The sequence below is a fragment of the Pseudomonas sp. SDT291_1_S447 genome (genome assembly GCF_054070155.1).
Genome location: NZ_JBSVXS010000003.1, coordinates 57,672 through 113,891, shown reverse-complemented (window position 1 = coordinate 113,891; position 56,220 = coordinate 57,672). Strand labels below are relative to the sequence as shown.

At 59.5% G+C, this 56,220-nt stretch carries 53 protein-coding genes (2 of these 53 running past the window's edge); 26 read left to right on the top strand and 27 right to left on the bottom strand.

The features are described 5' to 3' along the window. From ACW9IR_RS02340 to ACW9IR_RS02320, 5 genes are all read left to right on the top strand, one after another. On the top strand, positions 1–546 hold the 3' portion of the coding sequence (locus tag ACW9IR_RS02340) for a thiol:disulfide interchange protein DsbA/DsbL (RefSeq protein ID WP_016986442.1). It extends 96 nt beyond the left edge of the window; 546 of the gene's 642 nt are visible here — the last part of the coding sequence; its start codon lies off the left edge, out of view; it ends in the stop codon at positions 544–546. Positions 547–560: 14 nt separating this feature from the next. Further along, entirely contained in the window at positions 561–1,439 is an 879-nt protein-coding gene (locus ACW9IR_RS02335) for an endonuclease/exonuclease/phosphatase family protein (protein ID WP_150708333.1), read from the top strand. Next, entirely contained in the window at positions 1,436–3,502 is a 2,067-nt protein-coding gene (locus tag ACW9IR_RS02330; RefSeq protein ID WP_457461466.1) for a diguanylate cyclase, read from the top strand. The genes ACW9IR_RS02335 and ACW9IR_RS02330 overlap by 4 nt, the downstream gene beginning before the upstream one ends. Positions 3,503–3,603: 101 nt before the next feature. After that, entirely contained in the window at positions 3,604–4,386 is a 783-nt protein-coding gene (locus ACW9IR_RS02325; RefSeq protein WP_457461464.1) for an N-acetylmuramoyl-L-alanine amidase, read from the top strand. Between the two features lie 76 nt (positions 4,387–4,462). After that, positions 4,463–6,076 carry an EAL domain-containing protein gene (locus tag ACW9IR_RS02320; RefSeq protein ID WP_150708330.1) on the top strand — a complete coding sequence of 538 codons (1,614 nt, stop codon included), beginning with the start codon at positions 4,463–4,465 and terminating at the stop codon, positions 6,074–6,076. Here ACW9IR_RS02320 and ACW9IR_RS02315 read toward each other — a convergent pair. Both ACW9IR_RS02315 and algB read right to left on the bottom strand, forming a co-directional pair. Beyond that, on the bottom strand, positions 6,073–7,863 hold the full coding sequence (locus ACW9IR_RS02315) for an ATP-binding protein (protein WP_457461462.1): 1,791 nt from the start codon (positions 7,861–7,863) through the stop codon (positions 6,073–6,075). The genes ACW9IR_RS02320 and ACW9IR_RS02315 overlap by 4 nt on opposite strands. A gap of 10 nt (positions 7,864–7,873) precedes the next feature. After that, positions 7,874–9,220 (bottom strand): sigma-54-dependent response regulator transcription factor AlgB, encoded by a 1,347-nt coding sequence (gene algB, locus ACW9IR_RS02310; protein WP_025112294.1) that lies wholly within the window; start codon positions 9,218–9,220, stop codon positions 7,874–7,876. Between the two features lie 428 nt (positions 9,221–9,648). Here algB and ACW9IR_RS02305 point away from each other — a divergent pair, with 428 nt between their 5' ends. The 5 genes from ACW9IR_RS02305 to ACW9IR_RS02285 all read left to right on the top strand — a co-directional run bounded on the left by ACW9IR_RS02305 (position 9,649) and on the right by ACW9IR_RS02285 (position 14,104). Further along, entirely contained in the window at positions 9,649–9,933 is a 285-nt protein-coding gene (locus tag ACW9IR_RS02305) for a hypothetical protein (protein WP_102902559.1), read from the top strand. A gap of 73 nt (positions 9,934–10,006) precedes the next feature. Then, a complete protein-coding gene (locus ACW9IR_RS02300; protein ID WP_003177151.1) occupies positions 10,007–10,171 on the top strand; it encodes a DUF1328 domain-containing protein in 165 nt (54 codons plus the stop codon). A 2-nt stretch (positions 10,172–10,173) separates the two neighbouring features. Then, positions 10,174–10,638, top strand: coding sequence for an inhibitor of vertebrate lysozyme family protein (locus ACW9IR_RS02295; protein ID WP_016986435.1), 465 nt, complete (start codon positions 10,174–10,176; stop codon positions 10,636–10,638). 702 nt (positions 10,639–11,340) lie between these two features. Beyond that, positions 11,341–12,672 (top strand): glutamate/aspartate:proton symporter GltP, encoded by a 1,332-nt coding sequence (gene gltP / locus ACW9IR_RS02290; protein ID WP_016986434.1) that lies wholly within the window; start codon positions 11,341–11,343, stop codon positions 12,670–12,672. 202 nt (positions 12,673–12,874) lie between these two features. Then, on the top strand, positions 12,875–14,104 hold the full coding sequence (locus tag ACW9IR_RS02285; protein WP_457461459.1) for a nucleoside recognition domain-containing protein: 1,230 nt from the start codon (positions 12,875–12,877) through the stop codon (positions 14,102–14,104). A gap of 120 nt (positions 14,105–14,224) precedes the next feature. On the opposite strand, the gene ACW9IR_RS02280 is transcribed toward ACW9IR_RS02285, so the two are convergent. The 9 genes from ACW9IR_RS02280 to ACW9IR_RS02240 form a co-directional block, all read right to left on the bottom strand. Beyond that, positions 14,225–14,851, bottom strand: a complete 627-nt coding sequence (locus ACW9IR_RS02280; protein WP_102902556.1) for an ABC-type transport auxiliary lipoprotein family protein — start codon at positions 14,849–14,851, stop codon at positions 14,225–14,227. Continuing rightward, positions 14,848–15,786 carry an MlaD family protein gene (locus ACW9IR_RS02275; protein WP_016986431.1) on the bottom strand — a complete coding sequence of 313 codons (939 nt, stop codon included), beginning with the start codon at positions 15,784–15,786 and terminating at the stop codon, positions 14,848–14,850. The genes ACW9IR_RS02280 and ACW9IR_RS02275 overlap by 4 nt, the downstream gene beginning before the upstream one ends. A gap of 1 nt (position 15,787) precedes the next feature. Further along, positions 15,788–16,591, bottom strand: a complete 804-nt coding sequence (locus ACW9IR_RS02270) for an ABC transporter ATP-binding protein (RefSeq protein WP_102902555.1) — start codon at positions 16,589–16,591, stop codon at positions 15,788–15,790. Then, positions 16,588–17,736, bottom strand: a complete 1,149-nt coding sequence (locus ACW9IR_RS02265) for an ABC transporter permease (RefSeq protein WP_102902554.1) — start codon at positions 17,734–17,736, stop codon at positions 16,588–16,590. The genes ACW9IR_RS02270 and ACW9IR_RS02265 overlap by 4 nt, the downstream gene beginning before the upstream one ends. 54 nt (positions 17,737–17,790) lie before the next feature. After that, positions 17,791–18,819: a DUF5924 family protein gene (locus tag ACW9IR_RS02260; RefSeq protein ID WP_102902553.1), complete on the bottom strand. Its 1,029-nt coding sequence runs from the start codon at positions 18,817–18,819 to the stop codon at positions 17,791–17,793. A 191-nt stretch (positions 18,820–19,010) separates the two neighbouring features. Then, complete coding sequence (locus ACW9IR_RS02255; protein WP_457461456.1) at positions 19,011–20,402, bottom strand: M16 family metallopeptidase; 1,392 nt, start codon at positions 20,400–20,402, stop codon at positions 19,011–19,013. Positions 20,403–20,571: 169 nt separating this feature from the next. Continuing rightward, positions 20,572–22,230 carry a Na/Pi cotransporter family protein gene (locus tag ACW9IR_RS02250; protein WP_457461454.1) on the bottom strand — a complete coding sequence of 553 codons (1,659 nt, stop codon included), beginning with the start codon at positions 22,228–22,230 and terminating at the stop codon, positions 20,572–20,574. A 305-nt stretch (positions 22,231–22,535) separates the two neighbouring features. Further along, a complete protein-coding gene (locus ACW9IR_RS02245) occupies positions 22,536–23,303 on the bottom strand; it encodes a TerC family protein (protein ID WP_007911817.1) in 768 nt (255 codons plus the stop codon). Between the two features lie 85 nt (positions 23,304–23,388). Further along, a complete protein-coding gene (locus ACW9IR_RS02240) occupies positions 23,389–24,696 on the bottom strand; it encodes a CitMHS family transporter (protein ID WP_095049556.1) in 1,308 nt (435 codons plus the stop codon). 321 nt (positions 24,697–25,017) lie between these two features. On the opposite strand from ACW9IR_RS02240, the gene ACW9IR_RS02235 reads away from it, so the two are divergent. After that, positions 25,018–25,419, top strand: a complete 402-nt coding sequence (locus tag ACW9IR_RS02235; protein ID WP_102902550.1) for a GFA family protein — start codon at positions 25,018–25,020, stop codon at positions 25,417–25,419. On the opposite strand, the gene ACW9IR_RS02230 is transcribed toward ACW9IR_RS02235, so the two are convergent. After that, complete coding sequence (locus tag ACW9IR_RS02230) at positions 25,420–25,746, bottom strand: DOPA 4,5-dioxygenase family protein (protein ID WP_110718228.1); 327 nt, start codon at positions 25,744–25,746, stop codon at positions 25,420–25,422. Positions 25,747–25,828: 82 nt separating this feature from the next. Between ACW9IR_RS02230 and ACW9IR_RS02225 the strand changes: the two genes are divergently transcribed. After that, a complete protein-coding gene (locus ACW9IR_RS02225; RefSeq protein ID WP_457461451.1) occupies positions 25,829–26,494 on the top strand; it encodes an NAD(P)-dependent oxidoreductase in 666 nt (221 codons plus the stop codon). 72 nt (positions 26,495–26,566) lie between these two features. On the opposite strand, the gene ACW9IR_RS02220 is transcribed toward ACW9IR_RS02225, so the two are convergent. Then, a complete protein-coding gene (locus tag ACW9IR_RS02220; RefSeq protein WP_457461449.1) occupies positions 26,567–27,517 on the bottom strand; it encodes a choline sulfate utilization transcriptional regulator in 951 nt (316 codons plus the stop codon). 114 nt (positions 27,518–27,631) lie between these two features. Here ACW9IR_RS02220 and betC point away from each other — a divergent pair, with 114 nt between their 5' ends. The 3 genes from betC to ACW9IR_RS02205 all read left to right on the top strand — a co-directional run bounded on the left by betC (position 27,632) and on the right by ACW9IR_RS02205 (position 31,909). Next, positions 27,632–29,146 carry a choline-sulfatase gene (gene betC, locus ACW9IR_RS02215; RefSeq protein ID WP_457461447.1) on the top strand — a complete coding sequence of 505 codons (1,515 nt, stop codon included), beginning with the start codon at positions 27,632–27,634 and terminating at the stop codon, positions 29,144–29,146. A gap of 16 nt (positions 29,147–29,162) precedes the next feature. After that, on the top strand, positions 29,163–30,083 hold the full coding sequence (gene choX, locus ACW9IR_RS02210) for a choline ABC transporter substrate-binding protein (RefSeq protein WP_110718225.1): 921 nt from the start codon (positions 29,163–29,165) through the stop codon (positions 30,081–30,083). Positions 30,084–30,340: 257 nt separating this feature from the next. After that, positions 30,341–31,909, top strand: coding sequence for a SulP family inorganic anion transporter (locus ACW9IR_RS02205; protein WP_095119671.1), 1,569 nt, complete (start codon positions 30,341–30,343; stop codon positions 31,907–31,909). A gap of 90 nt (positions 31,910–31,999) precedes the next feature. On the opposite strand, the gene aroE is transcribed toward ACW9IR_RS02205, so the two are convergent. Beyond that, positions 32,000–32,821, bottom strand: coding sequence for a shikimate dehydrogenase (gene aroE / locus ACW9IR_RS02200; RefSeq protein WP_102902544.1), 822 nt, complete (start codon positions 32,819–32,821; stop codon positions 32,000–32,002). A 9-nt stretch (positions 32,822–32,830) separates the two neighbouring features. Further along, complete coding sequence (hemF, locus tag ACW9IR_RS02195; protein ID WP_102902543.1) at positions 32,831–33,745, bottom strand: oxygen-dependent coproporphyrinogen oxidase; 915 nt, start codon at positions 33,743–33,745, stop codon at positions 32,831–32,833. Between the two features lie 150 nt (positions 33,746–33,895). On the opposite strand from hemF, the gene ACW9IR_RS02190 reads away from it, so the two are divergent. Next, positions 33,896–34,873 (top strand): NADPH:quinone reductase, encoded by a 978-nt coding sequence (locus ACW9IR_RS02190; protein ID WP_102902542.1) that lies wholly within the window; start codon positions 33,896–33,898, stop codon positions 34,871–34,873. Positions 34,874–34,907: 34 nt separating this feature from the next. On the opposite strand, the gene ACW9IR_RS02185 is transcribed toward ACW9IR_RS02190, so the two are convergent. The 8 genes from ACW9IR_RS02185 to ACW9IR_RS02150 all read right to left on the bottom strand — a co-directional run bounded on the left by ACW9IR_RS02185 (position 34,908) and on the right by ACW9IR_RS02150 (position 43,094). Beyond that, positions 34,908–36,212: an AMP-binding protein gene (locus tag ACW9IR_RS02185; protein ID WP_258380072.1), complete on the bottom strand. Its 1,305-nt coding sequence runs from the start codon at positions 36,210–36,212 to the stop codon at positions 34,908–34,910. A 7-nt stretch (positions 36,213–36,219) separates the two neighbouring features. After that, on the bottom strand, positions 36,220–37,488 hold the full coding sequence (locus ACW9IR_RS02180) for an aminotransferase class I/II-fold pyridoxal phosphate-dependent enzyme (RefSeq protein WP_457461443.1): 1,269 nt from the start codon (positions 37,486–37,488) through the stop codon (positions 36,220–36,222). Further along, positions 37,485–38,579 carry a DUF3419 family protein gene (locus ACW9IR_RS02175; protein WP_258014279.1) on the bottom strand — a complete coding sequence of 365 codons (1,095 nt, stop codon included), beginning with the start codon at positions 38,577–38,579 and terminating at the stop codon, positions 37,485–37,487. The genes ACW9IR_RS02180 and ACW9IR_RS02175 overlap by 4 nt, the downstream gene beginning before the upstream one ends. Before the next feature lie 42 nt (positions 38,580–38,621). Further along, positions 38,622–39,356, bottom strand: a complete 735-nt coding sequence (locus ACW9IR_RS02170) for an iron-containing redox enzyme family protein (protein ID WP_102902539.1) — start codon at positions 39,354–39,356, stop codon at positions 38,622–38,624. After that, the gene (locus tag ACW9IR_RS02165; RefSeq protein ID WP_095119678.1) at positions 39,334–40,002 is read right to left on the bottom strand and encodes a GNAT family N-acetyltransferase; all 669 of its coding nucleotides are present in this window, start codon (positions 40,000–40,002) and stop codon (positions 39,334–39,336) included. The genes ACW9IR_RS02170 and ACW9IR_RS02165 overlap by 23 nt, the downstream gene beginning before the upstream one ends. A 272-nt stretch (positions 40,003–40,274) precedes the next feature. After that, a complete protein-coding gene (locus ACW9IR_RS02160) occupies positions 40,275–40,832 on the bottom strand; it encodes an L-threonylcarbamoyladenylate synthase (protein ID WP_095119679.1) in 558 nt (185 codons plus the stop codon). Positions 40,833–40,887: 55 nt separating this feature from the next. Beyond that, positions 40,888–41,988: a DNA-processing protein DprA gene (dprA, locus tag ACW9IR_RS02155; RefSeq protein WP_457461485.1), complete on the bottom strand. Its 1,101-nt coding sequence runs from the start codon at positions 41,986–41,988 to the stop codon at positions 40,888–40,890. 80 nt (positions 41,989–42,068) lie between these two features. Continuing rightward, positions 42,069–43,094, bottom strand: a complete 1,026-nt coding sequence (locus tag ACW9IR_RS02150; protein WP_457461440.1) for a LysM peptidoglycan-binding domain-containing protein — start codon at positions 43,092–43,094, stop codon at positions 42,069–42,071. Positions 43,095–43,254: 160 nt separating this feature from the next. Between ACW9IR_RS02150 and def the strand changes: the two genes are divergently transcribed. The 5 genes from def to ACW9IR_RS02125 all read left to right on the top strand — a co-directional run bounded on the left by def (position 43,255) and on the right by ACW9IR_RS02125 (position 47,950). Then, the gene (gene def / locus ACW9IR_RS02145; RefSeq protein ID WP_038359594.1) at positions 43,255–43,761 is read left to right on the top strand and encodes a peptide deformylase; all 507 of its coding nucleotides are present in this window, start codon (positions 43,255–43,257) and stop codon (positions 43,759–43,761) included. Positions 43,762–43,819: 58 nt separating this feature from the next. After that, positions 43,820–44,779: a methionyl-tRNA formyltransferase gene (gene fmt, locus ACW9IR_RS02140; RefSeq protein ID WP_457461438.1), complete on the top strand. Its 960-nt coding sequence runs from the start codon at positions 43,820–43,822 to the stop codon at positions 44,777–44,779. Then, entirely contained in the window at positions 44,776–46,086 is a 1,311-nt protein-coding gene (rsmB, locus tag ACW9IR_RS02135) for a 16S rRNA (cytosine(967)-C(5))-methyltransferase RsmB (protein WP_122604690.1), read from the top strand. Before fmt ends, rsmB begins: the two co-directional genes overlap by 4 nt. A 22-nt stretch (positions 46,087–46,108) precedes the next feature. Further along, positions 46,109–47,485: a Trk system potassium transporter TrkA gene (gene trkA / locus ACW9IR_RS02130; protein WP_077575169.1), complete on the top strand. Its 1,377-nt coding sequence runs from the start codon at positions 46,109–46,111 to the stop codon at positions 47,483–47,485. Between the two features lie 150 nt (positions 47,486–47,635). After that, positions 47,636–47,950, top strand: coding sequence for a tetratricopeptide repeat protein (locus ACW9IR_RS02125; protein ID WP_102902533.1), 315 nt, complete (start codon positions 47,636–47,638; stop codon positions 47,948–47,950). 1 nt (position 47,951) lies between these two features. On the opposite strand, the gene ACW9IR_RS02120 is transcribed toward ACW9IR_RS02125, so the two are convergent. The 3 genes from ACW9IR_RS02120 to ACW9IR_RS02110 all read right to left on the bottom strand — a co-directional run bounded on the left by ACW9IR_RS02120 (position 47,952) and on the right by ACW9IR_RS02110 (position 49,750). Further along, positions 47,952–48,191 carry a PilZ domain-containing protein gene (locus ACW9IR_RS02120; RefSeq protein WP_007911864.1) on the bottom strand — a complete coding sequence of 80 codons (240 nt, stop codon included), beginning with the start codon at positions 48,189–48,191 and terminating at the stop codon, positions 47,952–47,954. A 73-nt stretch (positions 48,192–48,264) separates the two neighbouring features. Beyond that, complete coding sequence (locus ACW9IR_RS02115) at positions 48,265–49,152, bottom strand: lysophospholipid acyltransferase (protein WP_008084359.1); 888 nt, start codon at positions 49,150–49,152, stop codon at positions 48,265–48,267. A 40-nt stretch (positions 49,153–49,192) separates the two neighbouring features. Further along, positions 49,193–49,750, bottom strand: coding sequence for a DNA-3-methyladenine glycosylase I (locus ACW9IR_RS02110; RefSeq protein WP_102902532.1), 558 nt, complete (start codon positions 49,748–49,750; stop codon positions 49,193–49,195). Positions 49,751–49,831: 81 nt separating this feature from the next. Between ACW9IR_RS02110 and glyQ the strand changes: the two genes are divergently transcribed. From glyQ to ACW9IR_RS02090, 4 genes are all read left to right on the top strand, one after another. Continuing rightward, on the top strand, positions 49,832–50,785 hold the full coding sequence (glyQ, locus tag ACW9IR_RS02105; protein ID WP_025112261.1) for a glycine--tRNA ligase subunit alpha: 954 nt from the start codon (positions 49,832–49,834) through the stop codon (positions 50,783–50,785). Continuing rightward, the gene (gene glyS / locus ACW9IR_RS02100; protein ID WP_457461434.1) at positions 50,782–52,836 is read left to right on the top strand and encodes a glycine--tRNA ligase subunit beta; all 2,055 of its coding nucleotides are present in this window, start codon (positions 50,782–50,784) and stop codon (positions 52,834–52,836) included. Before glyQ ends, glyS begins: the two co-directional genes overlap by 4 nt. 4 nt (positions 52,837–52,840) lie before the next feature. Continuing rightward, positions 52,841–53,380 carry a D-glycero-beta-D-manno-heptose 1,7-bisphosphate 7-phosphatase gene (gmhB, locus tag ACW9IR_RS02095; RefSeq protein ID WP_457461433.1) on the top strand — a complete coding sequence of 180 codons (540 nt, stop codon included), beginning with the start codon at positions 52,841–52,843 and terminating at the stop codon, positions 53,378–53,380. An 83-nt stretch (positions 53,381–53,463) separates the two neighbouring features. Further along, positions 53,464–54,243 (top strand): lysophospholipid acyltransferase family protein, encoded by a 780-nt coding sequence (locus ACW9IR_RS02090; protein ID WP_095119689.1) that lies wholly within the window; start codon positions 53,464–53,466, stop codon positions 54,241–54,243. A gap of 168 nt (positions 54,244–54,411) precedes the next feature. Here the strand turns inward: ACW9IR_RS02090 and ACW9IR_RS02085 are convergent, their stop codons facing one another. Next, complete coding sequence (locus ACW9IR_RS02085) at positions 54,412–55,944, bottom strand: ATP-binding protein (protein ID WP_457461430.1); 1,533 nt, start codon at positions 55,942–55,944, stop codon at positions 54,412–54,414. Positions 55,945–56,114: 170 nt separating this feature from the next. On the opposite strand from ACW9IR_RS02085, the gene ACW9IR_RS02080 reads away from it, so the two are divergent. Then, positions 56,115–56,220 carry the 5' portion of a response regulator transcription factor gene (locus ACW9IR_RS02080; RefSeq protein ID WP_102902528.1) on the top strand. The gene runs 614 nt beyond the window's last position, so the window shows 106 of its 720 coding nt (coding positions 1–106); its start codon is at positions 56,115–56,117; its stop codon lies off the right edge, out of view.

Genomic DNA, 56,220 nt, shown 5'->3' with positions numbered 1-56,220 from the left:
CTGGCCAACCCGGTGCCGGTTGCAGAGCCTGGCAAGATCGAAGTGGTCGAGCTGTTCTGGTATGGCTGCCCGCATTGCTACGCGTTTGAGCCGGTGATCAACCCATGGGTTGAAAAACTGCCCAAAGACGTCAACTTCGTGCGTATCCCGGCCATGTTCGGCGGCCCGTGGGACGCTCACGGTCAAATGTTCCTGACCCTGGAAGCGATGGGTGTCGAGCACAAGGTTCACAACGCCGTGTTCAACGCAATCCAGAAAGAACACAAGAAGCTGACCGACAAGAACGACATGGCTGACTTCCTCGCCACCCAAGGCGTGGACAAGGACAAGTTCCTCGCCACCTTCGATTCGTTCGCCATCAAAGGCCAGATCGTCAAGGCCCGTGAACTGGCCAAGAAGTATGAAATCACTGGCGTGCCAACCATGATCGTCAACGGCAAATACCGCTTCGACATCGGCTCTGCCGGTGGTGCCGAGCAAGCGCTGCAACTGGCTGACCAACTGGTCGCCAAAGAGCGAGCGGCAACCAAGGCTGCTGCCAACTAAGCGCGGCAACTGCCATGCGCCGCTGGAAGTCGGAGCGCATCGTTGGCCTGCATGATCCACAGGTCAACGAGCACCACCTGGCATCGACAGGCTTGCCAGCAGACCATCGTCTGCGCTTGCTTAGCTTCAATATCCAGGTCGGCATCAGCACCGAGCGTTATCGACATTACCTGACCCGCAGCTGGCAGCATCTGCTGCCGCACACCGGGCGCTCAGGCAATCTGCAAAAGATCGGCGACTTGCTCGGCGACTTCGATCTGGTCGCTCTGCAGGAAGCCGATGGCGGCAGCCTGCGTTCAGGCTACGTCAATCAGGTTGAACACCTGGCCCATCTCGGCGCCTTCCCCTACTGGTACCAACAACTCAATCGCAACCTCGGTCGGCTGGCCCAGCACAGCAATGGCGTGCTCAGTCGCCTGAAACCGTCGGCGATTGAAGATCACCCGCTGCCCGGCCCGAAAGGTCGCGGCGCGATCCTGCTGCGTTTCGGCGAAGGCCCGGAAGCGCTGGTGGTGGTAATGATGCACCTGGCTCTTGGCGCGCGAACCCGCAGCCTGCAGCTGGCCTATATTCGTGAGCTGATCGGTGGCTATAAACACCAAGTGTTGATGGGTGACATGAACACCCACGCCAGCGATCTGCTACAACATTCTCCGTTACGCGATCTCGGCCTGCTGGCCCCGCAGGTGGAAGCGACATTCCCCAGCTGGCGTCCTCAGCGTTGCCTTGATCATATTTTGCTCAGCCCGACCCTGACCCTGGAAAAGGTCGAAGTGCTGGCCCAACCGATTTCCGATCACCTGCCGGTCGCGGTAGAGATTCGTCTGCCGGGTTCGCTCACGGCCGATGCATTGCCCGCGTTGAGTCCTGCCCCTCGCGGAACCCCTGAATGAGCGACGACGCCCAGCGCTGGAAAGAGAAGTACCTCAAAAGCATCGAACAGCAGGACAAACTCGAACGCCGCTGGGCCGCCAGGCTCGATTTGCTGCGTCGCGGTCTGGTGCGCAGCACACTGGCGGCTGAAGGCACCGATAAAGTCGTTGATCAGTGCATGAAGGAGATGCGCGACGTAGTGCGCACCGACGACATGGACGCTGGCCTGGCCGCCCTGCTGCCGCGCCTGGAAAAAGCCGTGCTCGATTCCGAGCAGCGCCGCGAAACCCGTATCGATCAGGTCAGTAGCGCACTGACGTCGCTGGTCACCCAGTTGCAGGCGTTGCCACTGCCGCGTGAAGTCGCCCAGCCCTTGAAGAAGTTCGCCAAACAACTGGATGGCCGCGTCGGCTCTGCGCGAGAAATGCCATTGCTGCTGAGTGAACTCAGCGGCTTGCAGGGCAAGGCTTTGAGTCAGCTGGAAACGCCAGCCGAACCGGGACGCCCAGGATTGTTGCAGCGTTTGTTTGGCAGCCGTGACAGCGAAGAAGCGCCAGCCCCGAGCGCAGAAGCACCCGCGCCAACTCCGGCACCACGTGATGCGCAAGCGCCTGTCGCATCAGAAGCCGAGCCAGAACCAGCGCCCTTGCAGACTGCCGCTGTTGCAGGGCCGGTCATCACCGCCGCCGTGATCAAACAACTCGAGCCCGCGACTGAGATACCCTCACCGCTCTCGGAACCTCAGCCGGAACCTGACGTGGTTGCGTTTCAACCCCCCCTCGCCAGCGAAACAGCGCCCGTTGCCGCTGAAGCAGCGCAGGCCGAACCTGAAGTTGCCATGGCGCCGAGTGTCACGCCGACACCAGTCACGGTCTCCGGCTTCAACCCCGACGAATTGATCCACCCCGGCGACCCGACACCGCTGATCCTCGACAGCCTGCCCCTGCCCGAACCGATTGCTCAGGCACTGGCGGCCATCGACCCGGAGCAACCCGAGCACGACATCCTGTTCGCCCTGCCGGACACTCCAGAGCCGTCCTACAGCTCCGTGGCCAAGCACATCGAAGACACCCTGATCGGGCTGCTCGACGACCTGACCCTGCCCGAACGTCACCGTCCTCAAGCCGAAGCGATGCGTGAACGGCTCAAGCACGGCTTGAACTGGTACGAACTGATCCCGATCCTCGACGATCTCGCCACGTTGATGCTGGCGATCACTGACAGCGGTCAGCATGAATTCGAAGCCTATCTGCAACAGCTCAACGAACGCCTCGAAGCGTTCCAGAGCAACCTGCAAGCGGCCAGTGAAGGTCACGCCGATAACAGCTCGGCAGCGCGAGCGATGGACACGCAAATCCGTGAGCAGGTCGACGGCTTGCAGACCAGCATGCAGGAAGCTGCGGATCTGGATGACCTCAAGCAAGTGCTGGAGAACCATCTCGAAGGCCTGCTCGGCACTATGGACCAGCACCAGAAGCAGCGTGACGCTCGTGAACAGGAAGTCGCCACAAGGCTCAAAAGCCTGTCCGAGCGCGTGGCGCACATGGAGCAGGAAGCCCAGGGTTTCCGCGAACATCTTGAAGTACAACGCCAAAAAGCCCTGATCGACCCGCTCACCGGCCTGCCTAACCGCGCCGCGTGGAGCGAACGCCTCGAGCATGAGATCAAGCAGTGGCAGCAGCACGGCAACACCCTGAGCCTGGCGATGCTCGACCTTGATCACTTCAAACGCATCAATGACAACTACGGCCATCTGGCCGGCGACAAAGTGCTGAAAATCATCGCCACCGTGCTGCGCAAACGCCTGCGCGGCTCCGACTTCATTGCCCGTTTCGGCGGGGAAGAGTTCGTTCTGTTGATGCCGGCAACGCCGCCAGCCGTCGGCGCCAAACTGCTGGAAACCCTGCGCGCAGCGATCGAAGCCTGCCCGTTCCACTTCAAGGGCGAGCGGGTGACCATCACCATTTCCATGGGGCTGGCGACATTCCGTGCTGGAGAACACAGCGACCTTGTGTTGAAAAGAGCCGATCAGGCGCTATACCGGGCGAAAAACGCGGGACGCAATCGGGTCGAGCTGGGCTGAGCAAATTGTTCCATTTTGTTTAAATCCGCCCGCTGACCGTCGAGACGCAAGGCAGTACGTTACACTGTTGCATTACTGTCTTGCGTGTACTGCCCTCTGCCATGAAATTCTTTGCCCTCCTCGCTTCGCTGCTTGTTCTGGCCGGTTGTGCCAGCGCCCCGCGCTATGACACCAGCCATCCTTCGGCCAATTACGACAGCCGTATCCAGTTCGTGGTCGTCCACTACACCTCGACATCGCTGGAGCGCTCGCTGCAATTGCTGACCCATGGCGAAGTCAGCAGCCATTACCTGATCGGCGACGACAAGAGCGGCACCATTTACAAACTGATGGATGAAAACCAGCGCGCCTGGCACGCCGGCGAAAGCCAATGGCAGGGCCGCACCTGGCTCAACTCCAGTTCGATCGGCATCGAAATCGTCAATCCGGGGTTCAAGGACACGCCGACCGGACGGCTGTGGTATCCGTATAGCGAAGCGCAGATTCAATCGCTGATCGTACTGCTCAAGGACATCAGCAAACGCAACGGCATCAGCCCGCAGCACATCATCGGCCATAGCGACATCGCGCCGCTGCGCAAGCTTGATCCAGGGCCGTTGTTCCCGTGGAAACGCCTCGCCGCCGAAGGTTTGGGCCTGTGGCCAAATGAACAAGCCGTGGCGCGCCAGCAAGCGCTGTTCAACAGCAGCGAACTGCCGAGCATCAGCTGGTTCCAGGCACAACTGGCGCACTTGGGTTATGACACGCCGCAAACCGGCGAACTGGACGTTGCGACGCGCCACGTCCTCGCTGCGTTCCAGATGCACTTCCGGCCTTCGCGCTTCGATGGCACGCCGGATGCGCAAACGGCAGCGTTGTTGCTGGTGCTCAATCAGACAAAATAATGACGCCCGCCCGACGGTCAGGGCGAAATCGCAATCAGCAGCTATAACTCATTGGTAATTCTTCGGATATTCCATGATGGTTGCTACCCGAGAGACGCTGCGTAGCTGGTTTTATCGCCCCTGGTTTTTGGCGATGATCGCGGCTGTCCTCAGTGCCAGCCTGCTGATCGCCGGCGGTATGTTCGTGGCAATGCGTCAGGTCGAGCAAAGCGAAAGTCAGGAAATGAACGCGCAAGGCGAACGTTTCCTCGCCCGCCTCGAACAATTGTTCGGCCAGTTGCGTGAAAGTCTCGACGATCTCGAAGCACAGCCGTTGCGCAGTTGTGACGATGAAATGATCGCCACCCTGCAGCAGGTCACCTTCAACTATCGCTTCGTCTATGAAGCAGCCTATATGGACGCCTCACGGATCTGCTCCAACCGTCCGCGTCAGGAAGGCGTGTCGGTAGTGCGGGCGCCGGATATCAAAGGGCCGACTTACAGCTATTGGCTGAACACCACCACCGAACCCGATGAAAACCGCGCGGCGCTGATGCTGGGGCGCGGCAATTTCCGCGTAGCCACTTCGCGCGGGCACCTGACCGACATGGTCGATCTGTCGCCCGGCAGCAGCCTTTTGGTAGTACTCGATCACGGCACCCGGGCCATTCCGGTACTCGGCCTGGCGCAAGCCTGGCCACCCACGGAACAATGGCCACCGAAAAGCCGCGATGCCTTGCAAGTCACACAAACCCGGCTGATCTATCGCATGCCCACCGACAACCCGGAATATCAGCTGGTGCTGATCACACCCAGAACCGGTATGCATATTCCTGCCATCTGGTGGTGGATGGTCCCGGCTTGTGTGCTGCTTGGCGCATTTTCGGGATTCTTCGTTTTCCTGCTGGTGCGCCAGCGTCAGTCGATGGACGCCGAGCTTCACGGCGCGATTCGTCGCGGTGAGTTACAGGTGCTCTATCAGCCGATCTTCGATCTCGACAGCCGCAACTGCGTGGGCGCCGAAGCCCTGCTGCGCTGGCGCCGCCCTGACGGCACACTGACCAGCCCTGACCTGTTTATCCCCATGGCGGAAAACACCGGGCAGATCCGCCAGATGACCGATTTCGTCCTGCAGCGTCTGCTGGAGCAATTGGGCCAATTGCTGCGCGCCAACCCGCAGCTGTATATCTCGGTCAACCTCGCAGCCTGCGACGTGATGGTGCCGCGCATCGGTCTGGTCATGGCGCGCTTGCTCACATTGCATCGAGTCGCCGCGCGGCAGATTGCCTTCGAGGTCACCGAACGCGGGTTGATTGATGTGGTGGTGGCGCGGGAAAACCTGCAAGCCTTGCGCGATGTCGGCCATCAAGTGCTGATTGATGACTTCGGCACCGGCTATTGCAGCCTCGCCTACCTGCAGACCTTGCCGGTCGATTGCCTGAAAATCGACAAGGCGTTCATTGATGCACTGGGCCATGACGCGGCGAGCAGCGGCGTCGCCCCGCACATCATTCACATGGCCCAGGCGCTGGATCTGAAAGTGATTGCCGAAGGCATCGAGCTGGAATCACAGGCGCAATTGCTCAGCAGCGAAGGAGTGAAGTTCGGTCAGGGCTGGTTGTTCGCCCATGCGCTGAGCGCGGTGCAATTCATTGAATTGATCACCCGTGGCCGACGCCTCGCGGGAAGGCGCATGGACGACGAAGCCTAAACGGCGAGCGCCATATAGAACTGCGTGCCCTGCCCCGGCCGCGAATAAACCCCCATACGTCCGCCATGCAGCTGGACGATTTCCTTGCACAGCGCCAGACCAAGCCCGGCACCGCCCTTTTTGCGGCCGACCTGCACGAACGGTTCGAAGATTCGGCCTTGCTGGCCGTAGGCAATGCCTTCGCCGTTGTCCTCGACGCTGATGATCACCCGCTCGCCATGTCGACGCGCCTGTAAACGGATCTGACCGTCGCGGGCGGTATGACGCAGCGCGTTATCGATCAGGTTGTCGAGCACGCGATCGAGTTGCGCCTGATCGGCCTGCAAACGTGGCAGCGGCCCCTGCACTTCGACATTCAGGGCGATGCCCTTGGCCGCCGCCGAATCGGCAAAGCGCAATTGCGCCTGCTCGAGCAAATCTTCGATGGAGCACGGCGCCAGCGTGAGTTTCTGCAGGCCGTTCTGATAACGCGAGAAGTTGAGCAGGTCATTGATCAACTGCATCAGGCGCTGCATTTCCTCGTTCACGGTGTCGAGCAGATCAGCCTCGCGCGACTCCGCAGGAAACTTCGCCCGTTCGCGGAACAAACCGAACGCCATGTGCATGCCAGTGACCGGCGTGCGCAGTTCATGGGAGGCGCGCAAGACGAATTCACTGCGTACCCGTTCGAAGGCGCGCTGCTCGGTGACGTCGTGCAACACCATCACCGCGCCGAGGATATGACCTTGGGTGTGACTGACCGGGGTCAGGCTGTAGGTCAGCAAGCGTGATTCGCCGTCGACCTCGATACTCAAATCTTCCGGCGCCCGCTCCAGCGTGCCGCCACGCAGCACCAGTTGCAGCTGCGCATCCAGCTCTGGGCGTTCCAGCGCCGAGCCCAGACCCTGACCGAGGCGATCATCTTCCCAGCCCAATTGCCGCTGGGCGACCGGATTGAGGTGCTCCAGATGCCCTTGTCGGTCGATCATCAGCAAACCGTCATCGATACTGTCGAGCACCGCCTGCAAGCGTTGCTGACCGGCGAGCAATTCGTCGACATTGGTCGCCTGATGCTCGCGCAGTGCCTCGGCCATCAGGCCGAAGCGTTTGGTCAGCAGATTCATCTCCATCGCCGAAGAAATCGGCAGGGTTACTTCAAAATTGCCTTGGCCGATATTGTCCGCCGCTTTCGCCAGAGCCTCGATCGGCGCGCCAAAACGCCGGGCAATGCCGTGGGCCGTGATGAAACCGATGATCAGCACCGCCAATCCGACAAATCCCAGCAGACCCGCAATCAACAAGGCTCGGTCACGCGCCTCACTCTGTACCGCGTTGATGTTGTCCAGTGCATGCTTGTGCTCGGTGATCAGTCCGTTGCGCAGCGTGTTGAAGCGCTCCCTGAAGTCAGCGCTGCTGCTTATGGAGCCGGCCGGGTCACGCGACAAATCGAATGCTTCCAGAAAGCTCAGATAATCCGCTTTTGCCCGACTGAAGCCATATAGCCGGCCATCGCCCTCTTGCTCTTGGGTGATGCCTTGGTCCAGCAACTCGAAGTAATGCTGCTTCGACGCTTCGAACGCCACGGGATCAGGCTTTTCCGCGAGCATGATGATCAGTTGATCACCCAGCGTCTGCCGCAACTTGAGCCCCAGATCCAAAGTGACGAAGTTGCTGCGCACCAAAGCTTCTTGCGTTCCGGCCATCTGCATCACGCTGACCAGCCCAAGCAACAGCCCGAGCAAGGCCACGGTGATCAGTGCGGAGATACTCAGAAACAACCGGGTCCGCAACTTCATCGCCAGTTTCATCGCCCGGCACTCACAGGTTGTACTGCTTGCGCTTGCGATACAGGGTCGAGGCGTCAATGCCCAGGGTTTTGGCTGCTTGGTCCAAGGTGCCGGCGGTGGCCAGAACTGCACCGATGTGAGCTTTCTCCAGCTCATCCAGACTCAACGCCGCGCCCACTCGTGGCGCGTTGTTGGCCGGTTGCTCGGCCATGCCGAGATGGCTGATTTCCACGCGTTCCTGCGGGCAGATGATGCTGGCCCGCTCGACCACGTTACGCAGTTCACGAATATTGCCCGGCCAGCGGTAACCGAGCAGCGCTTCACGGGCCTCGTCGCTGAAGCCGCGCGCCGGACGTGCATATTCCTTGACGAAGCGCGCGAGGAAACGGTCGGCCAGGGTGAGAATGTCCTCGGCACGTTCGCGCAGTGGCGGCAAGTGCAGGGTGATGACGTTCAGTCGATAGAGCAGGTCTTCACGGAAGCGGCCGTCACGGACCATGTCCTCCAGATTGAGGTTGGTCGCCGCCAAAATGCGTACGTCGGCGCGACGGGTGACGGGATCCCCTACCCGTTCGTATTCCTTGTCCTGAATAAAACGCAGCAACTTCGGTTGCAAGGTCAGGGGAAAATCGCCGATCTCGTCGAGAAACAGTGTGCCGCCGTCGGCCTGATTGACTCGACCCAAGGTGCTTTCGCTGGCACCGGTAAACGCACCACGACTGTGGCCGAACAACTCGCTTTCCATCAATTCTGCGGTCAACGACGGGCAGTTGATGGTCACGCAGGATTTCTTCTCGCGTTTGCTCCAGCCATGAATCGCTCGGGCCAGCTCACCTTTACCAGTGCCGGACTCGCCGAGAATAAGAATGTTGGCGTCAGTGCTGGCAACCTGGCGAGCCGTTTCCAGTACGACCTTCATCGCCGGGCTGTGGGAATCGAGACCGTCCTTCGGTTTGCGTATCTCGCCTTCAAGCGCTTCAAGACGCGCCGACAATTGGCGAACTTCCAGTTGCTTGGCGGTGGCCAGACGCAGTTGATCCGGGCTGCATGGCTTGACCAGATAATCGGCAGCGCCTGCCTGGATCGCATCGACGGCGGTATCGACAGCCGAATGCGCGGTGACAATCACCACGCGCATCCACGGCGCCTGAATGCGCATCTGCGCCAACACGTCGAGCCCATTGTCTTCGCCCAGGCGTAAGTCAAGGAAGCACAGGTCGAAGACCTGGCGTTGCAACAAGGCGTCGGCCTGAGCGGCGCTGTTGGCTGTGGCAACCGTATAGCCTTCATCTTCGAGGCAATAACGGAAGGTACGCAGGATGGCGGACTCGTCGTCCACCAGCAGAATGCGGCCTTGATGCTCAGTGGCAGATTCCATTTTTCCTACGCTCCATAGTGATTGGTCTTATGTTAGTCCCGGAGAAATCGGGCAAGTTGCATGGTTGATTCTGAACGATGCCAGCCATAGGAGGGTAGCTCTCTCCTGCCTTTACAGCCAAGTTATTGGTTTTGTTGATTTTTTAAACAATCACCGATTTGCAGGGCATTCCCTGCGTACTTTTCTGACATCTGCGCCCTGCTCTCAATTCCATAAGAATGAAATCTCCTACGAAAAAATCGTGCATTGCGCACGATCTCAGATGACCCATCGTGCAGGATGCGTCGCCAACGTTTTATATCACCCTTATAACCTATTGATTTTATTGAATATTTTTCAATGAAAAAACTGGCACGCAGGCTGCAATAACTCACTCAGCCCCGGGCAGAAATGAACTGCCCCAACCGAATAAGAGTGAGGAACCCAGGATGACTCGCCAACGTGCCGCCCAAGTGCGTATCTCGCCACTGCATATCCAGCAAGGCCTGTTCGGCGTACTTGCGCTGTTGATCACCCTGATTGCCTGCCAGCAGTACCTGAGCTGGGAAAACAGCCAGCGCCCAGAGCCGTTGATCTCGGTGCAGCATGCGACACAAGTGCACTTCAGCGCCGTCAGCAGCAGCCATACCGAAAGCACCTCGATGCGCATGATGGACGTCGATCAAGTGCAACCACAGGATCAGATGCCACGTGAAGAGCGCTGGGTTTTCTAATTGATTGAACAGATTCAGACGCAACGCGTCGGAACACGTAACACCCCCAAATAGAGAAGTAAGGAGAATCACCATGTTGAGCTGGGCAATTACATTCTTGATCATTGCCATCATCGCTGCAGTACTGGGCTTCGGTGGTATCGCGGGCACCGCCACGGGTATCGCCAAGATTCTCTTTGTCGTGTTCCTGGTGATGTTCATCGCTTCCTTCTTCTTTGGCCGTCGCGGCCGAGGTTAACGATGAGTGCGTTAAAGACACTGGCAGCCGCCCTGCTTCTGGGCGGTAGTGCCATGGCGATGGCGGCCAATGACGGCCAGACGCGGGTCAACGAACTCCTGAGTTCCGACCCGCAATACCGCGAAACCTGGGAAGGCGTGGTGAAGAAGGAAGAACGCCTGCCGGAATGGGTGATGAACCTGTCCGGCACGCCTGACCAACAGATGAATGCCGTGACTGAAGATGGCGATCAATATCTGGTTGGACCGCTCTGCGAATCTGCGGACAAATGCCTCAACCACCGCTTGATCGTCGCCTTCAGTTTCGACAAGAAAGATGCTTACGCCATGCTCGTCGATGTGCCCGAAGGATTGCCGGCCGACAAGTCGCCAACGCGACATGCCACCTACCGCTTCCTCGGCAAACCCGACCAGGGCATGCAGGATCTTTTGATGGAAACCCTGAAGAAAGATCCGAAGTGGTACTGATTTGAACATGAAGGCAGCAGCCCTGCTGCCTTCCATTGCGCCCACCTGAGGAAGGCAGGCGCATGACCAGGGGGCCGGGACGTTCTGACTGTTACAGGGTCGGAGTGACCTACGGGTACAGGGAGTGCCTGCGCAAGGGCCGGGTCAGGGTAAAAGCTGCGCCGCAGGTTCGCCGACCCACAGTGGTTCGACGGACTTGCGCTGAGCTTTCAATCAGATAAAACCTTGATCCAGAGCGTCCAGCTCGTTCCTTTTATCGCTGACACTGCGCGCGAAAACATTACGCGGTGTTTCCTGGCGACCGTATATCGACAAAAAAACCGTTTAAACAGTAGGACTTCTAGTCTTCCAACGTAGGCTTTTTCCTAAGTTTTTAGTCGATTTTTCTTGTTCAAAAAACAACCAACCTTCGCTGTGATGACCGGTTCACGGCACTTATGCCGGCCGAAATGTCACAATCGAACCGGTTGGGACGCCAGTTTCATTAAAAAAAGCTCATGCCGATTCGGCATAGGGTAGGCGTTTACGGCATTAGACGGCGCAACCTTGCATCGGAATAGTTGCGCCTTTTTTCGCCTGCCGAAGAGCTGTAAATACGCGCTTCGGGGCACCTTATACGGAGGCAGATGCACAGACTTTTCCGCTAAAGAGCGTTCCAGTTCCTGCATGTGCCTGAGTCAAACGCAAGTAAGGGTAAAGATAATGAAGAAGGCAAAAATTAGCCTCGCCTGGCAGATCCTCATCGGTCTGGTTTTGGGTATTGCAATTGGTGCGTTGCTCAACCACTTCAGTGCCGAAAAGGCCTGGTGGATCAGCAACGTCCTGCAACCGGCAGGCGATATCTTTATCCGTCTGATCAAGATGATCGTGATTCCGATCGTCATCTCTTCCCTGATCGTCGGCATCGCCGGCGTGGGCGACGCCAAAAAGCTCGGGCGTATCGGCCTGAAGACGATCATCTATTTCGAAATCGTCACCACCATCGCCATCGTCGTCGGTCTGGTATTGGCCAACCTGTTCCATCCAGGTACCGGCATCGACATGAGCACCTTGGGTACGGTGGACATTTCCAAGTACCAGGCGACTGCCGCCGAAGTACAACATGAACACGCGTTCATCGAGACCATCCTCAACCTGATCCCGTCGAACATCTTCGCGGCCATGGCCCGCGGCGAAATGCTGCCGATCATCTTCTTCTCCGTGCTGTTCGGTCTCGGCCTGTCGAGCCTGCAGTCGGACCTGCGCGAGCCGCTGGTGAAGATGTTCCAGGGCGTCTCGGAAAGCATGTTCAAAGTCACCCACATGATCATGAACTACGCGCCGATCGGCGTATTCGCGCTGATCGCGGTGACCGTCGCCAACTTCGGCTTCGCCTCGCTGCTGCCGCTGGCGAAACTGGTGATCCTGGTTTACGTCGCCATCGCCTTCTTCGCCTTCGTGGTGCTGGGCCTGATCGCCAAGCTGTTCGGCTTCTCGGTGATCAAGCTGATGCGCATCTTCAAGGATGAGCTGGTGCTGGCCTACTCCACCGCGTCTTCGGAAACCGTGCTGCCGCGCGTGATCGAGAAGATGGAAGCCTACGGCGCACCGAAAGCCATCTGCAGCTTCGTGGTCCCAACCGGTTACTCGTTCAACCTCGACGGTTCGACCCTGTACCAGTCGATCGCCGCGATCTTCATTGCTCAGCTGTACGGCATCGATCTGTCGATCAGCCAACAACTGCTGCTGGTGCTGACCCTGATGGTCACCTCCAAAGGTATCGCCGGTGTACCGGGTGTGTCCTTCGTGGTGCTGCTGGCGACTCTGGGCAGCGTGGGTATTCCGCTGGAAGGTCTGGCGTTCATCGCCGGTGTCGACCGCATCATGGACATGGCGCGTACCGCTCTGAACGTGATTGGTAATGCTTTGGCGGTACTGGTTATCGCGCGTTGGGAAGGCATGTACGACGACGCCAAGGGCCAGCGCTACTGGAACTCCCTGCCGCACTGGCGCAGCAAGGAAAAACTGCCAGCAGGCGAAATCTCGAAGCCGTAATGCAAAACCCTGTGGGAGCGAGCTTGCTCGCGAAGAGGCCGGCACATTCAACAATTATGTTGATTGACACACCGCCTTCGCGAGCAAGCTCGCTCCCACAGTGATTGATGCAAGGCTTACCAACAAACCCCGGAGAAATCCGGGGTTTGTCGTTTCTGGCGACCCCGTTATCATTCGCCGCATTCTTCGGGGGATTTGACTGATGCTTAATGGCCTGTGGCTTGGCTTCTTCATCGTGGCAGCCGTATCGGCGCTGGCGCAGTGGCTGATCGGCGGCAACGCCGGGATCTTTGCGGCGATGGTGGAAAGCATTTTCGCCATGGCCAAGCTCTCGGTCGAGGTCATGGTGCTGCTGTTCGGCACCCTCACCCTGTGGCTGGGCTTTCTGCGCATTGCCGAGAAGGCCGGGATCGTCGAATGGCTGGCCAAGGTGCTCGGCCCGCTGTTCCTGCGGCTGATGCCGGAAGTCCCACCCGGCCACCCCGCCCTTGGCCTGATCACTTTGAACTTCGCCGCCAACGGCCTCGGTCTGGACAACGCCGCCACGCCGATCGGCCTGAAAGCCATGAAGGCGCTGCAAGAGCTCAATCCCAGTGCCACCATCGCCAGTAACGCGCAAATCCTCTTCCTGGTGCTCAACGCCTCCTCCCTGACCCTGCTGCCGGTGACAATCTTCATGTACCGCGCCCAGCAAGGCGCGCCGGATCCGACGCTGGTGTTCCTGCCGATCCTGCTGGCGACCAGTTGCTCGACGATCGTCGGCTTCCTCTCGGTGGCGTTCATACAGCGGCTGCGCATCTGGGATCCGGTGGTGTTGGCTTATCTGATTCCCGGCGCGCTGATTCTCGGTGGCTTTATGGCGCTGCTCGGCACGCTTTCGGCGACGGCTTTGGCGGGATTGTCGTCGATCCTCGGCAATCTCACGCTGTTTGGGTTGATCATGCTGTTTTTGCTGATCGGCGCTTTGAAGAAGGTGAAGGTTTACGAGGCGTTTGTCGAAGGCGCCAAAGAAGGCTTCGACGTGGCGAAGAATCTGCTGCCGTATTTGGTGGCGATGCTTTGTGCGGTCGGCGTACTGCGTGCCTCCGGGGCGCTGGACTTTGGTCTGGACGGTATTCGTCATCTGATCGAGTGGGCCGGTTGGGACACGCGGTTTGTCGATGCGTTGCCGACGGCGATGGTCAAACCGTTCTCCGGCAGTGCGGCGCGGGCGATGTTGATCGAGACGATGAAGACCTCGGGCGTCGACAGCTTCCCGGCGCTGGTCGCGGCGACGATTCAGGGCAGTACCGAGACCACGTTCTATGTGTTGGCCGTGTACTTCGGCGCGGTGGGGATTCAGCGGGCGCGGCATGCGGTGGGGTGTGCGTTGCTGGCGGAGTTTGCCGGTGTCGTGGGTGCGATCTTCGTCTGCTACTGGTTCTTCGGCTAACCACAAATCCAAACTGTAGGAGTGAGCCTGCTCGCGATAGCGGTTTATCAGTCGCCATCATCGGTGACTGTCAGTCCGCTATCGCGAGCAGGCTCACTCCTACAGGGGATTTGTGGTGAGTCAGGGGGTCGGGGGGGCTAGTTTCTGACCCTGGTCGACGGCCCAGGCAACAACTTTCGCGGTCAGTCGATCACTGGCCTGACCAAACCCGGCGACCACCGCTGGCACCTGCACATCGTTCAGAGGCTGACGCTCCTCAAACCGGCGGCTGGCCAGAATCCGCTGGTCATAACCGCGCACCAGCAACGCATCGACCCGCACCACGACGCTGGCCTGCGTGCCCTGATACTCGGTCTGAAACGCCTGCAAATTCCCGCCCAATTCCAGATCCGCGGCAAAGTTGCTGTCATCGGTACTGAGCAACGTCACCCGGCCATCGCGCTGAAAGCCGTCGAGCAAACGATTACGCACCAGCACCGGCGCCGGATCGCTCCAGCGCGAGCCCTTGTAGCTGCTGATCACGTCGCCCTGCGGAATCACCGCAATCGTCGGCCGGTTCAACGCCTCACTGGCCTGCAGCTTGTTCAGCCGCAACGACCAGGACTGAGTCGCCGGTGAAATGGTCGAGGCGGGCGCCTGGGCAGTCGGCAGGCGATAGACATCCGACGGCTCGGACTCGGGCAGAATCGAGCAGGCGCTGATCAAGGAAAAACCGGCAGCGAAGAGGGCAAGTCGAGTCAGCTTCATGGCGTGAATTCCTTGTTCTTGTCACGGCCCAGCAAGTAGCCGCTGGGATTGGCCTCAAGGCGTTGCGAGATGGCGCGCAACGAAGTCAGCGTCTCGCGCAGTTCGCGGATCGCCGGGGCCAGGCCATTCAGGCCCTGCATGCCATTGTCGAGGGAGTTTTCGTTTTTGCTGAGCAAGGTGCTGATGGTGGTCGTGCTTTGTTCCAGCGACTTCATCGCTTGCTCGGCGCTGCCCAGTGCCTGTTTGCCCTGGTCGTTGATCAAACCGTTGGCGTTACGCATCAGCAGCGACGTCTGTTCGAGCATGCTGCCGGCCTGTTTACCGACGGTCGCCAGTTGCTGCATGGCTTGCTTGATGTCACCGCGCTGATCGTTGATCGTCCCGGTGGTTTGCTCCAGATGGGCGAGGGTTTTGCTCACGCGCTCGACGTTCTCGGCAGAGAACATCTGATTGGCATTCTGCAGCAGCGCAGTGATGCCGGTCATCAAATCGTTGGAGTCATTGAGCAAGCGCGAAATAGGCGAGGGCGAGGCGACGATGGTCGGCAGATTACCGTCATGCCCACGCAGTTTCGGGCTCTCGGGCGTGCCGCCGCTGAGCTGGATGATCGAAGTGCCGGTGATCCCGGCCAGCGCCAGTTTGGCCTGGGTGTCTTCCTTGACCGGCGTATCACCGGCCAGACGAATCCGCGCCAGCACCCGCCGCGGATCCTTTGGATCAAGGCGCAGATTGATCACATCGCCGACCTTGATCCCGCTGTACTGCACCGGGCTGCCCTTGGACAGGCCGCTGACCGCCTCGCTGAAGACAATCTCGTAATCCTTGAACTCGGTGTCGACGCTGGACTTGGCCAAGAACAGACCGAAGAGCAGGGCGCCTGCCACCACGATCACGGTGAACAGGCCGATCAACACATGATGCGCTCGGGTTTCCATGTCAGACCTCGTTAAGCAATTTGGCGGCGTCCAGCGCCGAGCGGCCGCGCGGGCCGTGGAAGTATTCGTGAATCCACGCGTCGTCGGTTTCCGAGACGACGTCGATAGGCCCTGCCACCAGCACTTTTTTCTGCGCCAGCACCGCCACACGGTCGGTAATGGTGTAGAGCGTGTCGAGGTCGTGGGTCACCAGAAACACGCTGAGGCCGAGCGCATCGCGCAAGGTCAGGATCAATTGATCGAATTGCGCCGCGCCAATCGGATCGAGGCCAGCAGTGGGCTCATCGAGAAACAGGATGTCCGGATCCAGCGCCAGGGCCCGGGCCAGCGCGGCGCGCTTGATCATGCCGCCGGACAGCGAGGCCGGGTATTTGTCCGCCGCCGACAGTGGTAATCCAGCCAGCGCCAGCTTCACCGCCGCCAAGTGCTCGGCGTCGTTGCGGCTCAGGCCGGCGTGTTCGATAAGAGGCAGGGCGACGTTCTCGGTGACCGTCAGCGACGAGAACAACGCGCCTTTCTGAAACAGCACGCCAAAACGCCGCTCGACCAGCGAACGCTCATGCTCGGACAGGCTCGGCAGGTTCTTGCCAAACACTTTGACCATGCCTTCGCTGGGCCGGCGCAAACCGACGATGCTGCGCAGCAACACCGATTTGCCGCTGCCGGAGCCGCCGACCACGGCGAGGATTTCGCCTTTGTACAAATCCAGATCGAGGTTCTCGTGCACGCTCTGGCTGCCGAAGCGATTGCACAGGCCATGGACTTCGATCACCGCCTCCGAGGGCGCGCGGGGTAGACGACTCACCAGCCCATCTCCATGAAGAACAGTGCGGCCACCGCGTCGAGCACGATCACCACGAAAATCGATTGGACCACGGCGGACGTGGTGTGGGCACCGACCGACTCGGCACTGCCGCTGACCTTGAAGCCTTCCAGGCAACCAATCGCGGCAATGATGAAGGCGAAGATCGGCGCCTTCACCAAGCCTACGAGAAAGTGCTGAACGCCGATGTCCGACTGCAACAACGTCAGGAACATCGCCGGCGAGATATCCAGCGATACCGCGCAGACCACGCCGCCGCCGATAATCCCGCAGAGCATCGCCAGGAAGGTCAGCATCGGCAACGCCACCAGCATCGCCAGCACGCGCGGCACCACCAGCAGCTCCATCGGATCGAGGCCGAGGGTGCGGATCGCGTCGATTTCTTCGTTGGCTTTCATCGAGCCAATCTGTGCGGTGAAGGCACTGGCGGTGCGCCCGGCCATCAGGATCGCCGTGAGCAGCACGCCGAATTCGCGCAGAAACGAGAACCCCACCAGGTCCACGGTAAAAATCGTCGCGCCGAAACTGGCCAGCACCGTGGCGCCGAGAAACGCCACCACCGCGCCGACCAGAAAGGTCAGCAAGGCCACGATCGGCGCGGCATCGAGGCCGGTCTGTTCGATGTGCGCAATCATTGGGGTGATGCGCCAGCGCTTGGGCCGAAACAGGCTGCGCGCGATGGTTTCCATGATCAGGCCGACAAAACCGAGCAGTTGCAGGGTGTCTTGCCAAACGGTGTCGACGGCGCGACCAATGCGCGTCAGCAGTTGCACGCTGACGCTGATCTCCGGTTCCTTGATCGGCACACAGAAGTCGCTCATCGAGCAGTACACGGTTTGCAGCAGCGCGCGGTCGGCGGAGGTCAGGGTGCAATCGGGGTGTTCGGCGGATTTGCCCAGGCGTTCGGAACCGAGCAGTTCGACCAGCAACGAAGCGCCAGCGGTGTCGAGGGCGCCGAGGCTGTTGAGGTCGATCGGGGTGTTGGCGTCGTACTGGCCGTGGAGCTTTTCGCTAAGCGTCTTGAGCTCGGCGTAATGGGCAAGCGTCCAGTCCCCGGTGACCCGCAAGCGGGCAGGGCTGATCGACGTGTCCAGTTGGGCATTACCGCTGATCGAGCTGCTGGTCATAAGCTCCGTGCTTGTTCGGCCTTTATGCGAACTAACGTAATAGCACGAACCGGATTACTTTTCTTTGATCGCTGTGCTGTCTGTGATTTCGAAGCGCAGTACGCCGATCAACTGGCCATCCTCGGTCAGCACCCGCACCTGCCATTTGCCCGCCGGGTTGCCGGGGAAGTTCTGCTTGTGCGTCCAGGCACGGTAGCCTTCCTTGCGCCCGCCGTGGATGTCGAGGGCGATGCGGTCGACCTCTTTGCCGTTGAATTGCCAGACGTGATAGATCCGCTCATCCAGCCCGCGCGGCGCGTTGATTGCGGTGTAGGCATACAGGCCATCGCCACGAATCTGCTCGGCACTGACCGTGTCGAGGCTGGCGCCGGGGGTGCGGTCCTGCATTTGCGTGCTGATCGCCACGTCGGTCATCCACAGCGTCGCCGGCGGCACCCACGAACGCAGCGCCCAACCGACGCCACCGATACCGACGGTGATGCACAGGATCGCCAAAGCATTGCGCAGCGTGCGGATCGGGAAGATCGACGCCAGACTCGGGAACGACAACAGCACGGCAATGCCCAGCGCCCACTTGAAGCTCTGCGCGGTGGTCAGGTGCATGATTACCGGCAATGCGGTGAGCAGGGCGGCGAACAGGGTCAGGGTGTGCAGCGCGAGAAACGCCCAGCGCCGTGGCGCCAGCCATTTGTAATAGAGCGGATCGACGATCGAGATCAGCGCGGCGACGCTGAGCAGGCCGGTGAAGAACAACTGGCCGCTGTTCCAGGTCGTGGTGATAAAGAAGAACGGCAGGACGAAAAACAGGCTTTCCTGATGGATCATCTGCGTCGCGTAACGCAGCAGCGGCTGGGGAATCTCGCGTTTGAAGATCCGAGTGAAAAGGCCGGTCAGGGTGTTTTCCAGCATCAGCCAGATCCAGCTGAGCAGCATGATTACGGTGATCCAGCTCGCCAGTCCCTGCTGACGATCGACCATGATGAAACTGCCGACCCCGGAGATGAAACCACCAAGCGCAATGACCCCGGGATAGCGCTTCATCAGTTCGAGGATGCGCTGGATCAGGAGCTGTATTTTCGGCATTTGGGCGGTTCACGACTGGATAGGAAAAAACCTCGACAGAGTAGCGCCCGTCGGGCGTTGTGGCGAGGCTGCCGGTCACTTAAAGCCAACGCATTCCCCTGTAGGAGTGAGCCTGCTCGCGATAGCGGTCGTTCAGTCACTATCTCTTCGTCTGGTAGACAGCTATCGCGAGCAGGCTCACTCCTACAGGGTCAGTGTTCGGCGGGTTTGCGGCGGCGGTGCAGGCGCCAGCCGATCAGGATCAACAACACCAGACCCAAGCCACCCGCACTCAACCACAACACCTGATCATCACTGATCAACGGCTTCTCGATCCGCAAATACCCCGGCTGCAACAACAACTCACGCATAGCCTTGTTCGCCGCTTCCAGCGTCACCCCTTGCAGCTCGCGCGCGGGGTTGGCAAAGCGACCGTCCTGATAATCAGCGAGGGCGCTCCAGTAATAATCCGCCATCGCGCTGTTGCCCTGTACCGCCCAAGCCTGATGGGCGATCGAGGCCTGCTTGATCCGCGCAAAGGTGTCCGGGTCGAGGCCGTTTTTCAGCAGATCGGCCTTGAGGTCTTCCAGTACCTGAATGGCTTCATCAACGTCATCGCGATCCAGATCGGCGTTGAGGCTCATGAAACCGACGCCGCCAAACACCTCACGCTCAGCCCACGGCCCGTACGACAATCCGTGATTGAGGCGGATCTGTCGGTACAGCGCCCAGTCGAGGTAATCCTTGAGAATGTCGAAGGTCTGGTCGTACTGATCATCGATCACCGGCTCCGGCACTAGCCAGTGCAGCTTGGCGCTGTCGCCAATAAAACCTCGGGTGAGGGTGCGTTCATGGGCGGCGCTGGTACGGATATCCGGCAGCGGCCGATGCTCGCTCGGCTCGACCGCTTCGAGTGCGCCCCAAGTGCGCTCCAGATAGGCCGGCAGCAGTTTGTCGAGTTCGCCGACGACGATCAGGGTCATGTTGTTTGGCGCGTACCAGGCTTTGCGCACCTTTTCCAACTGCTCCTGAGTCAGGTGACCGACTTCGGCACGCTGCGGGCATTTCAGGCCCAGTTCGACGGCGAGTTGATTGCTTGCGGTGTGGCCGAGATCCTGACGATCGAGAAAACGTTGCAGGCGTGTGTAATGGCCGCCGTCCTCACGTTCAACCACACGCTTGGCGGCGTTGATGGCGTTGTCGTCGATGCGCGTTTGTGTGAGCAGAGCGAGCAGCAGGTCGAGCACTTTGCGCTGGTTTTTCGCCGGCGCTTCGATGACGAAGGTGGTATCGGCGTTGCTGGTGAACGCATTCCAGTCACCGCCCAGCGCTTGCATGCGTTCTTCCAGCCCCCCTTCGCCAGTGGCGTCGATGCCGCTGAACAACAAATGCTCAAGCAGGTGCGGCAACTCCTTGTCATCGCAATCGAAATCATCAAGGCCGACGCCGACCACCAGCCGGATCGCCACGTGCCCGCGTTCGGTGCCGGGCTTGAGCATCAGTTGCAAACCATTGGGCAGCGCATAGCCTTCGACCTGAAAACGATCCAGGGCGAAGGAGGGGAATGAACCGAGCAACAGACAGGCGAACAACAGGCAACGCATAACAGGCTTCCATACGGCTGATTTGGAGATCCGTGTCGTCAGTCAGGGCCCCATCGCGAGCAGGCTCACCCCTACATTTGGAATGCGTCCCCCCTGTAGGAGTGAGCCTGCTCGCAATAGCGGCCTGAAGGCTGAATCAATGTAACTGACTAACCCCAGCCCCAGACGTTCAAGGCGAATGCGTAATGTCGCTCATATCATCCGCCGCCAGCGCCCCGGTATCCGCCGTTTCCAGCACCACATACGCGCTGCCACAAAACAGCGAATTGAGCCGTCTCATGTCGGCAATCAACTCCAGGTGCAGCGAACTGGTCTCGATACTCTGCACGATCTTGCGTTGCAAACGGCTGACATGCGCATGGGCCAACCGGCGTTCCTGCGCGCGAAAGCGCCGTTTCTCGCGCAGCAACTGCCGAGCGCTTTCGCGGTCGCTGCTGAGAAATACCGACAGGCCCAAGCGCAAATTGGCGATCAATTGCTGCTGCAATCCGGCCAGATCCTCCAGGCCTTCTTCGGAAAACGAGCGACGCTGCGAAGTCTTCTGCTGCTGAATCTTGCGCAGCATGCGTTCGATCAGATCACTGGCCAGTTTCAGGTTGATCACCAGTTCGATGATCTCCGCCCAGCGCCGGCTGTCATGCTCGCCGAGGTCCTCACGGGGCATCTGTGCCAGATACAGCTTGATCGCGCTGCACAGCGACTCGATGTCATCGCTCAGCCGACGGATTTCCTGGGTGACGGCGGTCTGCTTGCCGCGCAACACATCGAGCGTCGCATCAAGCATGTTGTCGAGCAGATCGCCCATGCGCAGGGTTTCCCGCGCGGCGTTGGCCAGCGCCAGGCTCGGCGTCACCAGCGCCGTCGCGTCGAGGTGACGCGGTTTGGCGGTGCCGTTGACCTCCGGCCGCTCCGGCAGTAGCCACGCACACAGGCGCGCCATCGGCCCGACGCTTGGCAGCAGAATCAGGCAGCGCGCGGTGTTGTAGAGCAAGTGGAAGCCGATGACCATTTCCTGCGGGCTGAAATCGAGGCTGTCGATCCAGTGCACCAGCGGGTCGAGCACCGGGATGATCAGCAGCAGGCCGATCAGTTTGTACAGCAGACTGCCCAGCGCCACTTGCCGGCCAGCGGCGTTCTGCATGCTGGTGCTCATAAAGGCGAGAATGCCGCTGCCGATGTTGGCGCCGATCACCAGACCAATTGCCACCGGTAAACTGATGACCGCAGCACCGGCCAGCGTCGCGGTGAGCAGCACGGCGGCGAGGCTGGAGTAGGAAATCATCGCGAACAACGCGCCGACCAAGGCGTCGAGAAGGATATCGCCAGTCAGCGAAGCGAAAATCACCTTCACACCTTGGGCATGGGTGATCGGCGCGGCGGCTTCGACGATCAGTTGCAGCGCGAGAATGATCAGCCCCAGACCGATGCTGACCCGACCCATCTGCCCGAGGCGCGTCTGTTTGCGCGACAGAAAGAAAATCACCCCGAGAAAAATCAGCAGCGGCGACAGCCACGACAGGTCGAAGGTCAGCACCCGCGCCATCAGCGCGGTACCTACGTCGGCGCCGAGCATGGTCGCCAGCGCCGGGGTCAGCGCCATCAGGCCCTGGCCGACGAAAGAGGTAACGAGCATGGCCGTGGCATTGCTGCTCTGCACCATCGCGGTAACGACGATGCCGGCGACAAAGGCCAGCCAGCGCTTGGACATGTTCTGGCCAATCACATGGCGCAGGTTGGTGCCGTACACCCGCAGGATGCCGGTTCGAACGATGTGCGTGCCCCAGATCAGCAGGGCGACGGCGGAAAGCAGATTGAGCAGGGTGAGCATACAAACCCCCTGTAGTAGCAGCGCCCCAGAGGGGCAAGTGGACGGTACCGCGCGGTTTCTACGTTTTTGATACTTAAGCTGTAGTTGGCTAACGGTCTGGGCGCCAGCATTGCACAGCTAAAGTGTGGATTGAAACAAAAGTGTCATGAAAAGCGCTTCATACACTCACCGGAATCAACCACAAACAAATGTAGGAGTGAGCCTGCTCGCGATAGGGCCATCAGCCTCAACATTGATGTTGACTGAAAGACCGCTATCGCGAGCAGGCTCACTCCTACAAGAGGTGTTGCCTGAAGACTACCGGGTTACTGGCCCGGAATGTCCTTGCGCAGTTTCACCGGGTCTTGCTGCTGTCGCTTCTTGGCCATTGCGCCGCGCAGCTTGATGTTGATCGCTTCCACCGCCAGCGAGAACGCCATGGCGAAGTAGACGTAGCCTTTCGGTACATGCACATCGAACGACTCGGCGATCAGCACGGTACCGACCACCAGCAGGAACGACAGCGCCAGCATCTTCAGCGACGGGTGCTTGTCGATGAACTCGCTGATCTTGCCCGAGGCCAGCATCATCACCAGCACTGCTACGACAATCGCCGCGACCATCACTGGCACGTGAGAAACCATGCCCACGGCAGTGATAACAGAGTCCAGCGAGAAGACGATGTCGATGATCGCGATCTGGATGATGGTGTAGAGGAAGTTGCCACCCTTGCCGCCGGGGGTTTCGTCGCTTTCATCTTCGCCTTCCAGCGCGTGGTACATCTCTTGCGAGCTCTTCCACAGCAGGAACAGGCCACCGAAGAACAGGATCAGGTCGCGGCCGGAAATGCCTTGGCCGAACACTTCGAACAGGTCAGCGGTGAGGCGCATGACCCAAGTGATCGACAGCAGCAACAGGATGCGCGTGATCATGGCCAGGCCAAGACCGAAGATCCGGGTGCGCTGCTGCATGTGTTTGGGCATGCGGCTGACCAGGATCGAAATCATGATGATGTTATCGATGCCGAGGACGATTTCCAGGGCGGTCAGGGTGAAGAAGGCAACCCAGATTTCGGGGTTGGTCAGCCATTCCATGTGTATTCCTTTGAGCGATTGTTAAACCGAAAAAGGTCCGGGCTTCAAACCGCGAAGCCAGGACCCGAAACGGTGAGTCTTGGGCTTATAGAGTGCTGAACACCGGGAAAGTCCCCAACAGCAGTGCAGCAATCAGGATGCAGATACAAACCAGGATCGCCCATTTCAGGGTGAAACGCTGGTGGTCACCAAAATCAATACCGGCCAGGGCCACCAACAGATACGTCGATGGCACCAACGGGCTCAGCAAGTGGACGGGCTGACCGACGATCGAGGCACGGGCCATTTCCACTGCAGTGATCCCATAGTGGCTGGCGGCTTCGGCCAACACCGGCAACACGCCATAGTAGAACGCATCGTTGGACATGAAGAAGGTGAACGGCATGCTCACCAGCGCCGTGATCACGGCCAGATACGGGCCGAGGAAATCCGGAATCACTGCCAACAGGCTCTTCGACATCGCATCGACCATGCCGGTGCCGGACAGGATACCGGTGAAGATACCCGCCGCAAAGATCAGCCCGACCACTGCCAGCACGCTACCGGCGTGAGCCGCGACGCGATCCTTCTGCATCTGCAGGCAAGGGTAGTTGACGATCATGGCAATACTGAACGCGACCATGAACAGCACCGGCAACGGCAGCAGACCGGCGATCAGGGTGCACATCAGGCCGAAGGTCAGGGCGCCGTTGAACCAGATCAGTTTCGGACGGCGGGCATCCGGGAACTGCGACACGCTGATTTCGCTGTGATCGATATCATCGCCAACCAGATGCAGCTCACCCAGACGCGCACGCTCACGTTTACCGTAGAAGTAGGCGATGACCAGGATCGCCAAAACACCCGCCGCCATCGCCGGAATCATCGGCACGAAAATGTCCGACGGATCGACATGCAACGCACTCGCCGCACGGGCAGTCGGGCCGCCCCATGGGGTCATGTTCATCACGCCACCGGCGAGGATGATCAGACCGGCCATGATCCGCGGGCTCATGCCGATGCGGCTGTACAGCGGCAGCATGGCGGCCACGCAGATCATGTAAGTGGTCGCGCCGTCACCATCAAGGGAAACGACGAGCGCCAGTACGGCGGTGCCGACCGAAACCTTCAGCGGGTCACCCTTGACCAGTTTGAGAATCTTGCGCACGGCCGGGTCGAACAGGCCGGAATCGATCATCAGGGCGAAATAGAGAATGGCGAACATCAGCATCACGCCAGTCGGCGCGAGCTTGGTGATGCCTTCGAGCATCATCGGACCGATCTTCGGTGCAAAACCGCCGAACAGCGCGAAGACAATCGGGATGATGATCAGAGCGATCAGCGCGGACAGGCGCTTGGTCATGATCAGGAACATGAACGTGATGACCATGGCGAAGCCAAGGAAAGTCAGCATGGGAATACTCCAGGCGTAGCGCGGCTAGTTAAATGAGCGGATCGGGTGGATCAGCGCAGAACGGGAAGCACGAGACGTACGGGCGGAGTTGAAGCGAGGAGGCGGGATACAGAGGACATCAGAATCACCATTGTTGTTGTTAATTGGGCCGTTCGTGCGAGGTATCACACGCATTGGCCAACCGGTCTGTTGCCGGAAGTGAGGCGATCCTAATCCGGGAAGCTTTCAGCTACCTTTCGCTGCAGAAAGCTTTGAATGAACGGTCAACCGGTCGTCGGATGCGATCTAAAGTCAATAAACACGGGAAGGGGGAGCTTCGAGATGGGCGAATTGCACAGCGGCGGCTGCCATTGCGGACACATTCGTTATCAGTTCAGTGGGGCGTTGCAGGACATCGCTCACTGCCATTGTTCGATTTGCCGCAAGGTCAGCGGTGGAATCGTCACGACGTGGATCACCGTGCCAGCGGTGAATTTTCAATGGCTGGCCGCTACGCCGGCGCGTTATGACTCATCCGACAGTTGCGCGCGGTACTTCTGCCCACGTTGCGGCGCGCAACTGGCGTTGGTGACGTTGCTCAGCCCTGAAAGCATCGACGTGACCATCGCCACACTTGATCAGCCGGAACTGGCGCCGGCCGACCGCCATATCTGGACCGACAGCCAATTGCCCTGGCTGCACCTGGACGAGCATCTGCCGGGCGAAGCCGAAGAAACGCTGTGATCAGAAAACAGACAGATTCAGCGGCCTGATCGCACCCATCCAGATCGCATGCTCAGTGTGGTCGAGCAAATCATTGCCGGTGTCCGGGTGCAGGAATACCACCAGGCCTTGGCGATTGAGCGCCAGCCACGGCAGTACATCGGCGATCAGCTCCGGGCCGAAGGCCAATTGGCAGCTCCAGTCCGGATGCGGGCCGACCGGGCGTTCGTGGACGCGGCCCATTTTCAATGGAAACAACTGCGCGGCTTGCTCACACAACGCGCGCGCCTGATCGATGGTGCCGGCGTCGAAATAGACGTGGGCGTGGTAACCCTTGATCGCTTGCATCTGAAAGCCTCTGAATCGGTTCGAACCCTCGGCGTTGCCCGTATGTCACACGCCATACAAGGGATAACAAAAGGGATCAGCCATGAAAAATGCCGAAACCCCGGCGGTAAAAGTGGTGCTCTATGGTGCCATGAGTAGCCTGGGCAGCGCGTTGATGGCTGAATTGCTGCGCCGTCAGCATGAAGTCATTGCCATTCTCGACGATCTGACCGCGCTCGCGCCGCGTCCCGGATTACGCACCAAGAGCGGCGACCTGTTCGATTCCGAGAGGGTCAATCAAAGTGTGGCCGGCAGTTCGGTGGTCATCTGCTTATTGGATGCGCCGGGTTTGCCATTCAGCAGCGATCACGTTGAGCGCTCTGTCGTACTCGGCCCCGTCGAGCAGGTGCTGGCCGTCGACGCATTGGTCGATGGACTGCAAGCCGCCAATGTTTCGCGACTGTTTCTGGTGGGGGATTTTGCCGTGCTTGATGAGCCGGATGTCGATGATCGCCTGCAACGCCATGCCGCCGAAGAAATTCTCGAAGCCGTGCAAAGCAGCCCGCTGCACTGGACGCTGGTGAATGCGCCGCACGGTGTGGCCGGGCTGACCATTGAGCATTTCAGTCAAGTAGGCGGCAACCTGGAACCGGGTCTGGCCGAACCGCTGGAGCGGCTGAATCGCGTGGCGGTGGGCATAGCCGATGAGCTAAGGCTGAATTTGCATGTGGGGCAGCATGTGAATTTTGTGGCGGCTTCAGATTCGTAAAAGATCGCAGCCTGCGGCAGCTCCTACATGAGATCGGTGTAGGAGCTGCCGCAGGCTGCGATCTTTTGATCTTCAAACCGCAATCGAAGGCAGCTCCAGCCCACTCAAGGACTCCGCACTGCTCGCCTGTTCCGCCATCAACCAATCGACAAACTGCTGAATCAGCGCGCCCCGACGTTTGCGTTGCGGCAGCACCACGTAATAACCCAACCGCGACAGCGTCGTTTCAGCAATCGGCCGGCATAACAAACCCTGACTCAGCAAGTTATCCACAAGGTGGCGCCAGCCAATCGCCACGCCTTGGCCGCCAATCGCCGCTTGAATCAACAGCGTGTAATTGTCGAAGCGCAATTGCCCCGGCGCCGGCGGTGTATTGATACCGAGTTCACGGAACAGACCACTCCAGTCAAACCAGTTGCTGCTGTTTTCCCCGCGCAGGTGCAACAACGGAAACTCCAGTAACGCCTGAGCAGGCAGGGGCAGGGCGCGATCCTTGAGCAATTGCGGACTGCACACCGGGAACACTTCCTCGCTGAACAACCAATGGCTTTCACCCTGTTTAAAGCGCCCATCGCCAAACAGGATCGCCACGTCGATGTCGGTGCGCAGCATGTTGTGGTTGCGTTCGCTGGTCACCAGGCTCACGTCAACCTGCGGATTGGCTTCGTGAAAACGGTGCAAGCGTGGCATTAACCAATAAGCGGCGAAGGCAAAATCGGTGGCGACCTGCAGCACCTCATGCTGCTGTTGTGCGCTGATCGCGCTCAATCCAGCGTCGATATTCTGCAAACCTAAAGAAACTTGCTCAAACAGGATCGCGCCGACCTCGGTCAGCTCGATGCCTCGGTAGATTCGGTCAAACAGGCGCGTGCCGAGCTGTTCTTCCAGCCGTTTGATCTGCTGGCTGATCGCCGGTTGCGTGGTGCCAAGCTCAACCGCGGCAGCAGTAAAACTGCGCTGCCGAGCCGCCGCTTCGAAGGCGCGGAGCAGGTCGAGCGACAGATCACCCAAGGCTTCATACATAAGCTGTGCTTATCCTAGTCATTGTCCGGCACGGGCTTTACCGGATACAGCATGGACTCCATGCTCGATCGCAGCAATGTCGCATAAATATTCACTATGGAATGCCGCGATCACATGAAGCGCAAGAATATTCTTTTCATCATGGCCGATCAGATGGCCGCGCCAATGTTGCCGTTTTACGGCCCTTCGCCGATCAAACTGCCGAATCTTTCCCGCCTCGCCGCCCAAGGCGTGGTGTTCGACGCCGCTTACTGCAACAGCCCGTTGTGCGCGCCGTCGCGTTTTACCCTGGTCAGTGGCCAGTTGCCGAGCAAGATCGGTGCTTATGACAACGCCGCTGATTTCCCTGCCGATGTGCCGACTTACGCCCATTACCTGCGCCGCCTCGGTTATCGCACCGCGCTGTCGGGCAAGATGCATTTCTGTGGCCCCGATCAGTTGCACGGCTACGAAGAACGCCTGACCAGCGATATCTACCCGGCCGACTATGGCTGGGCAGTGAATTGGGATGAGCCGGATGTGCGGCCAACCTGGTATCACAACATGTCTTCGGTACTGCAGGCCGGTCCGTGTGTGCGTACCAACCAACTCGATTTTGATGAAGAGGTGGTGTTCAAGGCGCAGCAATACCTGTTCGATCACATTCGCGAGGAGGGCGATCAGCCGTTCTGCCTGACCGTATCAATGACTCACCCACACGACCCGTACACCATTCCCAAGGCGTTCTGGGATTTGTACGACGATGCAGATATCCCGTTGCCTACAACGCCGGATCAACACGAACTCGATCCGCACTCGCAGCGCCTGCTCAAAGTTTACGACCTGTGGGATAAACCACTGCCTGTGGATAAGATTCGCGATGCGCGCCGGGCGTACTTCGGTGCCTGCAGCTATATCGACGCCAACGTCGGCAAACTTCTGCAAACCCTCGAAGAAACTGGACTGATCGATGACACCATCATTGTCTTCTCCGGTGACCACGGCGACATGCTTGGCGAGAAAGGCCTCTGGTACAAAATGCACTGGTACGAAATGGCGGCCCGTGTGCCCCTGTTGATAAGTGCCCCGGGACAATTCGCTGCCGGACGTGTCAGCGCTGCGGTATCGACCGCTGACCTGTTGCCAACCTTCGTTGAACTGGCCGGCGGCACACTGGAACCAGGCTTGCCGCTGGACGGCCGCTCACTGGTTTCACACCTGCAAGGGCAGGGCGGTCATGACGAAGTGTTCGGCGAATACATGGCCGAGGGCACCGTCAGCCCGTTGATGATGATCCGTCGCGGTGCCTACAAATTTATCTACAGTGAAAGCGACCCTTGTCTGCTCTTCGACGTAGAAAACGATCCGCGCGAACTGGAAGAACTCAGCCAATCGCCGCAGCATCGCCCGCTGTTCGACGATTTTCTTGCCGAAGCGCGGGCCAAATGGGACATTCCGGCGATTCATCGGCAAGTCCTCGCCAGCCAGCGCCGCCGGCGTTTTGTTGCCGACGCGCTGACCATCGGCAAGCTGAAGAGCTGGGATCACCAGCCGCTGGTGGACGCCAGTCAGCAGTACATGCGCAACCACATCGATCTCGATGATCTGGAGCGCAAAGCACGTTATCCACAACCCTGCCAAAACCAATAATGTTAAGGGGAAGTCCATGCGCAAGTTATCCACAGTAGTGACGGTTGGCCTGATCGCGTTGAGCAGCGCTTCGGCCTTCGCCGAGCAGAGCTGCGACACGGTGAAGATGGCCGATCCGGGCTGGAGCGACATCGCCGCGACCAATGCGATCACCGGGTTTCTGCTGGACGGCATGGGCTACAAGGCCAAGGTCGACACCCTCGCGGTGCCGATCACCTTTGGCGGTTTGAAGGATGGCCAGGTGGATGTGTTCCTCGGCAACTGGATGCCGGCGCAGCAGGGCTTCTATGACAAGTTCGTCGCCACCGGTGACGTCACGCAATTGGCGAAGAACCTCGACGGCACCGAGTTCACCCTCGCCGTACCGGATTACGTGTGGGATGCGGGTGTGCATAACTTTGCCGACCTGAACAAATACGCGGACAAATTCGACAAGAAGATCTACGGCATCGGCTCGGGCGCGCCGGCAAACATCTCGCTGCAGGAGATCATCAAGAAGAACGACTTCGACATGGGCCAGTGGAAGCTGATCGAGTCCAGCGAACAGGCGATGCTGGCGGAAGTGTCGCGGGCGGTGAAGAAGCAGAAATTCGTCACCTTCCTCGGCTGGACTCCGCACCCGATGAACGTGCAGTTGAAGATGCATTACCTCAAGGGCGGCGAGAAGTACTTTGGCGACACTGGCAGCGTGTTTACGCTGACGCGTAAAGGGTATGCCGAGGCGTGTCCGAATGTGGGTAAGTTGCTGACCAATCTGTCGTTCACGCAGGAGATGGAGAACAGCATCATGGCTGAGGTGGTGAATAAGAAGGTCACCAATGCCGAAGCGGCGAAGACGTGGATCAAGGCGAATCCGGCGGTGTTGGACAAGTGGCTGGATGGGGTGAAGACCGTGGATGGCAAGGATGCGTTGGCGGCGGTGAAAGCGAAGCTTTGATCGTGGGGTTGCCGGAATTTTGCTTGGCTTGAGATTTTTGCCCCCTCACCCCAGCCCTCTCCCCCAGAGGGGGCGAGGGGGAAAGGGAGCCGATATTTGTTGCATTCAAAACTTGCGTTCAACTGTGAAATCGCAGGTTGATGAATCTCTTACAAACACAAAGGTCAGTCCCCTCTCCCTCCGGGAGAGGGCTAGGGTGAGGGGCCTTTCCCCTGGCACCCTGATAACCTTGAACAAAACCCCAACCGCGAGGACCCATGGCCTTCCCCAGCCGCCACTCTCTCTTGCCCTTCCTCACCTGGCTACCGCGGCAAACCCGCGCCAGCGTCGGACGGGATCTGATCGTCGGCCTCAGCGGTGCGATTCTCGCGTTACCCCAGTCGATCGCCTACGCGCTGATCGCCGGTCTGCCACCTGAATATGGCCTCTACGCCGCAATCATCCCGGTGCTGATTGCCTGCCTGTGGGGTTCGTCGTGGCATTTGATCTGTGGCCCGACGGCAGCCATTTCGATCGTGCTGTTTGCCAGCGTCAGTCCCTTAGCGGTCCCGGCGTCGCAGGACTACATCACCCTGATCTTGTTGCTGACCTTGCTTGCCGGAATTTTCCAATGGCTGCTCGGCCTGCTGCGCTTCGGTGCGCTGGTGAATTTCGTTTCGCATTCAGTGGTGCTGGGGTTCACTCTTGGCGCGGCGGTGGTGATCGCCATCGGGCAGTTGCCGAATCTGTTGGGGCTGGAGTTGCCGGCCAAAGCCACGGCGCTGGCGAGTCTGATGGATCTGCTGCATCACCTCAGGGCTGTGGATAAACCTTCGTTGGTACTCGGTGTGGCGACGGTGGTTGTCGGTGTGGTGTTGAAACAATTACTGCCGCGCTGGCCGACGCTGTTGATAACCCTCGCTTTGGCCAGCCTGCTGGTGTGGCTGTGGCCGGCGATGTTCGGCCATGTGCATCTGGTCAGCGCTTTTGTCGGACGGTTGCCGCCGTTCAGTGCGTTGCCGCTGGATCTCGATTTGATCTTGCGCCTGCTGCCGAGCGCCGTCGCAGTGGGCATGCTCGGGTTGGTCACCAGTCTGTCGATTGCCCGCTCGATTTCGGCACGTTCGCAGCAATTGCTCGATGCCAATCAGGAAGTCCGCGCGCAGGGCTTGTCGAATATTGTCGGGGCGTTCTTTTCCGGATCGTTGTCGGCTGGCTCGTTTACTCGCTCGGGATTGAGTTATGAGGCGGGCGCTTGCTCGCCGCTGGCCGGGGTGTTTTCGGCGATCTGGGTCGCGCTGTTCGCGATATTTGGCGCCGGGCTGATCGCGCACATTCCGATCCCGGCGATGGCCGGGAGCATTCTGCTGATTGCCTGGGGACTGGTGGATCACCGCGGCATTCGTGCCTTGTTGCGGGTTAGCCGCGCCGAGTTCGTGGTCATGGCCCTGACGTGTCTGGCGACGTTGCTGCTGGAGTTGCAGACGGCGATTTATGCCGGTGTGCTGGCCTCGCTGTTCTTCTATCTCAAGCGCACCTCGCAACCGCGCGTGCAGCATTGGCGCGATGGCGAGGACGATATTTTGCGCGTCGGCGGTTCGATTTTTTTCGGCGCCAGCCATTATCTGCAGGTGAGATTGCAACGCATGCACGGTGCGCGGGTGGTGATCGAGGCGCAGCAGATCAACTTCATCGACTATTCAGGGGTGGAGATGCTGCATCAGGAGGCGCGACGCCTGCTGAGCCAGAATCGCAGCCTGACCTTGCGCCGGGCGCGGCCGCAGGTGGTGGAGGAGTTGCGCAAGCTTGAGGGGCCGGAGAAGTGCCCGATCCGGTTTGAGGATTGATCAAAGACCGGCGGTGCGGCCATTCGCGAGCAAGCTCGCTCCCACATTTGATCGCATTCCACTGTGGGAGCGAGCTTGCTCGCGAAGCTTTTAAAGGGCCAGTTGTCGACGCAGCTCTGTGAGCACGGGCGCCGTGTCTGGGCGCACACCGCGCCACAAAAAGAACGCCTCAGCCGCCTGCTCAGCAAGCATCCCCAAGCCATCCATCGCCACCGCCGCGCCATTCTCGCTGGCCCAGCGGCAGAACGCCGTCGGTTCCTTGCCATACATCATGTCGTAGCACAGGGTCTTGCCCGGCTCGATCAGGCTTGGCGCAATTGGCGGCACATCGCCGGTCAGGCTCGCCGATGTGGCGTTGATGATCACGTCCACCGGCTCACGCAACCAATCAAAACCACTGGCCGACACCGGCCCCAGGTCACAGAACAGCTCCGCCAGCAACTCAGCCTTGTCCACCGTGCGATTGGCGATGATGACTGAGGCCGGTTGCTCCGCCAGCAACGGCTCCAGCGCCCCGCGCACCGCGCCGCCGGCACCGAGCAGCAGGATACGTTTGCCGGTCAGGCTGAACCCGGCATTCACCGTCAGATCCCGCACCAGCCCGGCGCCGTCGGTGTTGTCGCCGAGCAGCGAACCGTCGGCGAGTTTGCTCAAGGTGTTCACCGCGCCGGCCCGCTGCGCACGAGCAGTCAGGCTATTGGCCAAACGGTAAGCGTCTTCCTTGAACGGCACGGTAACGTTGGCGCCGCGACCTTCCTGGAAAAACGCCGTGGCGCAGCCAGCGAAATCATCAAGCGGCGCCAGCAAGGTGCTGTAGTCGAGGCTCTGACCAGTCTGATCAGCGAACAGCTTGTGAATCATCGGCGATTTGCTGTGGCCGATCGGGTTGCCGAAAACGACGTATCGATCCATCGGATGTCCTCAGGCCTCGGCCAGCCAGTCGCGGTCTTGCAGAAAGTACTCGGTCAGGCGCGCTTCTTCGCTGCCAGGCTCGGCCTTCCAGTCATAGCCCCAGCGCACTTGCGGCGGCAGCGACATCAGGATCGACTCGGTACGCCCGCCCGATTGCAGGCCGAACAGCGTGCCACGGTCATAAACCAGGTTGAACTCGACGTAACGACCACGGCGGAATTCCTGGAATTCACGCTGCTGCGCGGTGAAGGCATCGTTTTTACGGCGCTGCACGATCGGCAGGTAGGCGTCGATGTAAGCGTCGCCGATGGCGCGCATGAAGGCGAAGCTGGTGTCGAAGTCCCACTCGTTCAGGTCATCGAAGAACAGGCCGCCGATACCGCGCGGTTCGTGGCGATGCTTGATGTGGAAGTAGGTGTCGCACCAGGCTTTGTAGCGCGGGTAAACGTCCGCCCCGAACGGCGCGCAGGCCTGTTCGGCGACGCGGTGCCAGTGGATGCAGTCTTCTTCGTTGCCGTAATACGGGGTCAGGTCGAAGCCGCCGCCGAACCACCAGACCGGCTCTTCACCTTCCTTCTCGGCGATGAAAAACCGTACGTTGGCGTGGGACGTCGGCACATGCGGATTGTGCGGGTGAATGACCAGCGACACGCCAAGGGCTTCAAAACCGCGACCGGCCAATTCCGGGCGATGGGCGCTAGCCGAAGGCGGCAAACCGCTGCCAAACACGTGGGAAAAGTTGACGCCGCCCTTTTCGATCACTGTGCCGTTTTCGATCACGCGGGTACGACCGCCACCGCCGGCGGGCCGGGTCCAGGCGTCTTCGACGAAGCGCGTGCCGCCGTCTTCGGTTTCGAGGACAGCGCAGATGCGGTCTTGCAGATCGAGCAGATAGGCCTTTACGGCGTCGGTGCGGGTCGTCATGGCTTCACCTTGAATCGGGCGGCGCCCCGGCAGACGGGCGACGCAAATGGGCGCGTAGCATACCACCGCATAACGACCCGCCGCAGTTGACGAAGATCAAGCATGGGAGTTGGATAGGGGGCTTACAAACGACCCAAGGAGAGCAGGCAGATGGCAAAGCGTATCCAGTTCCGCGCCCACGGCGGTCCCGAAGTACTCGAATATGTTGACTACGAACCCGCCGCGCCCGGCCCGAATCAAGTGCGCGTGGCCAACAAGGCCATCGGCCTGAACTTCATCGACACCTATTACCGCAGCGGTCTGTATGCGCCGCCCGCCTTGCCATCCGGCCTGGGAGCTGAGGGTGCAGGCATCGTCGATGCCGTGGGCAGCGACGTCACCCGGTTCAAGGTCGGCGATCGAGTGGCCTATGGCAGCGGCCCATTGGGCGCTTACAGCGAGTTTCACGTTTTGCCCCAGGACAATCTGGTGCACCTGCCCGACGAAATCAGTTTCGAAACCGCTGCCGGGGTGATGCTCAAGGGCCTGACCGTGCAATATCTGCTGCGCCAGACCTATGAGCTCAAGGGTGGCGAAACCATTCTGTTCCACGCGGCGGCCGGTGGTGTCGGTTCGCTGGCCTGCCAATGGGCCAAGGCGTTGGGCGTAAAGCTGATCGGCACCGTCAGTTCCAAAGAGAAAGCCGAACTGGCCAAGGCCAATGGCGCCTGGGCGACGATCGATTACAGCCATGAAAACGTTGCGCAACGCGTGCTGGAGTTGACCGACGGCAAGAAAGTCCCGGTGGTCTATGACGGTGTCGGCAAAGACACGTGGCTGACATCACTCGACAGCGTTTCGCCGCGTGGCCTGGTCGTGAGCTTCGGTAATGCCTCCGGTGCGGTGGACGGCGTGAATCTGGGGATTCTCTCCGCCAAAGGCTCGCTGTACGTGACTCGACCGACGCTGGCGACCTACGCCAACAACGCAGAGAACCTGCAGCGCATGGCCGATGAATTGTTCGAGATGATCATCAGCGGCAAGTTGAAGGTAGACATCAGCCAGCGTTATCCACTGGCTGATGCGGCGAAGGCGCAAACCGAACTGTCGGCGCGGCGCACCACCGGCTCTACCGTCCTGCAACCCTGACAGGTAGCCTGCAGACGAAGCCCCCGGCCAGGCTTCATGACTTGGCCGGGGCGCCTCGCACCTCAACAAAGAACGGCGTTTTGCCAGCCACGGTGGTTTCAAAGTCACCACGAGCCAGACGCCGCACCTGCAAGCCCAGCACACCGGGTAGCCCGAGCAATGCGTTCGCCTGCGCCTCATTGTGTAAAGCCTCTTCGATAACGCGTTCTGCACCGGCCGGTAATCGCTCCTGAGCGATGAGCAACTGCAGATGCGCACCGTTGGCCTGGCGATCAATTTGCACCTGCACATCCGAAGCGTGCAGTTCGGGCAACGCCTCTGCGAGGATACAAAGAACCTGGCGTTGAGTGATGATCGCACCGCCCAGTTTGATCGAGGTTTCGACTCGCCCCTGCAGCTCCAGTATTGGCAGAGCACTGCCACAGGCACAATCTGATTGCCCGCCCAGGATTCGTCCACGGTCGCCAATGCGATATCGCAGCAACGGCGCGTGATCGGGCAGCAAAGGCGTCAGCAGAAACTCGCCGGTTTCACCGTCGGCCACCGCTCGCAGGCTGACGGGATCAACCACTTCCAGCAGCATGGCGTCCGCATGCAGATGATAGAAACCATGTTCGAGGTGCGCGCACTGGAAGCCGATCGGCCCTGTCTCCGTCGAGCTATAGCCCAATGACCGTATGCTCAAGGCCGGCCAGTCCCGGGCCAGTTGCTCGCGTAGAGGCTGGTGGCAAGGTTCTCCAATGTAATAAAGCCATCTCAGACTGCTCAACTGCGCCTCATCGACATCGGCATGATTGAATAATGCCGCCGCAAATGAAGGGGTACAGATCAATGCATCGACCGCTTGTGAGTGAATCAACCGGGCTATGCGTTGAATACCCATCAGCGCGCCTGCAGGCAGCAGGCGCGCGCCAATGTGCCGGACGATGCCCGCCGCGTATTGGAAGGCGCCCTGCATTTCGCCGGGCGTCAGGCAATTGATGACGACACGAGGAGGGTCATCGGTCGCACCAAACACCCGCGCGCCCAAAGGCACGATGCTGTCGTTGAATGCCCAGGAATGAGTGATGTGTTTGCAGTTGCCGGTGCTGCCACCCGAAGTCAGGGTCAGCCCACCGCCCGCCGCACGGTGTGATGCCTCGCCGAGGTGCGTAAACAGCAATCCGCCCTGTGCGTCCTCCACGGCCAGGATCGGCAACCGGTGCAAATCCTCTGCGGTCCGAACGTGCCGCATCTGCGGACACAATGCGCAGAACCATGACAGTGACCGCGCATGGGCCAATTTAAGCGCGAACGCCTCTGTTGCGGCAGCGAGAACAGCCGTCGAACCGGCATGCATCATCGGGTCAACGCGCATGACGCGGCTCTCCCTGACGAATACCTAAGTCAGCAAAACCGTCGTTGACGGCGCTGGCCAGATGCTCCAAATGGACATGGCTATGATTCGCGCTGATGGCCAGCCGCAGGATCGCTTCGCCTTTTGCCACCACCGGAAACAACGCGGTGGTGACCGCGATGGCTTGCCGACGCAGGTGCAACGCCAGGTTGATGGCGTCACGCTCGGCGCCGACCCGGACGAAACGTATCGGTGAAGCAATCTGATGGTTGCCCAGTACCGGCCCGAGCAGATCGTCAATGACCGCCACATTTCGCCATAGCGAGGCCTGCAACCGGCCCAGCTGTGCAGAAAGATGGATCCTGGCCGAGGCGACTGCCGCGCCGACACCGCCCATGGACAGCGGCCCACCGAAGGTATAAGTCGACGCATGGCGCCGAATCATCTCGGCATCGGCCGCTGTCAGCACGGTAATCGCACCGCCGGTTGCACCGAAGGCCTTGGACAATGACGACAGCAGGATCAAACGGGCGCGCAACGGCTCATTGGCAGACACGAGGGCATAACCGCCCCCGGCCGCGCCATGAATCGAAGTGCCGTGAGCGTCATCCGCATACAGATAACCCTCAAAGCGCTCAGCCAGTTGCAGCAATCGATTAACGGGATAAAGCCCCCGCATCGAGCCAATGCTGTCAGTCAGAATAATGGGCGTATTGCCAGCAGCAACAGCGGTGGAACAAGCGTCTTCGACCTGCTGAAGATCACTGCAATCGCAGCGCTGCACGGGGCCGAACTGCCACAGAATGCCTTGCAGCACTTGCATCGAAGCATGAGCGGCGCGGTCAACGATCCAGCCTGGACCGCGCCGCAAGGGATACGACGGCAACTCGCCGGAGCCCAATAGCGGCAAACAACCCAGATGGGCACTGCCCACCGAATTGAAGGTCACCGTATGCCCCTGGAATATGCGGTTCAACTGCTCATCAAGTTCACGCATCGGCGGCAGTAGCGCTCGGGTGCGGGCGGCCGCGAATTGCACACCGAAAGACTCGACGGCTTGCACTGCGCCTTGAATCAGACGGGGATCGCTCTCAAGTCCCAGATAGGAACATGAGAGAAACTCGGTCAACCGCTCGCCATTGCCCAACTCGATGACCTTGCCCTCGCGCTTTACCAACTTCAGGCCATTGAGGCCGGCATCGAATAATTGCTGCTGATCGTCACGGGCCTGGCGAACGCGGTTCTTGACCCAATTGACGGTCGGATGAGGTGTATTCATCGAAATACCTGCACAGGTGAGGTCTGGCGGTAGACCTGTACTCGCCAGAGTTGGGTTTTTTCACGTGCGATTGCGTCCTGAAACTGCGCGGTAACGTCGCAGAAGCCATTGCAATCGGGCCTGACCACATGCAAATGGCCACGAATGACCGTCAGCGCATGTTTGCCCAAGGCAGGCTGAATTCGCTGCAGGACACGGGTGCCAATCGCCGGGGGCAGGAATGAAGGCACGTCGGAAAGTGAGGCAAAATCGACATCCCTGCACGCGGCAACGCAGTCGAAAATGTCGCCCTGAACCACGGCCAACTCGCACCCCTGGAGTGCCTTGCGAGCCCGCTGGAATATCTGCGGATCACACTCAAGCGGCAAGCCTTGCGGATACCGCAGTTCACCGAAGAACAGCATTTGCAGGAAAAAGCTGTCGCGCACCACTTGAGTGGTAAACAAGGTATGGAAAATACCCAGATACACCTCACGGGAACGGATCCCCAGGTTGTTGCGAGGAAATGCCCCCCGGTACAGCAGCGAATTGAGCACCGCTGCATTACCCAACAATGCAATCACGGCCTTCCAGCGCTTTTGGGGGAAGTGTCGTTGGTAATAAGCCGATTGCTCACCGAGGTCGCGGCACTGGAAAATCGCCCGGCCCGCTTTGCCGGTGAACAGTCCGTTGATTTTTGCCAGCCGCTGCAAAGTCTGCTCGAAAGCCCCCATGTACACCGGTGCCCCCCAGTGACGAGAGTGAAACAAATCCGCCAGCCAGCGGCGATCCGGCGGAGGCAGGTCCAGATGGCGAAAAATGGACTGGCGCCGTTTCGCAGAGGCCCCCGACAGGAAACCCATGAAGTCCATGAATGACTCGTGATCGGTCTGCTCCAGCAGGGCAAAACGCAAGCGGGTAAAAGCCAGTTGCGGCGCACTGATATCAACGCAGGTCATGCGGGCCGGACTGCGGGCCAGCAATGGCAGAAGCCGACCACCACAACCGGCAACGCCCACCACATGCCTGGCATGCTGAGGAAGAAGGGCGTACTCGAGCGCCGTGTCTTCATCCCCGAGCGAGTAGTTCAACCGCTCGAAGTAATTAGCCATCTCGACCTCCCCCTGCCCATTTTGAAAATGCATGTGAAGACGTCATGAGTTATCCAGGGCATGGAGGAATTCGTAGCGGGGCGCATCGCCGCTTTGCCAGGCTTCGTATTGCTTATAAACGGCCTCAAGCATATTGCCGGTCAGGCGCAGACTGGTTTCCATCACGTTGGTGATGGCATCCCAGTCAGCCTGGCGCTTGCAGGTACGCTGCAGGATGATTTTGATTTCGTTGAAGTGCTCGACATCGATATCTGAATGAGCGATGAAAAACGTCAGTTGTGCAGGTTTCAGCGCCAGTGTTTCACTCAGCTGGTTTATCAGTGGCGTGATGAAGTGATAGGCGTTTTCCGCCCAGTAGCTGTATCCCAGTCGTTGTAACGGATTACCGGTGAAAGAAATCCAGTACAAGTAAGCGATCAGTACTTCAGTTTCTGCAAGTGCCGGCGGTATATCAAAGTTTTCATTTTTCAATCCCAGGCTCATGACATCATGCAAAGCCATTTTTTCATGACCGACTTCTTGCGCAGCATGTTCAAAACAAAACTTTGCATAAACAGGGTTATCGGCATGCCTTACACCGACCAGCCCCTGATTCCGCGCATTGTGCGCGGTGTAATGAAAGGTTTCGATCATATAGATGGCATATAGCGCCCTGGAAACACTGCCCTCGCGTATCGCCTTCACCAGCCGGGAGTTGTCCAGGATATCGGCCCATGTTTTTTCGATGCGCTGATCGAGCAGAATCAACTGTTGTTCAAAACTGATGGATGCATTCATCGCGACTCTCCGGGTAGTTGGCGTTCATGGGAAAGGGTTGTTGAAGCGCTGTGAGGATTTGCCGCCATTGCGCAGACAGCAGCCAGTAATCGCCGCGAGCGCGATGTTCGATATGAAGCGAGTCAGAGGTGATCGGGGTCAGGCCAAAACGCTGGAACAGCCGCCGTTGTGGCGATCTGCACAAGGCGGTAACGCCTTGGTATCCGCGATCGATCGCCCATTCAGTGGCGGCGGCAAGCAGTGCATTGATCGGCACGGGCCGATGTTGTTGCGAATGTGTGATCAGACGACTGAACTCGACATGCCGCGCCAGCGCCACGGTCGGCGAGACGTACTGGTGTGTCAATGAAGCCCATTCGAACGGCGAAGGGGTCACTCTCAAAACCGCCGTCAGTTGCTCGCGCTGGTACAGCAGAAAATGCGTACTGCGCGATGAAATCGCCAGCTTTGCTTCAAGTGCCCGGGCTCTGGACGTCAGCATGTAATGCTTTAATCGGAGACGAAACTGCCGCCCGATGAATCTTTCAAACTCGCGGGCATCTGATCCCGCATCAAGAGTAGCGATACGATATTCAGAGTGCTGCCTGATTAATTTCTCTTGAAGCCCCTGCAGATAATCCTTGAGCTGTAAGTTCGTAGTATCCATTCCTTCTCCGCAGACGTTAACTTATCGAAGTTTTCTGAGCGCATTGAAATAATGGATGCTTTTAGAAATATCGCCACTGCGCGACTTCTGATAATGACGTGGGAAAAGTTACTGAAAATTTTAACTTATAGATTTATCTGACACACGAAGAGCCCATATAAACAACAGACTGTTTAAGTTCCACAACAAGTTAAAGGATAAATCTCACGCAGGCGAAAAACTCCTCGCCAATACAGTCGAGGAGTTCGCAAGCCAATCAGGAAGATATCGGGTCAGTCGGGACGGATGATCCTACCGGAGGCAAGATCGCGGATGACACTGGGGTTTTTCCGTCCGCCAAGACTGCCGCCCAGCACAAGATCCACCTGCCCACGGAAATATTGCTCAACCCGCAAACGCGTGCGAGCCGCCGGGCGCCCCTGCGGATTGGCCGACGTTGAAATCAGCGGTCCGACCATCGAGCACAGATCGCGCACCTGCGGATGATCGCTGACCCGCAACGCCACGGTGTCGTGCACCCCGGTAACCCATTCCGGCAACAGATTCTGATGCGGCACCAGCCAGGTGTTCGGTCCCGGCCAGGTGCTGGCCATGCGGTCGATCCACTCTTGCGGGAAGTCTTCGAACAGGAAGTCAAACTGGCGAATGTTGTCGGCGACCAGAATCAGGCCCTTGTCCACCGAACGATTCTTGATCGCCAACAGACGATCCACTGCTTCTTCGTTCCACGGGTCGCAACCCAGCCCCCAGACGGCTTCGGTTGGATAGGCAATCACCGCCCCGGCGCGAATCTCTCGTGCGGCTTGTTGCACACGCCAACTGTTGACCATGAAAAAACTCTCCGCAATCAGGTTTCGCGCAGTTTACCGATCTTCTTTGTAAAACCTAGCGTGTCCTGGCCAACCAGCGGCCGTTTTCGCAGACCGCACGGCCGTCCATTTCCAGTTCGGTGAGCGCCGCCAACACTTTGGGCAACGCCCAGCCACTGCTGCCGGCCAGCGCTTCGCTAGTGTGCGGCGCGGCGTGGAGCAGGGAGAGCAATGGGTGATCGACTGTCGCCGTGTCTGTAGATAATGGTAAATGCTGCCAACCGCGCAGGGCTTCGAGGATATGTTCAATGGTTTCCACCAGTACCGCGCCATCCCGGATCAACTGATGGCAACCGCGCGCACCGGGGTGATGGATCGAACCAGGAATCGCGTAAACCTCGCGTCCCTGTTCCGCCGCCAGCCGCGCGGTGATCAGCGAGCCGCTGGCCACACTGGCTTCGACCACCAATACGCCAAGTGACAAACCGCTGATGATGCGGTTGCGGCGCGGGAAGTTGCTCGCCGTTGGCCCGGCGTCCAGTGGAAACTCGGAAAGCACCGCACTGCCGGATGCAATCATCGCGTCAGCCAGGCGGCAGTTGCGCTGTGGATAAAAATTTTCCAGTCCCGTGCCAAGCACACCGACAGTCAGCCCGCCGACATCCAGCGCCGCTTGATGCGCAGCGGCATCGATGCCCAATGCCAGACCGCTGACGATGACAAAACCGGCCCCGGCGAGGCTGCGGGAAAACGCCGCCGCCGTGTCCATCCCCGGACGCGAGGCGCGGCGACTGCCGACCATCGCCAGTTGCGGTTTTTCCAGAATCAACGGATCACCGGCAACAAACAATAGTGGTGGCGGATCGGGAATCTGCGCCAGCAACGCCGGGTAATTCGCTTGGTCCCACATCAGCAAATGATGCTCCGGGCTCTCTAGCCAGCGCATTGCATGGCTGGCGCCGTCGCGAACCTCGGGACAGCGCCGCGCTTCGGCGCACGTCGCCGGCAAACCCAGGGAACGCCAGGCGCTGGCCGGCGCGCTGATGGCTTTGGACGCCGAGCCAAAGGCTTCGAGCAATTTGGCAAAGCGTTTCGGGCCGACATCCGGCAAGCGGTGCAGGCGCAAACGCGCTTCCAGTTCCGCCGGGGAAACTGGCGTACAGACAGGCAACATGATGGATCATCCTTGATCGTTATAAGCCCCGAACCATTCGGAACAAGCTGTGGATAACTCTGTTGGTAACTTGTGAAGCAAGCTTACGGATTTCGCACCTTGTCGAGCACCGCCAGCGAGCGTGAAGCGTTAAGGACGAGGCCGTAACTGAGTTTGTCGTAAGTGCGGAACACCATCAGCAACCCGGCGCGTTCATCGGGAATCTTCAGTGGCTGACCCGTGATGCGGTCACGCACGGTTTCGCCGGTTTTCATCACCACCAGCACGTTGCCTTCGGCCAGACCGTCGCGCTTGCCCTTATTCAGGGTGACCACGTCCATCACGCCGATTTGGGTGACGCCGCGCGGCACATCGATGATCACGCCGTTGATGTTGGTCGTTGGCGCGCTGGGCATGAAGGTCGAATTGATCGAACGCTCTTCGCCACTGAACAGACGGTCGCCGAGGCGCACTTCCTGAGTGGTGCGTTGCAGGGCGAGAGTGGCGACGTCGCCTTCGGTGGCGACGATTTCGCCGCCGCCGATGTCGTCGGCGTTGATCCCGAGAAACTCCTTGGTCTGCGGATCGGTGTAGACCTTGCCCTGACGGAAGATCCCATAGACCGGCTGATCCGGATCGAAATGGCCGCGAGCGAAAATTCGATCACCGGTGCCGCTGAGCACGCGTTCAGCATCGCCGGCGACGATGTACGGCGCCTTTTCGAAGTCCTCGACCTTGTCGACGATGCGGTTGCTCAGCAAAAAGCTGTTGATGGACTTCAGCGGAATGCTCGGAATCGCCTCGGCCACCGGGCTGGTGCGGATTCGTGGCGAGAGCTTGATGGTGCCGCGTGACTCACCACGATTGAGGGTCAGACGCGGTTGGCCGTCGACATAGCTGAGCGTCAGCGTGTCGCCGGGATAGATCAGGTTGGGGTTTTCGATTTGCGGATTGGCCCGCCACAGTTGTGGCCACTGCCAGGGCTCGCGCAGGTATTTGCCGGAAATGTCCCAGAGCGTGTCCCCCGAAACCACCGTGTATTGCTGTGGAAAACCATCCCTGAGTTGCACTTGCCCTTGCACCACGCCGGCCGAAGCCAACAGCAGCAGGGCGAGTAGTGTTTTCCTCATGCAGTGAATCCCTTTATCATGTGCATTCGCGTGAACCGTCAGAGCCCCCGTGGCTCGCTTGTGCAAAATGCACAAGCTACGCTTCACAACGGTAGCCTGCATCTTCGGACCTGCCAGGCCATCGCCCGACTTTACTCAACGTGTGCAGCAATCAAAGCCTATGGCCATTTTAAACATCCTCGAATTCCCGGACCCGCGTCTGCGCACTATCGCCAAGCCTGTGGCTGTAGTGGACGACGAAGTGCGTCAGTTGGTCGATGACATGTTTGAAACAATGTATGAAGCGCCGGGCATCGGCCTTGCCGCGACCCAGGTCAACGTGCACAAACGTATCGTCGTGATGGACCTTTCCGAAGACCGCACCGAACCGCGGGTGTTCATCAACCCCGAGTTCGAATCGCTGACCGAAGAAATGGACCAATACCAGGAAGGCTGCCTGTCGGTACCGGGTTTCTACGAAAACGTCGATCGCCCGCAAAAGGTCAAGATCAAGGCACTGGACCGCGACGGCAAGCCCTATGAACTGATCGCCGAAGGCCTGCTCGCGGTGTGCATCCAGCACGAATGCGACCACCTCAACGGCAAATTGTTCGTCGATTACCTGTCCACGCTCAAACGCGACCGGATCAAGAAGAAGCTGGAAAAGCAGCACCGCCAGAACGCTTGATGCCCCCCCTTCAAAGGCTTGCTGCGGCAAGCCTTTTTCTTTTTATGAGACGCCCTTCATGACTGAGCCACTGCGCATCGTTTTTGCCGGCACCCCGGAATTCGCCGCCGAACACCTCAAGGCCCTGCTGAACAGCCCTTACGAGATCGTTGCGGTCTACACCCAACCGGATCGTCCGGCCGGTCGCGGGCAAAAACTGATGCCGAGCCCGGTCAAACAGCTCGCCCTGGAAAATAATATCCAGGTGTTGCAGCCGCCGACTTTGCGCAACGCCGATGCACAGGCTGAACTGGCCGCGCTGAAACCGGACTTGCTGGTGGTGGTCGCCTACGGCCTGATCCTGCCACAAGTGGTGCTGGATATTCCGCGTCTGGGCTGCATCAACAGTCACGCGTCCTTGCTGCCACGCTGGCGCGGTGCGGCGCCGATTCAACGCGCTGTGGAACACGGTGATGCCGAGAGCGGCGTGACCGTGATGCGCATGGAAGCCGGCCTCGACACCGGGCCGATGCTGCTCAAGGTCGTCACCCCGATCAGCGCTGAAGACACGGGCGGCAGCCTGCATGATCGCCTCGCCGAGATGGGCCCACCGGCCGTGGTGCAGGCGATTGCCGGTCTGGCTGCTGGCACCCTGGAAGGCGAAGTGCAGAACGATGAGCTCGCCACTTATGCACACAAGCTGAACAAAGACGAAGCACGCATCGACTGGAGCCGTCCGGCGGTTGAGCTGGAACGCCTTGTGCGCGCCTTCAACCCATGGCCGATTACCCACAGCACCCTTAACGGTGAAGCGCTGAAAGTCCTGGCGGCAACACTCGCCGACGGTAAAGGCGCACCGGGTGAAATCCTCAGCGCCAGCAAGGACGGCCTGATCGTCGCCTGCGGCGAACAAGCGCTGTGCTTGACCCGTCTGCAATTGCCCGGTGGCAAAGCGTTGAACTTCAGCGACCTGTTCAACAGCCGTCGTGAGAAATTTGCCGTCGGTACCGTGCTTGGCGCAGCGGTGGACGCGCAATGAATCCGCGTCTGGCCGCCGCCAAGGCACTCGCCGCCGTGCTCAGCGGCAAGGCATCTCTGAATAGCTCCCTGCCGACGCAACTGGACAAGGTCGAGGATCGCGATCGCGGTTTCACTCAGGATCTGGCCTTCGGCACCGCGCGCTGGCAGCCACGTCTTTCGGCGCTGGCGGAAAAACTTCTGCAGAAACCGTTCAAGGCTGCCGACGCCGATGTCGAGGCGCTGCTGCTGGTCGGTCTCTACCAATTGCTCTACACCCGCGTGCCGGCTCACGCCGCCATCGGCGAAACCGTCGGTTGCGCCGAGAAGCTGAAAAAGCCGTGGGCTAAAGGCCTGCTAAACGCCGTACTGCGCAATGCCCAACGCGAAAGCGAAACGATTTTCGCCGAACTGGAACGTGATCCGGTGGTGCGTACCGCTCATCCGCGCTGGCTGCAAAAATCCCTGAAAGCCTTCTGGCCGGAACAGTGGGAAGCGATTTGCGAGGCGAACAATGCGCATCCGCCGATGATCCTGCGGGTCAATCGCCGTCATCACAGCCGCGACGCGTACCTTGGTTTGCTCACTGAGGCCGGGATTGCCGCAACACCGTGCGTCTACAGCCGCGACGGCATCATCCTCGAAGCCGCTGCCGACGTACGCAGCCTGCCAGGTTTCGCCGAAGGCTGGATCAGTGTGCAGGACGAAGCGGCGCAACTGGCCGCCGACCTGCTCGATCTGGCACCGGGGCAACGCGTGCTCGACGCCTGTTGCGCCCCCGGCGGCAAGACCTGCCACATCCTCGAAGCCGAACCGGCGCTGGCCGGCGTAGTCGCGGTGGATCTGGAAGCCAAGCGACTGGTGCGCGTTAAGGAAAACCTGGAACGCCTCGGTCTGAATGCCGAACTGATCGCCGCCGACGGTCGCGACACCGAGAAATGGTGGGACGGCAAGCCGTTCCAGCGCATCCTGCTTGACGCGCCATGCTCGGCCACTGGCGTGATTCGCCGCCATCCAGACATCAAGCTGACCCGTCAGCCGGACGACATCGTTGCCCTCGCACAACTGCAAGGCGAGCTGCTCGATGCCATGTGGAAAACCCTCGAAGTCGGCGGCATCCTGCTGTACGCCACCTGCTCGACACTGCCGACCGAGAACACCGAAGTCATCGCCGCGTTCCTCGAGCGCACCCCGGGTGCCCGCGAACTCGATCTGGCCACCACGGCCGGAATCAAACAGCCCCATGGTCGCCAATTGCTGGCCCAGCAGGGCGGCCATGACGGGTTCTACTACGCCAAGCTGATCAAGATCGCTGCCGCGCGCGGCTAAACGGATTCAACGGAGTGACTGGATGAAAATCATCATCCTCGGTGCGGGACAGGTCGGCGGTTCGCTGGCCGAGCATTTGGCCAGCGAGGCCAATGACATTACGGTGGTCGACACCGATGGCGAGCGCCTGCGCGACCTCGGCGATCGCCTCGATATTCGTACCGTGCAGGGCCGTGGCTCGCTGCCGTCGGTGCTGCGTCAGGCCGGCGCCGACGACGCCGACATGCTGGTGGCGGTGACCAACAGCGACGAGACCAACATGGTCGCCTGTCAGGTCGCCCACACGCTGTTCCATACCCCGACCAAGATCGCCCGGGTCCGCGAAGCGTCTTATCTCCATCGCGAGGAACAGCTATTCCAGAACGAAGCGATTCCGGTTGACGTGCTGATCAGCCCCGAGCAAGTGGTGACCAACTACATCAAGCGCCTGATTCAGCATCCCGGCGCCTTGCAGGTGATCGACTTCGCCGAAGGCGCGGCGCAACTGGTCGCGGTGCGCGCCTATTACGGCGGGCCGCTGGTCGGTCAGCAATTGCGCCAGTTGCGTGAACACATGCCGAATGTCGAAACCCGCGTGGCAGCGATTTTCCGCCGTGATCGGCCGATCCTGCCCCAGGGCGATACGGTGATCGAGGCTGATGACGAAGTCTTCTTCATCGCTGCCCGTGAGAATATTCGCGCGGTGATGAGCGAAATGCGCCGTCTCGATGAAACCTATAAACGCATCGTCATTGCTGGCGGCGGGCAGATCGGCGAGCGTCTGGCGGAAGCCATCGAAAGCCGTTATCAGGTGAAGATCATCGAGATGAACCCGGCGCGCTGCCGTTATCTCTCCGACACCCTCGACAGCACCGTAGTCTTGCAGGGCAGCGCTTCCGACCGCGATTTGCTGCTGGAAGAGAACATTGCCGACGCCGATATCTTCCTCGCACTGACCAACGATGACGAAGCCAACATCATGTCGTCGCTGCTGGCCAAACGGCTGGGGGCGAAGAAGGTCATGACGATCATCAATAACCCTGCCTACGTCGATCTGATTCAGGGCGGCGACATCGACATCGCCATCAGCCCGCAACTGGCGACCATCGGCACGCTGCTGGCCCACGTGCGCCGTGGCGATATCGTCAGCGTGCACTCATTGCGTCGCGGTGCCGCAGAAGCGATCGAGGCGATTGCTCACGGTGATGCGAAGTCGAGCAAGGTCATCGGCAAACCGATCGAGAAGATCGGCCTGCCGCCGGGCACCACGATTGGTGCGGTGATCCGCAATGAACAAGTGATCATCGCCCACGATGACACGGTGATCGAAGCGGGCGACCACGTGATTCTGTTCCTTGTGGATAAAAAACATATTCGCGATGTGGAGAAGCTGTTTCATGTGGGGTTGAGCTTCTTCTGATCCGGATTATCGGGGGATCAGACTGGCGTCATCGCGAGCAGGCTCACTCCTACATTTGGAATGCGTTCCCCTGTAGGAGGGAGCCTGCTCGCGATAGCGGTATCCCATAGCAAGACTCATCCCTGACACACCTCATTCAAGGAATCTCCCATGCTCGAATCCCTGGAAAAAATGCTCGCCAAGGGTGTGGATAACTCCCTGCTGCGCTTCGGCCTGGGCAAGGGTTATCTGGATCTTGGCGAAAACGCCAAGGCTGCCGAGCATTTCCAGCGCTGTGTCGGTTTTGATCCGAAGTATTCGGCGGCATGGAAACTGTTGGGCAAGGCGCATCTGGCGCTGGGCGATCACGCCGCCGCGCGTCAGGCGTGGGAACAAGGTCTGGAAGCGGCCCACGCCCATGGCGACAAGCAGGCCGAAAAGGAAATGACGGTGTTTCTGAAGAAACTCGATCGTCAGGCGCAATAAGTCAAAGGTAGCGAAGACCGATACCGTCGGCATCTACCGTCACCACTTCCATACGCACTCGCGGCGCGCCTGTGGGTAGACCCTGCACCTGACCGTAAACCACTGCACCTTTGGGCAAAGAAGCCAAAACCGGATGCTGCACAAACACCCCGGTAGGCGACAGGTTGCGCGTCTGCCCGAGGCATTCGCCAAAGCTGTCGTGGGTAATCTTGATGCGGAAGGATTTGCGGTGTTCGGACATCTTGTTGCGCCCTTTGATGAACGGTTGTGGATAACCTCGCCAGAGAGGTTATCCACAGATCATGCCAATCAGCTCAATACCAGCGCTCTTCGCCCGGCGGACGCTTTTTGAAGCGCTTCATGCTCCACATGTACTGGCTCGGATACGCCGCCACATAACGCTCGACCACTTTGCTCATGGCCGCGCAGGACTCGGCAGTATCGGTGCTGTACATGGCTTCCGGCGCGGCTTCGAGGATGACTTTGTAGCCAGAACCGTCGGGCAGGCGCAGCGCATGCAGGAACACGCCGACGGCTTTGCCACCCGCCAACATGTTCGGTACGAATTTGCTGGTCAGCGCTTGAGTGGCGAAGAACGGCACGAAGATCCCGGCGGATTCGGCCGGTTCCGGGTCAGCAGGAATGCCCACTGCACCACCCTTGCGCACTTCCTTGATGACACTGAGGATGCCTTCCTTGGTGGAAGCAGCGACTTTGTTGCCCAGTTGCACGCGCTGTTTGCGCAGCAATTCATCCACAGCCTTGAGCTTCGGCGGGCGATAGAAAATGATCGGTTTGCACTGGCTGCAATAGAAGTGGTTAAGCACTTCCCAGTTGCCCAAGTGGCTCGTGATGCCGACCACGCCTTTGCCCGAGGCCAAGGCATCTTTCAGCACATCGAGACCCTCGACTTCGCGCACCAGATCGATCGAACGCTGCGCCGGCCAGATCCACGCGCAGGCGCTTTCGGTCAGCGACTTGCCGATGTCTTTCAGGCTCTGCCCGACCAGACGCTCACGCTCGGCCGGGTCCATCTGTGGAAAACATTTCGCAAGGTTGATCCGCACCACGTCGCGGGAGCGGTTGGGGGTTTTCCACATGATCCAGCCGATCGCCGAACCCACGGCCTGCACGGCCCGCCATGGCAGCAGGGCAAACAGCCGCAGAGCGCCTACCAGCAAGGCGCCTTTAAACTTTTCCACAGGTCACTCCTGATCTTGTGCGGTGCGCGAGGCGGCCATTCTAACCGCCGTTGACGAGCTGCGCGTAGCGGTCGCAGTCCTGGGTGTGGTCCATGACCATGCCCGAGGCCTGCATCAGCGCGTAGCAAATGGTCGGGCCGACGAACGTGAACCCGGCCTTTTTCAAGGCTTTGCTCATCGCCAGCGCTTCGGGAGTGATCGCCGGGACTTCGCTGCGATCCTTGAAATGATTGATGATCGGTTGGTCGTTAACGAACGACCAGAGGAACGCCACCGGATCCTCCAGCGCCAGCCAGGCCTGGGCATTACGCCGGGCGGCGTTAAGTTTGAGGCGGTTGCGGATGATCCCCGGGTCGAGCATCAATTCGTCGATTTCGGCGTCGCTCATCTGCGCCACGCGCTGTACGTCAAAGCCGAACAGCACCTCGCGATAACGCTCGCGTTTGCGCAGCACGGTGATCCAGGACAGCCCGGCCTGGAACCCTTCGAGCAAAAGCAACTCGAACAAACCCTGCGCATCGCGTAGCGGCGTGCCCCACTCCTGGTCGTGATAAGCCATGTACAGCGGATCTTCGGTACACCAAAAGCAGCGTGGCATAAGGCTCCAGGGGGCGTGCGCAGCAATGAATCGGGTATACTCCCGCTCTTTAAATCGCAGCCCAAGAAACAGGTGAATTTCGTGAGCCAGCCTACGCCAGCCGTGCGTACCTTCCAAGACTTGATCCTCGCGCTCCAGCAATACTGGGCCGAGCAAGGTTGCGTGGTACTTCAGCCCTACGATATGGAAGTAGGCGCCGGCACTTTCCACACCGCGACCTTCCTCCGCGCCATCGGCCCGGAAACCTGGAACGCCGCTTACGTGCAGCCAAGCCGCCGTCCGACTGACGGCCGTTACGGCGAAAACCCTAACCGTCTGCAGCACTACTATCAGTTTCAGGTCGTCCTGAAGCCGAACCCGGACAACTTCCAGGAACTGTACCTGGGCTCGCTCAAGCATGTCGGCCTCGACCCGCTGGTCCACGACATTCGCTTCGTCGAAGACAACTGGGAATCGCCGACCCTCGGCGCCTGGGGTCTGGGCTGGGAAGTCTGGCTGAACGGTATGGAAGTGACCCAGTTCACTTACTTCCAGCAGGCGGGCGGCATCGAGTGCTACCCGGTGACCGGCGAGATCACTTACGGTCTCGAGCGTCTGGCCATGTACCTGCAAGGCGTGGATTCGGTCTACGACCTGGTCTGGGCTGACGGCCCGATGGGCAAAGTCACCTACGGCGACGTGTTCCACCAGAACGAAGTGGAGCAGTCCACTTACAACTTCGAACACGCCAACGTCGACAAACTGTTCGAACTGTTCGACTTCTATGAAAGCGAAGCCAAGCGCCTGATCGAACTCGACCAGCCGCTGCCGTTGCCGAGCTACGAAATGGTGTTGAAGGCTTCGCACACCTTCAATCTGCTGGATGCGCGCCGGGCAATCTCGGTGACCGCGCGTCAGCAATACATTCTGCGCGTACGCACCCTGGCGCGTTCCGTTGCGCAAGCCTACCTGCTGGCTCGCGCCAAGCTGGGCTTCCCGATGGCGACCCCGGACCTGCGTGACGAAGTACTGGCCAAGCTGGAGGCTGCACAATGAGTGCGCAAGATTTTCTGGTTGAACTGGGCACCGAAGAACTGCCACCGAAAGCCCTGAACACCTTGGCTGAAGCGTTCCTCGCCGGTATCGACAAGGGCCTGCAAGCCGCTGGCCTGAGCTACGAAAGCAAAACCGTCTACGCCGCGCCGCGCCGTCTGGCTGTGCTGATCACCGCGCTGGCTACCCAGCAACCGGATCGCAGCATCAACCTCGACGGCCCGCCACGTCAGGCGGCGTTCGACGCTGAAGGCAATCCAACGCAAGCAGCACTGGGCTTCGCCAAGAAGTGCGGCGTCGATCTGAGCGAAATCGATCAGAGCGGCCCGAAACTGCGTTACAGCCAGAGCATCGCCGGCAAGCCGACCGCGAGCCTGCTGCCGACCATCGTCGAAGATTCGCTGAACGACCTGCCAATCCCGAAACGCATGCGTTGGGGTGCGCGCAAGGAAGAGTTCGTGCGTCCGACCCAGTGGCTGGTGATGCTGCTCGGTGACCAGGTCATCGATTGCACCATCCTCGCGCAGAAGGCTGGCCGTGACTCCCGTGGTCACCGTTTCCATCACCCGCAAAGCGTGCGCATCGGTTCGCCGTCGAGCTACCTCGCCGACCTGCGTGCCGCTTACGTACTGGCCGACGCCAACGAGCGTCGCGAAATCATCAGCAAGCGCACCGAAGAGCTGGCCACCCGTCAGGAAGGCACGGCAATCGTTCCGCCGGCACTGCTCGACGAAGTGACCGCGCTGGTTGAATGGCCGGTGCCGCTGGTGTGCTCGTTCGAGGAACGTTTCCTCGATGTGCCGCAAGAAGCGCTGATCACCACCATGCAGGACAACCAGAAGTACTTCTGCCTGCTGGATGCCGACGGCAAGCTGCTGCCACGTTTCATCACTGTGGCCAACATCGAAAGCAAAGACCCGCAGCAGATCATCGCCGGTAACGAGAAAGTGGTTCGCCCACGCCTGACCGACGCCGAGTTCTTCTTCAAGCAAGACAAGAAGCAGAAACTCGAAGCGTTCAACGATCGCCTGAAGAACGTGGTGTTCCAGGAAAAACTCGGCAGCGTCTACGACAAGGCCGAGCGCGTATCGAAACTGGCTGCGTACATCGCCGCACGCATTGGCGGCAACGCTTCGTGGGCTGCCCGTGCAGGCCTGCTGTCGAAGTGCGACCTGGCCACCGAAATGGTCGGCGAGTTCCCGGAGATGCAAGGTGTCGCCGGTTATTACTACGCCCTCAATGACGGCGAACCGGAAGATGTCGCGCTGGCGCTGAACGAGCAGTACATGCCACGCGGTGCCGGTGCAGAACTGCCAGCGACCCTGACCGGTGCAGCCGTTGCGATCGCTGACAAGCTCGACACCCTGGTCGGTATCTTCGGTATCGGCATGCTGCCGACCGGCAGCAAAGACCCGTATGCCCTGCGTCGTGCGGCACTCGGCGTGCTGCGTATCCTCATCGAGAAGAAACTCGATCTGGACCTGAACGACGCTGTGGCTTTCGCCGTGGCCGCGTTCGGTGCCAAGGTCAAGGCTGCCGGCCTCAACGAAGCCGTGCTGGAATTCATCTTCGACCGTCTGCGTGCGCGTTACGAAGACGAAGGCGTTGAAGTGGCCACTTACCTGTCGGTCCGTGCTTTGAAGCCGGGTTCGGCGCTGGACTTCGATCAGCGTGTGCAAGCGGTGCAGGCCTTCCGCAAACTGCCGGAAGCGGCTGCGCTGGCGGCGGTGAACAAGCGTGTATCGAACCTGTTGAGCAAACTCGAAGGCGCGGTGCCGACCGAGGTGCAAGCCAAGTACTTCGACAACGCCAACGAGTTCTCGCTGTACTCGGCGATCCAGCAAGCGGATCAAGCGGTACAACCGATGGCTGCGGCGCGTCAGTACAACGAATCGCTGGCACGCCTGGCGGCATTGCGTGAGCCGGTGGATGCGTTCTTCGACGCGGTGATGGTCAATGCCGACGACGCCAATGTGCGGGCCAACCGTTACGCGCTGCTGGCGCGTCTGCGTGGTCTGTTCCTCGGTGTTGCCGACATTTCGCTGCTGGGTTGAGGGATTGCTGTTGAAACTGCTGATTCTCGATCGGGACGGAGTGATCAATTACGACTCCGACGCTTACATCAAGTCAGTGGCGGAGTGGATTCCGTTGCCCGGCTCGATCGAAGCGATTGCGCAGTTGAGCAAGGCCGGCTGGACGGTGGCGGTCGCCACCAACCAGTCGGGCATTGCTCGCGGCTATTACGACCTCGCCACCCTCGACGCCATGCACGCGCGCCTGCGCGAGCTGGTCGAGGAGCAGGGCGGTGAAGTCGGGCTGATCGTGTATTGCCCGCATGGGCCGGACGAAGGCTGCGATTGCCGCAAGCCGAAACCGGGGATGTTGAAAACCATCGCCGCGCATTACAACGTCGAGCTGGCCAATGTCTGGTTCGTCGGCGACAGCCTTGGTGACCTGGAGGCCGCCAAAGCCGTCGATTCACAGCCAGTTTTGGTAAAGACCGGAAAAGGCGCAAAGACTCAGGGCAAAACCCTGCCGGTTGGCACTCTGATTTTTGACGATCTGGCGGCGATTGCCGCAGAACTTATCCACAACTAGAGTACTTCTGAAGTTCCTGACCAGGGATTGATCGGGAGTGCGCTTGAACACTCGGGCATTGCCCCGTAACGGTAAACGTCACTATGTCGATACTGCGGGCCATCAGGATTTTTCTCTTTTACCTGCTGCTGGGCACCACTTCCCTGCTGTGGTGCAGCTTGAGTTTTTTTATCGCGCCGTTTTTGCCATTCAAGGCGCGTTATCGTTTTATCAACGTGTACTGGTGTCGCTGCGCCTTGTGGTTAACCAAGGTGTTTCTCGGTATCCGTTACGAAATCAAAGGCGCGGAAAACGTGCCTGACCGGCCCTGCGTGATTCAGTCGAACCACCAGAGCACTTGGGAGACGTTTTTTCTCTCCGCTTATTTTTCGCCGCTGAGCCAAGTGCTCAAGCGCGAATTGCTTTACGTGCCGTTCTTCGGCTGGGCCATGGCCATGTTGCGGCCGATCGCGATTGATCGCGACAACCCGAAAGCTGCTTTGAAACAAGTCGCGGCGAAGGGTGATGAGCTGCTCAAGGACAACGTCTGGGTGCTGATCTTCCCGGAAGGTACACGCGTTCCCTACGGCACTGTCGGCAAATTCTCCCGCAGTGGCAGCGCTTTGGCGGTGAATGCGGCGCTTCCGGTGCTGCCGATTGCACACAATGCCGGCAAATTCTGGCCGAAAATCGGCTGGGGCAAAAAGTCCGGTGTAATCACTGTGGTCATCGGTGAACCGATGTATGCCGAAGGTACTGGCCCTCGCGCCGTCGCCGAGCTTAACGACCGGGTGCAAGCCTGGAACGAGAAGACCCAGCGCGAAATGGGCTCACTGCCACCGGCCCCGCAGGCACCGGCCGCAAGTGATCAGATCGCTGTCTGAGATTTTGTGGATAACCTGTGTACGGTTTTGTTGAAAACGCTTGAATATTGAAATTAAGTGATTGATTTACTTATATATTTCTCAAGCTCATAAAACACCGTAAAAGGTGCATAAGTTTTTTTCGGAAGTAAAAGGACCGGCTGATATAGCCGGTTTTTTTGTGCCTGCTCACTCCGGGGTCAGTGGAATTTCGAGGAGGAATGTAGTGCCTTGATCGACCACGCTATGGCACTCGATTGCGCCGCCATGATGATCGACCACCGCTTTGACCATCGACAGACCCAGGCCTACGCCATCAATGCCTTCTGCAGAAGAAAAACGTCGATACTGGCTGAACAGATCGGGTAATTCTTCGGCAGCAATGCCTTTGCCTTGATCGATCAGCTCACACTGCAACCATTCTTCGTCGCAGCGCACGTTCAGCTTTATCGTAGTGTAGGCCGGGCTGTACTTGATCGCGTTTTCCAGCAAGTTGAACAGTGCACGGGTCAGCAAGCCCTGGTCAGCATTGATCAGGCGCTCCTGGCATCGCTCATCCATGTCATGCAACAGTTCGATGCGTTTTTGCTGGGCAATCGGCAATGCTTGGTCCATGACGTCGAGCACCAGCATCGCGAACAGCGTCGGCTGAAATTGGTAAGTCTCGGATTCGGCCCGCGCCAGCAAAACAAATCCATCGGTCAGATCGAGTGCGCGGCGTACCTGCCGTTCGATCTGCTCGAACAACGGTGAATCCGCCCCGGCCTGATGGCGGTGAACGTCCAGCAGCGCAAGAATCGCCGAATGCGGTGCGCGCAGGTCGTGAGACAGAAAACGCAGCAACACACTGCGTTGCTCCTCGGCGGCACGTTCGGCACTAAGGTCCGTGAGGCTGAGCAGCCATCCGATTGGCGTATCTCCATCCACCGGTAGTAAAGCCGCACGCTCTAGCCGCAAGCTGCGTTCCTTGTAATCGCGAAACTCCAGCAGCGGCATGAGCGACAGTGACGGGCGTTGCTCTGTGGACAACTCCGGGTAACCGAGTCGAGCCAGTTGATCGAGAACGTCGTCACCTACCAGATTGTTGTCGAAGAGCTGACGAGCTTTGCGATTACCGAGCAGGATCTGCCCTTTTGGATCGCTGATCAGCGTGGCGACGGGCAAGTATTCCAGTCCATCAGCAATGAAACGCCGAGTATCACGAGTACGGCTCATGGCCTGTTCAAGCGCCATGATTTGCCCCTGCAGGCGATCGGCGCCGGTGAATTGCGTGCGGCGGCGTTCGGGGAAAACTTTCGGCTCGCTATCGAGACGCGCCAGTTCCCAGCCAAAATAAGTCAGCACCACGCTCAGGCGTCGCCAGTTCCAGATCAAATAGCCGAACAATATGCCGAGCGCCGCCGGGGTCGGTGACCACCAGTGCCGGATCTCCGCCAGACCCGCGCTGCTCAGCAACACGCACGCCACCCCGCCCAGAGTCACCCAGATCGCCCAGCGCGGCCGCCATAGCAGCAAACCGAGGACGCACGCCACCAGCCCCACCGAGAGCAACGCGCTCCAGCCCGGCACGACGTCGTGCAGGTTGGTCTGGGCGCGATACGAAGACAGCGCAGTCAGCGGCAACAGAACTAGACTTATCCACAACCACTCACGCACCAGCCGTCGAAACAGGCGCTGGACCTGACTCGGCTCGCGACTTTCACGCCGACGCGGGTTATTCATGGCAAACAGGGCAGGGGGCAGTGAATGGTTTCATGGGTCACAGGTCTGAAGACGTAGATCCGAAGAATCATAGCGGACGTTGATCGACGGCGGACGGCTTACTTTTTCAATGCACAGGCCAGCCCGTTAAGGTTGCCGGCCACTGCCCAAGCAACAAGGAACCCACGCGTATGCGCGTTGCGATACTGGACGATGAACCCGCCGAACTGCGCCGGGTCGAGCAAACCCTGCAGCAAATGGCTGCTGCAGGGGACCAGCCATGGTCACTGCACAGCT

What these genes read in the sequence shown, in the direction of transcription:
- ACW9IR_RS02190 (WP_102902542.1), top strand. Translation starts at nt 33,896, where the DNA reads ATGGCAAAGCGTATCCAGTTCCGCGCCCACGGCGGTCCCGAAGTACTC.
- ACW9IR_RS02235 (WP_102902550.1), top strand. Translation starts at nt 25,018, where the DNA reads ATGGGCGAATTGCACAGCGGCGGCTGCCATTGCGGACACATTCGTTAT.
- ACW9IR_RS02265 (WP_102902554.1), bottom strand. Translation starts at nt 17,736, where the DNA reads ATGACCAGCAGCTCGATCAGCGGTAATGCCCAACTGGACACGTCGATC.
- aroE (WP_102902544.1), bottom strand. Translation starts at nt 32,821, where the DNA reads ATGGATCGATACGTCGTTTTCGGCAACCCGATCGGCCACAGCAAATCG.
- ACW9IR_RS02245 (WP_007911817.1), bottom strand. Translation starts at nt 23,303, where the DNA reads ATGGAATGGCTGACCAACCCCGAAATCTGGGTTGCCTTCTTCACCCTG.
- gltP (WP_016986434.1), top strand. Translation starts at nt 11,341, where the DNA reads ATGAAGAAGGCAAAAATTAGCCTCGCCTGGCAGATCCTCATCGGTCTG.
- betC (WP_457461447.1), top strand. Translation starts at nt 27,632, where the DNA reads ATGAAGCGCAAGAATATTCTTTTCATCATGGCCGATCAGATGGCCGCG.
- ACW9IR_RS02225 (WP_457461451.1), top strand. Translation starts at nt 25,829, where the DNA reads ATGAAAAATGCCGAAACCCCGGCGGTAAAAGTGGTGCTCTATGGTGCC.
- ACW9IR_RS02205 (WP_095119671.1), top strand. Translation starts at nt 30,341, where the DNA reads ATGGCCTTCCCCAGCCGCCACTCTCTCTTGCCCTTCCTCACCTGGCTA.
- ACW9IR_RS02150 (WP_457461440.1), bottom strand. Translation starts at nt 43,094, where the DNA reads ATGAGGAAAACACTACTCGCCCTGCTGCTGTTGGCTTCGGCCGGCGTG.
- choX (WP_110718225.1), top strand. Translation starts at nt 29,163, where the DNA reads ATGCGCAAGTTATCCACAGTAGTGACGGTTGGCCTGATCGCGTTGAGC.
- ACW9IR_RS02125 (WP_102902533.1), top strand. Translation starts at nt 47,636, where the DNA reads ATGCTCGAATCCCTGGAAAAAATGCTCGCCAAGGGTGTGGATAACTCC.
- ACW9IR_RS02335 (WP_150708333.1), top strand. Translation starts at nt 561, where the DNA reads ATGCGCCGCTGGAAGTCGGAGCGCATCGTTGGCCTGCATGATCCACAG.
- def (WP_038359594.1), top strand. Translation starts at nt 43,255, where the DNA reads ATGGCCATTTTAAACATCCTCGAATTCCCGGACCCGCGTCTGCGCACT.
- hemF (WP_102902543.1), bottom strand. Translation starts at nt 33,745, where the DNA reads ATGACGACCCGCACCGACGCCGTAAAGGCCTATCTGCTCGATCTGCAA.
- ACW9IR_RS02230 (WP_110718228.1), bottom strand. Translation starts at nt 25,746, where the DNA reads ATGCAAGCGATCAAGGGTTACCACGCCCACGTCTATTTCGACGCCGGC.
- ACW9IR_RS02180 (WP_457461443.1), bottom strand. Translation starts at nt 37,488, where the DNA reads ATGAATACACCTCATCCGACCGTCAATTGGGTCAAGAACCGCGTTCGC.
- ACW9IR_RS02285 (WP_457461459.1), top strand. Translation starts at nt 12,875, where the DNA reads ATGCTTAATGGCCTGTGGCTTGGCTTCTTCATCGTGGCAGCCGTATCG.
- ACW9IR_RS02280 (WP_102902556.1), bottom strand. Translation starts at nt 14,851, where the DNA reads ATGAAGCTGACTCGACTTGCCCTCTTCGCTGCCGGTTTTTCCTTGATC.
- ACW9IR_RS02160 (WP_095119679.1), bottom strand. Translation starts at nt 40,832, where the DNA reads ATGGTCAACAGTTGGCGTGTGCAACAAGCCGCACGAGAGATTCGCGCC.
- ACW9IR_RS02220 (WP_457461449.1), bottom strand. Translation starts at nt 27,517, where the DNA reads ATGTATGAAGCCTTGGGTGATCTGTCGCTCGACCTGCTCCGCGCCTTC.
- ACW9IR_RS02275 (WP_016986431.1), bottom strand. Translation starts at nt 15,786, where the DNA reads ATGGAAACCCGAGCGCATCATGTGTTGATCGGCCTGTTCACCGTGATC.
- ACW9IR_RS02110 (WP_102902532.1), bottom strand. Translation starts at nt 49,750, where the DNA reads ATGCCACGCTGCTTTTGGTGTACCGAAGATCCGCTGTACATGGCTTAT.
- ACW9IR_RS02090 (WP_095119689.1), top strand. Translation starts at nt 53,464, where the DNA reads ATGTCGATACTGCGGGCCATCAGGATTTTTCTCTTTTACCTGCTGCTG.
- ACW9IR_RS02300 (WP_003177151.1), top strand. Translation starts at nt 10,007, where the DNA reads ATGTTGAGCTGGGCAATTACATTCTTGATCATTGCCATCATCGCTGCA.
- ACW9IR_RS02250 (WP_457461454.1), bottom strand. Translation starts at nt 22,230, where the DNA reads ATGCTCACCCTGCTCAATCTGCTTTCCGCCGTCGCCCTGCTGATCTGG.
- glyS (WP_457461434.1), top strand. Translation starts at nt 50,782, where the DNA reads ATGAGTGCGCAAGATTTTCTGGTTGAACTGGGCACCGAAGAACTGCCA.
- ACW9IR_RS02255 (WP_457461456.1), bottom strand. Translation starts at nt 20,402, where the DNA reads ATGCGTTGCCTGTTGTTCGCCTGTCTGTTGCTCGGTTCATTCCCCTCC.
- trkA (WP_077575169.1), top strand. Translation starts at nt 46,109, where the DNA reads ATGAAAATCATCATCCTCGGTGCGGGACAGGTCGGCGGTTCGCTGGCC.
- ACW9IR_RS02120 (WP_007911864.1), bottom strand. Translation starts at nt 48,191, where the DNA reads ATGTCCGAACACCGCAAATCCTTCCGCATCAAGATTACCCACGACAGC.
- ACW9IR_RS02325 (WP_457461464.1), top strand. Translation starts at nt 3,604, where the DNA reads ATGAAATTCTTTGCCCTCCTCGCTTCGCTGCTTGTTCTGGCCGGTTGT.
- ACW9IR_RS02315 (WP_457461462.1), bottom strand. Translation starts at nt 7,863, where the DNA reads ATGAAACTGGCGATGAAGTTGCGGACCCGGTTGTTTCTGAGTATCTCC.
- ACW9IR_RS02260 (WP_102902553.1), bottom strand. Translation starts at nt 18,819, where the DNA reads ATGCCGAAAATACAGCTCCTGATCCAGCGCATCCTCGAACTGATGAAG.
- ACW9IR_RS02085 (WP_457461430.1), bottom strand. Translation starts at nt 55,944, where the DNA reads ATGAATAACCCGCGTCGGCGTGAAAGTCGCGAGCCGAGTCAGGTCCAG.
- ACW9IR_RS02170 (WP_102902539.1), bottom strand. Translation starts at nt 39,356, where the DNA reads ATGAATGCATCCATCAGTTTTGAACAACAGTTGATTCTGCTCGATCAG.
- ACW9IR_RS02320 (WP_150708330.1), top strand. Translation starts at nt 4,463, where the DNA reads ATGGTTGCTACCCGAGAGACGCTGCGTAGCTGGTTTTATCGCCCCTGG.
- ACW9IR_RS02330 (WP_457461466.1), top strand. Translation starts at nt 1,436, where the DNA reads ATGAGCGACGACGCCCAGCGCTGGAAAGAGAAGTACCTCAAAAGCATC.
- ACW9IR_RS02165 (WP_095119678.1), bottom strand. Translation starts at nt 40,002, where the DNA reads ATGGATACTACGAACTTACAGCTCAAGGATTATCTGCAGGGGCTTCAA.
- ACW9IR_RS02295 (WP_016986435.1), top strand. Translation starts at nt 10,174, where the DNA reads ATGAGTGCGTTAAAGACACTGGCAGCCGCCCTGCTTCTGGGCGGTAGT.
- ACW9IR_RS02240 (WP_095049556.1), bottom strand. Translation starts at nt 24,696, where the DNA reads ATGCTGACTTTCCTTGGCTTCGCCATGGTCATCACGTTCATGTTCCTG.
- ACW9IR_RS02175 (WP_258014279.1), bottom strand. Translation starts at nt 38,579, where the DNA reads ATGGCTAATTACTTCGAGCGGTTGAACTACTCGCTCGGGGATGAAGAC.
- rsmB (WP_122604690.1), top strand. Translation starts at nt 44,776, where the DNA reads ATGAATCCGCGTCTGGCCGCCGCCAAGGCACTCGCCGCCGTGCTCAGC.
- fmt (WP_457461438.1), top strand. Translation starts at nt 43,820, where the DNA reads ATGACTGAGCCACTGCGCATCGTTTTTGCCGGCACCCCGGAATTCGCC.
- algB (WP_025112294.1), bottom strand. Translation starts at nt 9,220, where the DNA reads ATGGAATCTGCCACTGAGCATCAAGGCCGCATTCTGCTGGTGGACGAC.
- ACW9IR_RS02305 (WP_102902559.1), top strand. Translation starts at nt 9,649, where the DNA reads ATGACTCGCCAACGTGCCGCCCAAGTGCGTATCTCGCCACTGCATATC.
- ACW9IR_RS02185 (WP_258380072.1), bottom strand. Translation starts at nt 36,212, where the DNA reads ATGCATGCCGGTTCGACGGCTGTTCTCGCTGCCGCAACAGAGGCGTTC.